45 protein-coding genes (1 of these 45 cut by a window edge) are annotated in these 53861 nt (G+C 53.5%); 32 read left to right on the forward strand and 13 right to left on the reverse strand.

Annotated features, from left to right (window positions below; translation table 11 throughout):
- From CHH75_RS10295 to CHH75_RS10330, 8 genes are all read left to right on the forward strand, one after another.
- Nucleotides 1-513, forward strand: the 3' end of a protein-coding gene (locus CHH75_RS10295) for an acetate/propionate family kinase (RefSeq protein WP_095263556.1). 702 nt of this gene lie to the left of the window's left edge; only the last 513 of its 1215 coding nucleotides appear in the window; its start codon lies beyond the left edge, outside the window; the stop codon is at nt 511-513.
- A 23-nt stretch (nt 514-536) separates the two neighbouring features.
- Entirely contained in the window at nt 537-1832 is a 1296-nt protein-coding gene (gene asnS / locus CHH75_RS10300) for an asparagine--tRNA ligase (protein ID WP_095263557.1), read from the forward strand.
- Nucleotides 1833-1849: 17 nt separating this feature from the next.
- On the forward strand, nt 1850-2569 hold the full coding sequence (locus CHH75_RS10305; protein ID WP_095263558.1) for a DnaD domain-containing protein: 720 nt from the start codon (nt 1850-1852) through the stop codon (nt 2567-2569).
- Between the two features lie 54 nt (nt 2570-2623).
- Nucleotides 2624-3508, forward strand: coding sequence for a CPBP family intramembrane glutamic endopeptidase (locus tag CHH75_RS10310; protein WP_255223010.1), 885 nt, complete (start codon nt 2624-2626; stop codon nt 3506-3508).
- Nucleotides 3509-3596: 88 nt separating this feature from the next.
- Nucleotides 3597-4106, forward strand: a complete 510-nt coding sequence (locus tag CHH75_RS10315; protein WP_095263560.1) for a GNAT family N-acetyltransferase — start codon at nt 3597-3599, stop codon at nt 4104-4106.
- A gap of 189 nt (nt 4107-4295) precedes the next feature.
- Nucleotides 4296-4787 carry an RNA polymerase sigma factor gene (locus CHH75_RS10320; RefSeq protein ID WP_230875583.1) on the forward strand — a complete coding sequence of 164 codons (492 nt, stop codon included), beginning with the start codon at nt 4296-4298 and terminating at the stop codon, nt 4785-4787.
- Entirely contained in the window at nt 4784-5245 is a 462-nt protein-coding gene (locus CHH75_RS10325; protein ID WP_095263561.1) for a hypothetical protein, read from the forward strand. Before CHH75_RS10320 ends, CHH75_RS10325 begins: the two co-directional genes overlap by 4 nt.
- Nucleotides 5246-5270: 25 nt before the next feature.
- Entirely contained in the window at nt 5271-6410 is a 1140-nt protein-coding gene (locus tag CHH75_RS10330; protein ID WP_230875561.1) for a hypothetical protein, read from the forward strand.
- A gap of 37 nt (nt 6411-6447) precedes the next feature.
- Here CHH75_RS10330 and CHH75_RS10335 read toward each other — a convergent pair whose 3' ends face one another.
- The 8 genes from CHH75_RS10335 to CHH75_RS10370 all read right to left on the reverse strand — a co-directional run bounded on the left by CHH75_RS10335 (nt 6448) and on the right by CHH75_RS10370 (nt 14314).
- Nucleotides 6448-6741 carry an SdpI family protein gene (locus tag CHH75_RS10335; RefSeq protein ID WP_095263562.1) on the reverse strand — a complete coding sequence of 98 codons (294 nt, stop codon included), beginning with the start codon at nt 6739-6741 and terminating at the stop codon, nt 6448-6450.
- A 174-nt stretch (nt 6742-6915) separates the two neighbouring features.
- On the reverse strand, nt 6916-7581 hold the full coding sequence (locus CHH75_RS10340; protein ID WP_095263563.1) for a methylthioribulose 1-phosphate dehydratase: 666 nt from the start codon (nt 7579-7581) through the stop codon (nt 6916-6918).
- Nucleotides 7582-8259 (reverse strand): 2-hydroxy-3-keto-5-methylthiopentenyl-1-phosphate phosphatase, encoded by a 678-nt coding sequence (locus tag CHH75_RS10345; protein WP_095263564.1) that lies wholly within the window; start codon nt 8257-8259, stop codon nt 7582-7584.
- On the reverse strand, nt 8256-9470 hold the full coding sequence (locus tag CHH75_RS10350; protein WP_095398079.1) for a 2,3-diketo-5-methylthiopentyl-1-phosphate enolase: 1215 nt from the start codon (nt 9468-9470) through the stop codon (nt 8256-8258). Before CHH75_RS10350 ends, CHH75_RS10345 begins: the two co-directional genes overlap by 4 nt.
- Nucleotides 9467-10336 (reverse strand): pyrroline-5-carboxylate reductase, encoded by an 870-nt coding sequence (gene proC, locus CHH75_RS10355; RefSeq protein WP_095398080.1) that lies wholly within the window; start codon nt 10334-10336, stop codon nt 9467-9469. Before proC ends, CHH75_RS10350 begins: the two co-directional genes overlap by 4 nt.
- A gap of 30 nt (nt 10337-10366) precedes the next feature.
- Complete coding sequence (locus CHH75_RS10360) at nt 10367-11614, reverse strand: glutamate-5-semialdehyde dehydrogenase (RefSeq protein ID WP_095398081.1); 1248 nt, start codon at nt 11612-11614, stop codon at nt 10367-10369.
- A gap of 56 nt (nt 11615-11670) precedes the next feature.
- Nucleotides 11671-12774 (reverse strand): glutamate 5-kinase, encoded by a 1104-nt coding sequence (gene proB, locus CHH75_RS10365; protein ID WP_095398082.1) that lies wholly within the window; start codon nt 12772-12774, stop codon nt 11671-11673.
- A gap of 349 nt (nt 12775-13123) precedes the next feature.
- Nucleotides 13124-14314: a pyridoxal phosphate-dependent aminotransferase gene (locus tag CHH75_RS10370; protein ID WP_095263569.1), complete on the reverse strand. Its 1191-nt coding sequence runs from the start codon at nt 14312-14314 to the stop codon at nt 13124-13126.
- A 307-nt stretch (nt 14315-14621) separates the two neighbouring features.
- Here CHH75_RS10370 and CHH75_RS10375 point away from each other — a divergent pair, with 307 nt between their 5' ends.
- On the forward strand, nt 14622-15431 hold the full coding sequence (locus tag CHH75_RS10375) for a carbon-nitrogen family hydrolase (RefSeq protein WP_095398083.1): 810 nt from the start codon (nt 14622-14624) through the stop codon (nt 15429-15431).
- Between the two features lie 84 nt (nt 15432-15515).
- Nucleotides 15516-15704: a hypothetical protein gene (locus tag CHH75_RS10380; RefSeq protein ID WP_095263571.1), complete on the forward strand. Its 189-nt coding sequence runs from the start codon at nt 15516-15518 to the stop codon at nt 15702-15704.
- 133 nt (nt 15705-15837) lie between these two features.
- On the opposite strand, the gene CHH75_RS10385 is transcribed toward CHH75_RS10380, so the two are convergent.
- Nucleotides 15838-16779, reverse strand: a complete 942-nt coding sequence (locus CHH75_RS10385; protein ID WP_095263572.1) for a LysR family transcriptional regulator — start codon at nt 16777-16779, stop codon at nt 15838-15840.
- 206 nt (nt 16780-16985) lie between these two features.
- Between CHH75_RS10385 and leuC the strand changes: the two genes are divergently transcribed.
- The 21 genes from leuC to CHH75_RS10500 all read left to right on the forward strand — a co-directional run bounded on the left by leuC (nt 16986) and on the right by CHH75_RS10500 (nt 47508).
- A complete protein-coding gene (gene leuC, locus CHH75_RS10390) occupies nt 16986-18410 on the forward strand; it encodes a 3-isopropylmalate dehydratase large subunit (RefSeq protein ID WP_176475519.1) in 1425 nt (474 codons plus the stop codon).
- Nucleotides 18411-18429: 19 nt separating this feature from the next.
- Entirely contained in the window at nt 18430-19032 is a 603-nt protein-coding gene (leuD, locus tag CHH75_RS10395; protein ID WP_095398084.1) for a 3-isopropylmalate dehydratase small subunit, read from the forward strand.
- Nucleotides 19033-19272: 240 nt separating this feature from the next.
- Complete coding sequence (locus tag CHH75_RS10400; protein ID WP_095398085.1) at nt 19273-20709, forward strand: N-acetylmuramoyl-L-alanine amidase family protein; 1437 nt, start codon at nt 19273-19275, stop codon at nt 20707-20709.
- A 40-nt stretch (nt 20710-20749) separates the two neighbouring features.
- Nucleotides 20750-21433, forward strand: a complete 684-nt coding sequence (locus CHH75_RS10405; protein WP_095398086.1) for a GerMN domain-containing protein — start codon at nt 20750-20752, stop codon at nt 21431-21433.
- A 240-nt stretch (nt 21434-21673) separates the two neighbouring features.
- The gene (locus CHH75_RS10410) at nt 21674-23059 is read left to right on the forward strand and encodes an N-acetylmuramoyl-L-alanine amidase family protein (RefSeq protein WP_095398087.1); all 1386 of its coding nucleotides are present in this window, start codon (nt 21674-21676) and stop codon (nt 23057-23059) included.
- A 51-nt stretch (nt 23060-23110) separates the two neighbouring features.
- Nucleotides 23111-23674: a GerMN domain-containing protein gene (locus CHH75_RS10415; protein WP_095398108.1), complete on the forward strand. Its 564-nt coding sequence runs from the start codon at nt 23111-23113 to the stop codon at nt 23672-23674.
- 78 nt (nt 23675-23752) lie between these two features.
- A complete protein-coding gene (locus CHH75_RS10420) occupies nt 23753-26464 on the forward strand; it encodes an S-layer homology domain-containing protein (RefSeq protein WP_095398088.1) in 2712 nt (903 codons plus the stop codon).
- 85 nt (nt 26465-26549) lie between these two features.
- Nucleotides 26550-27236: an endonuclease III gene (gene nth, locus CHH75_RS10425; RefSeq protein ID WP_095263579.1), complete on the forward strand. Its 687-nt coding sequence runs from the start codon at nt 26550-26552 to the stop codon at nt 27234-27236.
- A gap of 27 nt (nt 27237-27263) precedes the next feature.
- A complete protein-coding gene (locus CHH75_RS10430) occupies nt 27264-27545 on the forward strand; it encodes an NAD/NADP transhydrogenase alpha subunit (RefSeq protein ID WP_095263580.1) in 282 nt (93 codons plus the stop codon).
- 881 nt (nt 27546-28426) lie between these two features.
- Complete coding sequence (locus CHH75_RS10440; RefSeq protein ID WP_095398090.1) at nt 28427-32092, forward strand: dynamin family protein; 3666 nt, start codon at nt 28427-28429, stop codon at nt 32090-32092.
- Nucleotides 32093-32416: 324 nt separating this feature from the next.
- Nucleotides 32417-34201 (forward strand): ABC transporter ATP-binding protein, encoded by a 1785-nt coding sequence (locus CHH75_RS10445; RefSeq protein ID WP_095263583.1) that lies wholly within the window; start codon nt 32417-32419, stop codon nt 34199-34201.
- Between the two features lie 68 nt (nt 34202-34269).
- Nucleotides 34270-36069 (forward strand): ABC transporter ATP-binding protein, encoded by a 1800-nt coding sequence (locus CHH75_RS10450; RefSeq protein ID WP_413773600.1) that lies wholly within the window; start codon nt 34270-34272, stop codon nt 36067-36069.
- A gap of 140 nt (nt 36070-36209) precedes the next feature.
- A complete protein-coding gene (locus tag CHH75_RS10455; RefSeq protein ID WP_095263585.1) occupies nt 36210-36671 on the forward strand; it encodes a GNAT family N-acetyltransferase in 462 nt (153 codons plus the stop codon).
- A 284-nt stretch (nt 36672-36955) separates the two neighbouring features.
- The gene (locus CHH75_RS10460) at nt 36956-37798 is read left to right on the forward strand and encodes a CAP domain-containing protein (protein ID WP_095398091.1); all 843 of its coding nucleotides are present in this window, start codon (nt 36956-36958) and stop codon (nt 37796-37798) included.
- Between the two features lie 181 nt (nt 37799-37979).
- The gene (locus CHH75_RS10465) at nt 37980-39074 is read left to right on the forward strand and encodes a threonine aldolase family protein (RefSeq protein WP_095398092.1); all 1095 of its coding nucleotides are present in this window, start codon (nt 37980-37982) and stop codon (nt 39072-39074) included.
- A 195-nt stretch (nt 39075-39269) separates the two neighbouring features.
- Nucleotides 39270-40115, forward strand: coding sequence for a GDSL-type esterase/lipase family protein (locus tag CHH75_RS10475; RefSeq protein ID WP_095398094.1), 846 nt, complete (start codon nt 39270-39272; stop codon nt 40113-40115).
- A 62-nt stretch (nt 40116-40177) separates the two neighbouring features.
- Nucleotides 40178-41146: an ABC transporter ATP-binding protein gene (locus tag CHH75_RS10480; RefSeq protein WP_095398095.1), complete on the forward strand. Its 969-nt coding sequence runs from the start codon at nt 40178-40180 to the stop codon at nt 41144-41146.
- Entirely contained in the window at nt 41139-42128 is a 990-nt protein-coding gene (locus tag CHH75_RS10485) for an ABC transporter permease (protein ID WP_095263591.1), read from the forward strand. Before CHH75_RS10480 ends, CHH75_RS10485 begins: the two co-directional genes overlap by 8 nt.
- 102 nt (nt 42129-42230) lie before the next feature.
- On the forward strand, nt 42231-44210 hold the full coding sequence (gene parE, locus CHH75_RS10490) for a DNA topoisomerase IV subunit B (RefSeq protein WP_095398096.1): 1980 nt from the start codon (nt 42231-42233) through the stop codon (nt 44208-44210).
- An 11-nt stretch (nt 44211-44221) separates the two neighbouring features.
- A complete protein-coding gene (gene gyrA / locus CHH75_RS10495) occupies nt 44222-46681 on the forward strand; it encodes a DNA gyrase subunit A (RefSeq protein WP_095398097.1) in 2460 nt (819 codons plus the stop codon).
- A 395-nt stretch (nt 46682-47076) separates the two neighbouring features.
- Nucleotides 47077-47508 (forward strand): MarR family transcriptional regulator, encoded by a 432-nt coding sequence (locus CHH75_RS10500; RefSeq protein WP_095398098.1) that lies wholly within the window; start codon nt 47077-47079, stop codon nt 47506-47508.
- A gap of 81 nt (nt 47509-47589) precedes the next feature.
- Here the strand turns inward: CHH75_RS10500 and CHH75_RS10505 are convergent, their stop codons facing one another.
- From CHH75_RS10505 to CHH75_RS25255, 4 genes are all read right to left on the reverse strand, one after another.
- The gene (locus tag CHH75_RS10505) at nt 47590-48324 is read right to left on the reverse strand and encodes an RluA family pseudouridine synthase (protein ID WP_095398099.1); all 735 of its coding nucleotides are present in this window, start codon (nt 48322-48324) and stop codon (nt 47590-47592) included.
- Nucleotides 48325-48327: 3 nt separating this feature from the next.
- Nucleotides 48328-49191 carry a class I SAM-dependent methyltransferase gene (locus CHH75_RS10510; RefSeq protein WP_095263608.1) on the reverse strand — a complete coding sequence of 288 codons (864 nt, stop codon included), beginning with the start codon at nt 49189-49191 and terminating at the stop codon, nt 48328-48330.
- Between the two features lie 182 nt (nt 49192-49373).
- Nucleotides 49374-51389, reverse strand: a complete 2016-nt coding sequence (locus CHH75_RS10515) for an endonuclease MutS2 (protein WP_095398109.1) — start codon at nt 51387-51389, stop codon at nt 49374-49376.
- Nucleotides 51390-51634: 245 nt separating this feature from the next.
- Nucleotides 51635-51763, reverse strand: coding sequence for a hypothetical protein (locus CHH75_RS25255; protein WP_255223011.1), 129 nt, complete (start codon nt 51761-51763; stop codon nt 51635-51637).
- A 224-nt stretch (nt 51764-51987) separates the two neighbouring features.
- On the opposite strand from CHH75_RS25255, the gene pepF reads away from it, so the two are divergent.
- Complete coding sequence (gene pepF / locus CHH75_RS10520; protein ID WP_095263609.1) at nt 51988-53787, forward strand: oligoendopeptidase F; 1800 nt, start codon at nt 51988-51990, stop codon at nt 53785-53787.
- Nucleotides 53788-53861: the final 74 nt, after the last annotated feature.

A 53861-nucleotide genomic window follows, 5' to 3' on the forward strand; every position in this document is an offset into this window, starting at 1 on the left:
GGCCTGATGATGGGAACGCGCAGCGGTGATCTGGATCCGGCGATCGTGCCATACGTGATGAACAAGGAAGAGCTGACGGTCAACGAGGTGAACTCGATGCTGAACAAGCATAGCGGTCTTCTCGCCATTTCCGGTGTCAGCAGCGATATGCGCGAAATTACGGAGGGCATGGAGAAGGGTGAGCCGAATTCGACTTTGGCATTCGATATGTACGAATACCGCCTCCGGAAATACATTGGCTCCTATGCAGCAGCCATGAACGGCGTGGATGTGATCGTGTTCACCGCCGGCGTAGGCGAGAACTCGATTGTGTTGCGTCAGCGCGTGCTGGAGCAGCTTACCTATCTTGGCGTAGAACTGGATGAGGAATTGAACAAAATTCGCTCCGGCGATCCGCGCCGTATTTCCACAGCGAACTCCAAAGTGGAGGTGCTGGTGATCCCGACAAACGAAGAGTTGGTCATTGCAAGGGATACGCATCGCATCGTACAAGCTTCACAGCTTGAAAAGTAGTGATATAAGGGAGAGATTATAGCATGGCGACCAAAAGTGTGATTCGTCACGTGAGCCAGCACGTCGGTCAGAGCGTAACCATCGGCGCCTGGATCAACAACAAACGTTCCAGCGGAAAAATTCAATTTTTGCAGCTGCGGGACGGAACGGGATACATCCAGGGCGTAGTGGTCAAAAGTGAAGTGCCCGAGCAGGTATGGAATGATGCCAAAAGCTTGACCCAGGAGAGCTCTTTGTATGTGACCGGCGTCATACGTGAGGAACCGCGCAGCCAATCCGGGTATGAAATGACCGTGACCGGAATTGAAATTATTCATCTTACAGAGAACTATCCGATTACGCCGAAGGAGCACGGTGTTGATTTTCTGATGGACCATCGTCATCTGTGGCTCCGTTCGCAGAAGCAGCGGGCGATTATGGTGATCCGTGCGGAAATCATTCGCGCAGTGCAGGAATATTTCGATACGAACGGCTTCACGCTGGTTGACCCGCCGATTCTGACGCCAACGTCCGCGGAGGGCACGACGAATCTGTTCCACACCAAATATTTTGAAGAGGATGCCTATCTGACCCAGAGCGGCCAGCTGTACCTTGAGGCTGCAGCCATGGCGCTCGGTAAAGTGTATTCCTTCGGTCCGACGTTCCGGGCTGAAAAGTCCAAAACTCGCCGCCACCTGATCGAGTTCTGGATGATTGAGCCGGAGATGGCCTTCACAGACCATGAGGAGAGCCTTCAGGTGCAGGAGCAGTTTATTACGCATGTCGTTCAATCGGTCGTTAAAAACTGCCGTCAGGAGCTGGAGACCATCGGTCGCGATATCTCCAAGCTGGAGGCGATTTCGGCTCCGTTCCCGCGGATTACGTATGACGAAGCGATTGAGTTCCTGAACTCGAAAGGCTTTGACGTTCCATGGGGCGAGGACTTTGGTGCTCCGCATGAGACGGCGATTGCTGAAAATTATGACAAGCCGGTATTCATTACCCATTATCCGGCTAGCATCAAAGCATTCTATATGAAGCCGGATCCGAATCGTCCGGAGGTCGTACTGTGCGCCGATATGATCGCGCCAGAGGGCTACGGGGAGATTATCGGAGGATCGCAGCGGATCGATGATCCTGAGCTGCTGGAGGAGCGGTTCAAGGAGCATGAGCTGTCTATGGATACCTATCAGTGGTATATGGACATTCGCAGATACGGCTCTGTTCCGCATTCCGGCTTCGGGCTCGGACTTGAGCGTACCGTAGCCTGGATTTGCGGCTTGGAGCATGTGCGCGAAACGATTCCGTTCCCGCGGATGCTGTACCGGTTGTACCCGTAACCGTGAGAGGTGAGTCTATGGACCGCAGCGACTTGGCGGCAGGAATGGCTGCCGGCATGAGCCAGCGAATGGCTGTGCTGCCATACGCTTTTCTCCGACATTATCGCTCTCTCGGGATCAGCGATCGTGAAGCGATGCTGCTCATCCACCTGATCGGATATCAACAGGTGGAATACAACGAATTTCCTTCGATTGAAGAGCTGCAGCAGGTCACTGGCGTTTCGCCGGAGACGATCGCGGCAAGCTTGCAGCGATTGATCAAGGAAGGGCTGCTCGGCATCGACGAGTATGTGGACGAAGAGCAGGGGATTCACTATGAGCGCTACAACCTGAACCAGTTATACGAGAAGCTAGCGGCACGCCTGTCGGAGGAAGCTGAGGGGCCATCAGGCCGCGGCAAGGTTCGTTCTGCTCCATCAGCCAGGTCCCGGAATGAATTGCGGGAAACGGCTGCTTCCCTCGCGGCTCCGGTGAAGGAAGAGCGGAATCTGTTTACGATTTTTGAGAAAGAATTCGGCCGGCCGTTATCCCCGATGGAGCTGGAGACAATCTCCGGCTGGGTCGATGAGGATCGTTATCCGGACGAGCTTATTCTGCTTGCTTTGAAGGAAGCGGTATTTGCCGGAAAGCTTCATTTTCGTTATATTGATAGAATTCTGCTGGAATGGAGCCGTAATCGCGTACGCACCGTCCAGGATGCCAAAGCGTATACGCAAAAATTCAGAGGCAGATCATAATGACGGACAAAGCACGCCCTTCGGGGCGTGTTTTTTCTTTCTGGTGTGGTTTAGTTGAATGCTATTGAAACAGGACGGGTTCAAGCGTATCATGAAGGAATATCGTTTCAAGGATGGGGAGACGCCAGTTTGCTTACTAGAGAAGATTCAAGCAGCTTCACAGCAAGCCTGTTATTCATGGTTGTAACGATTATCATTGCGCAGACAGGATCCGCTTATATGATATGGGTGTGGGGAATTGGACTGATTGTGAGCGGGATACTGCTCCGCAAACGTTCACAAGCGATCTTCAACACAACTATTGTGGCAACCGCTCTGCTGCTTGGTTACGTTCTGTACAAGGCTTTTAGCGCATGGATCCGTCACGGATTGGCCGATACGGGCGATCTGGCCATTGTGTTATCACGTCTGGGATTAATGGTCTTTATATTGCCGCTGGCTGCGGCCTCATGTAGCTTGGGGCAAGGCAGGCCGCGGCTCATGACTGCCGGACAATGGGGGCGGGCGCTTTATTTTCCATGGATTATTACCGGTTTTCGGCGAGATCCGGCCTGGCGATTCATGCTTATCTTTGCTGCGGTTTCAGCCGCTGCATTTGCTTTTGTCGTGGATTGGAGCCGGGATGATTTGGCGCAGCTGGCGTTCTATGCCCTGCTGTTTGCGCTCATCAATGCCGTTCTGGAAGAGTTGTTATGGCGCGGGTATGTCCTAAGCCAGCTGACCGAGGATTACGGTGATATCAAGGGGCTTGTCATCGGGGGCACAGCGTTTGGTTTCTATCATCTTCATCTTGGTTTTCCCTGGACGATCTGTCTGCTGTTCTCCTTGTTCGGGATGATGATGGGAGCTGTGGCGATCCGATCTCAGGGGCTCGGTCCAGTGATTGTGATGCATGCTGTGATGAATCTGTGGTTTGTGATGAGTGGGATGATTATTTGACAGCTACATAGGTTCATAGGTTCATATGATATATGGCTAGACTAGGTTGTACCAAACAAAATCAATGATGTTACAGGAGTGAACTTTCATGGAAATTACAATACGGACATTAACGCCGGATGACGCAGAGGAGCTTCTCCGTTTAAGCTTGCGGCTCGATCAGGAGACCGCTTATATGCTGTATGAGCCTGGTGAGCGTAAAACAACGGTTGAACAGCAGCGGAGCAGGTTAACCGCCATCCACGAATCGGAACATTCCACGTTTATTGGTGCTTTTGACCAGGAACAGCTGGTCGGATTTATTGCCGGCAATGGCTCCTCGCTTAAACGAGTCCGTCATTCGCTGTATATCGTGATCGGCATCCTTCAGCAATATTCTGGCCAGGGCATTGGCAAGAAGCTGTTCCGGGAGCTCGAGGCATGGGCGAGGGCGCACGGCATTCACCGTATGGAGCTGACGGTGATGGCTCATAACGAGCCAGCGGTGAAGCTATACACGGCGATGGGGTTTGAAATAGAGGGGACCAAGAAGCATTCGCTGATCCTAAACGGTGCCTATATTGATGAATATTACATGGCCAAAATATTGGAGAATTGATCGCGGAATACATATTCAGCCAGTGTGAATGAAGCGTCTCTATGGGGCGCTTTTTTATTTTTTTATCAAAAAGTGCAGGGGTAGTCCACCCTAATCGCGTCTATTGCTTATGGGAAGGAGGGGAGAGCCATTGAAGCAGAACAATTAGTCACACGCATCCTCCAGGGCGATCAGGAGGCTTTTCGCGAGCTGGTTGAACAGTACAGCCAACATGTGTTTCATACGGCATACTCGGTGCTGCGGGATGTCAAGGAAGCGGAGGATGCATCACAGGAAGTGTTTCTTCAAGTGTACCGGGCTCTCCCCCAATACCGGTCTGAAGGATTTAAAACCTGGATCACCCGCATTACCTTAAACAAGGCGATCGATATCAAGCGCAAGCTGTCCCGCAAGGTGCATGAGCAGGCAGCCGAAGGTATGCAGGAGCTGGACAAGCTGCCTTCCCAAGATGAGGATGTGGTTGCCCTCCTGATTCGCAAGGAGAAGAGGGAAGAACTTCAGAATAAGTTGGGTGTTCTCCCTGATAACCACAGGGAAGTGGTAACGGCTTTTTATCTGGATGAGAAAAATTATGAGCAGATTGCCGCCGAACTGAACACCACGGTCAAAACAGTGGAATCCAAGCTGTACCGTGCAAGGCAATGGATTCGCAAACGATGGAAGAAGGAGGAATGGAGATGAAACAGCCTCATCACCAGCTCAGAAGTGTGGCGGAGGCATATATTCGGGGCGAAGTCTCGGATGATGAAGCCGCCTGGTTTGAAGCTTGCATTACTTCGGACGATTCGGCTCTTGCGCTCTATATGGAGGCGCTGGCTGATATCGAAGCGGAGCTGCCGACACTGGAAGCGCCCGATCAATTTGCCGAGCGGCTGATTGCGCATGAGAAGATCGTGCCTTACCGGTCAGCGGTGCCGGAGTCCGATAAGGACAGGCCGAAACGATGGTATGAGCGGCCGCTGTTCCATTATACCATCGCAGCTTCCATCACAATGCTGTTTATGTTCTCGGGCGCATATGAGCGGCTTCTTCCAGCCGAGGATGGCCTTGTGCCTGCTGCCGATTCCACGATGCCTTCCTACAGCGAGCGATGGGTGGATACAACGACGGGCTGGATTGACCAGCTCTTGACCAGATAGATTTACGTGAGAGGATGATGTTAACATGACAACACCGCGAAGCAAAATGGTTGCGCTTGTGTTGAATATGCTCCCCGGTCTCGGACATTACTATTGGGGACGAAGGGTTCGCTCCTTGCTGTATCCGCTGCTGTTCTTCGGCAGCCTCTGCGGAGGATTTGTCCTGGGCGTCATGACAGCGTCTGAAGGGCTGTTTGTGCTCGGTGTACTCGCTGCGGTATTTTTCTGGGGGATCAGCATGCTGGACCTGTTTATTGCGCTGCTCCGCGAGCCCCGGATGGCCACGGTATACGATGAATACGGCCGCCCGATGCAGACGCGCGGGGACGTTAGAGAAGAGACCGAGCGATTCTATACGATTCTGCTTTCTTTCATCCCTGGTCTTGGTCACTTTCAGCTAGGCTTAATGCAGCGTGGACTGTCATTTCTGATTGCCTTTTTCGGGCTGGGCACATTTCTGGTGTTTATTTCGGTCTTTACGAATGAGTCGGCCTTTCTGATGTTTTTAGGCGTGCTGCCGATCATTTGGCTGTATTGCATGTTTGATGTGGTGAAGCTGGTTAATCGCAAGCATGAGGGAGAGCTGCTGTTTGATCGCAGCTTGTTCGAGGAATTGGAGATCGGTCGTGAGCACGGACGAAGAAGCAAGATGTTTGCGACTCTGTTGTCGGTGTTTCCCGGAGCGGGACAGATGTATCTTGGCCTGCAGCAGCGAGGCATGCAGCTCATGATTCTGTTTTTGGGCAGCATTTATATATTGGATGAGTTCCGGTTATCCTTGTTTTTGTTCCTGATTCCGCTCATCTGGTGTTATGCCCTGTTCGACGGCCTCCAGCAAGCGAGCCGATATGGCAGGGAGCCGCTGGAGGACCGCCCGCTTATTAAAGGGGGGGAAGCGCAGCGGCGCTGGCTGGGTATCGGGCTGATCACCCTCGGCATTTATTTCGTATTCTCGACGATGGTATTGCCGCTGATCCATACGCTTCTTCCTGACTGGCACCTGGACTACCAGGCCCGCACCTACCTGAAAACGGGGATTGTCGCGGCTATCCTGATTGGTGGAGGTATCAAGCTGATGACCGGGAGCAGGCAGAAGGTTATGCCGCCTGAGCCGCTTGCACCGGAGCCGCCGTCTTTTGAATCCGGCAGGGAATTGGGCAAGTGATTAAACAAGATAAAAACCTGTAAACGCGAAAAGTCGTTTACAGGTTTTTTAGTCTTATCTCAACAAGCGTATAAATGACGATATATGCCACCGCAGCAATGATCGCAGTAACCAAGAAGCTTCTGGTTACAAGAGCCAGAGCAAGCAGCACAGCTCCGCTGATGAGAAGAAGAAGGCCCACCAGTCGGTTCGCCACTTTAAAGTTTCGCGGATTTTTCAGTGAAGCTGCCGTTTTGTAGGCATAGAAGTTTTTATGGGTTTTGGGCGGGATCACCACCATCAGAGCCCCGTATAGAAGAAAGATGATTCCGAGCGATAAACTTGGATCCAAAAGAACACCTCTTTCATCATTTCGGCTGGGAACGGTACCGTCTTGGCTGCAATGACGTCACACTGGAAGGGAGCTGTCAAGGTAAGCTTGCAGCTTGGCCAAGTCACTCCCTCACTCATGTTCACCCTTAAATACGATATGCGCGGGTCCCTGCCTCTTCATCTGATTCTGTGTTTATTGCGCGCTGTGCAGGCGGGCGGCATTCAAAAGCAGACGACGGTAGGAGTATTCGAATATAAACTCAAACGCCTCCAGATGTTTCTTTGCTTCGAACGCGTTGTTGCCCCAGGCATAAATGCCGTGGTTGCGCAGCAAAATGCCGGGCACTGCCGGGTCGATCGCATCCGGTACAAGTTCGGCAATGCGCGGGATTTCCGCATAGTTCGGCAGGATCGGAATGCGAATCGCCGCATCCTCCTCCCAAATGTTAAACGCTTTGATCAGCTCGATTCCCTGGGCAGGGACATACCCTTGTTCACCATACCAGTCGCTGATCAGATTGTTATCGATGGTGTGCACATGGAAGATGGCGCCGCACCCTGTTTTGCGATAAATCTCACAGTGAATTAACGTTTCGGCACTCGGTTTTAAACCGGTTGCTTCACACGGCACCCCGTTCTGATCCACGAAGAGATAATCTTCAGGCGTATGTACCGACTTATCCTTTCCACTGGCTGTCACGGCAAAATAAAACTGTTCCGGGTTGAAATCACCCACGCGGACCGACAGATTGCCGCTGGTGCCGGGGAACCAGTTTCGCGAAGCGAACAGTTCCTTAATCCCCTTAAGATCCTGCAGGGCAGCCTGTTTCTGTTCAAGCCGGATATCTGAAAATGCCACTTACAGCACCTCCTGTTTAAACTTGTTTCTCATGTCGTTCTGAATGTCGGTAAATGTTTCGAAAGGCACATGAAACACGCCAAGCTTCTTGCACTGTTCAGTAAGCGTGGAGCGGGAATACACCAGATCGGCTTGTTTGGCGCCTTCGAAATCGGTGAGGCTGTCCCCAATCAGAATCCGGTAATACTGCTCGGTCGGGAACTGGTCCATCACGGTCACCTTGCACATGCCGCAATCGTTATGGCAAGACCCCTTGCACGGATGAGGCCACGTAATCTCGATGCGCTCACTATCGAAGTTCGAACCGTTGCAATAAATATGATCTGCCGGGATGCCAAAGGGCTTCAGCAGAGGATCGACAAAGAAGTCGATGCCGCCGCTTGTGACATAAAATTCAATCTGTTCGGATTTCAAATAATCGAGAAATGCTGCAAAGCCTTCCCGAATGCCTGCATTCTCCAGCACAAAGCTTGTGATTTCTTCCTTCATGGACGAAGGGAAGAGGGCAAACATGCGGCCCACGCCCTCGCGGATCGAAATCCTCCGTTCTACCGTATCCTTCATAATCGGCTCATAGCCTTCAGGCTTGAAATGCTTCATAATGGCCACGATATTGTCGTTGTTCGTAATGGTTCCGTCAAAGTCGCAAAAGACGACCGGTTTTCTTCCTGATGTCATACTTCTCCTCCCCAGATGTCGAGTGCGGCTTTCAGCTCCTGATGCTGCTCGGCATACTCGGTCAGAGGGATGGACTTCATTGCGGCATCAATCGCTTGAACGAAAGCTCGTCCACCTGCCTCGGTGCCCATCGGATGTCCGTGGATGCCTCCGCCTGCGTTCACGACGACATCGCTGCCGAAGTCGCGAAGGATCCGCGGCACAAGCCCCGGGTGAATGCCCGCCGAAGGCACAGGCATGCTGCGCTTGACGTCCAGCTTGGCACTGTGCAGCTCGTTGCGGATGGCGAGATTCTCTTCACGCGGCATCGTTACAGATCCGTAAGGAGATGGGAAGAGCACCAGATCCGCGCCGGCGATCCGCATCAGCTGACCGAGCAGAACCGGGGCAGCGATCCCGTAATGCTGCGCTTGGTAGAAGGCGCCCGCCATCGACGGATGTGCCATGATCGGCACTTGAATGTCCGGATCGGAGGCGAGCTCGTGCAGGACGTCATATCCATAGGCCAGCACATTGAACAAGAGCGCGTTCGCGCCTGCATCGATGGCCCGCAGGGCGCGCTCGCGCAGCCCGGACGTTCTGCCGGTCAGGTTCGCGGCATACAGCAGCTTTCTGCCGGTTGTCTGCTCGGTTTCTCGGGCAGCTTCGATGCACAGCTTGACCCTTTTTTCAATCGGTGTAAGCTCGTTCTCGAACAGAATTTCATCGTCCTTGATCAGATCCACGCCGCCAAGCGCTTGGCGAATGAACTGATCTCTCAGCTCATCGGCGTTCAGGCCGATGACCGACTTGAAGATGCTCATCAGCAGCGGACGGTTGTGCACACCGAGCAGGTCACGGATGCCGTCGATGCCGAACTTCGGTCCTGGAAATCCGCTCATGAACTCGGGGGACAGCTCCAGCCTGGTCAGCTTGATGCGCCCGTCCATCGAGATTTTGCCAAAGACCGTCACCAGCAGGGCAGGGATATCCCGGCTGAAATTGATGTCCGGATATCCGATGCGGACGTCCGCATAGCGGCTGCCCGGCTCCCAGCCTTCATGGACCTCTACGGAGACCACTTCGCCCAGATGCTTCTGCATGGCGTCCCGTTTCGCCTGGGGCAGCTCGGTCCAGCTGCCGACGGTCATGCCGACCGCAATCGACGTCGCTTTTTTGTGAAAATCCGCCTGGTCGTCATAAATTCGATACGTTGCGATACATTGACTCATGACAATTGCTCCTTCAGCAGCGTGCCCATCTCCTTGGAGCGCTCTGCGCAGCGATGTACGGCCGCAATGACCGTTTCAAAGAAATCTCCTTTGTCCAGTGTCTCGAGCGCGGCTTGGGTGGAGCCGTTAGGCGAGGTGATCTTGGCCCGCAATGCGGAAGGATCTTCGCCAGTCTGCTGCACCATGCGCGCCGCTCCGAGAATCGTTTGCAGCGTCAGCTCGCTGCTCTGCTCGGGGGTCAGTCCGCCGCGGATGCCGGCTGCGGTCATCGCCTCCATCATGTAATAGAAGTAGGCAGGTCCGCTTCCGGAAATTCCGGTCAGAATGTCCATTTTCTCTTCTTCAATAATGGTGACGCTGCCGACCGCTTCGAATAGGTTCAGCACAAGCTGGCGTTGTTCCTCAGCCATCCCTTTAGAGAAGGAAATGCCTGTGGAACCAAGGCCGATGGACGTTGATGTATTCGGCATCGTGCGGGCCACCGGCTGCGGCCGCCCCAGCAAGCTCTGAATCGTCTGGATGGACAGTCCCGCGATGACAGAGATGATCAGCTGGTCAGGGGACAGCAGAGGGCCGAGATCTTTGATTGCCTTGGCGGCGTCCTTCGGTTTCATTGCCAGTACGATGACGGATGAACGGCTCAATATGTTTGTTTTTTCAGCTTCATCTGTTGCGAATTGAATACCGTAACGGTCGCTCAGCTCGTTCAGTCGGCTCGCATTGCTCCGGTTCAGCATGAACACCTTCTCGGGAAGCACGACGGCACGGCTGACGAGGCCGCGAACGATCGCCTCAGCCATGGAGCCGGCGCCGTAGAAGGTGATGGTGTCATCTATTAAAGGCCGGTTCTGCGGGGATTGGCACATGGTTGTTTCCTCCTTCATGGATGGTTAGATTTAATTGCGTATTTGGCCACTACCGATAATAACATATTTGGTGGAAGTAAGCGCGGGAAGTCCCATAGGACCCCGTGCATGCAGCTTCTGGGTGCTGATGCCGATTTCGGCGCCAAATCCGAATTCAAATCCGTCGGTGAAGCGGGTGGACGCATTGTGATAGACGGCTGCGGCGTCCACTTCCTCGAGGAAGCGCTCCGCATGTTCCGGCGTCTCAGTCACGATGCATTCCGAATGTTTCGTACCGTATGTTGTAATATGGTCGATAGCCTCATCTAGATCATTGACGATCTTCACGTTCAAAATATAATCGTTATACTCCGTCGCATAATCCTCGGCCGTGGCTTTCACCGCCCAAGGGATGTAATGCAGCGTTCGCTCACAGCCGCGGAGCTCGACATTGCGGCTGCGGAACTGTTCTGCCAGCTCCGCCAGATGCGCCTCTGCATATGCGCGGTGGACGATCATCGTTTCCATCGAGTTGCAGACCGATGGGCGCTGCACTTTGGCGTTCAGTGCGATGGCGCCGGCCATGTCGGGGCGGGCCGTTTCGTCGATGTAAGTATGGCAAATGCCTGCCCCGGTTTCGATAACCGGCACGGTGGCATTCATCACGACGTTCTGGATGAGCGAGCTGCCACCCCGAGGGATGATGACATCCAGCACGCCGTTCATCTTCAGCATTTCGTCGACTGACGCACGGTCCGGGTCCTCCACGAGCTGAAGCGCCTCTTTTGGCAGCGCCGTTTGCTCCATGGCCTGGTGCAGCACCTCGATGATTTTGCGATTGGAGGACAGCGCCGCGGAGCCGCCGCGCAGGACGACGGCGTTGCCTGTCTTGAGGCACAGACCTGCGGCATCGACCGTGACGTTCGGACGCGCCTCATAGATGATGCCGATCAGGCCGATAGGCACGCGTTTTTTGACGATGCTCAGCCCGTTCGGACGCTCGAATTGCTCCAGCGTGTCACCGACCGGGTCCGGAAGGGCTGCAATCTGTCTTAATCCTTCGGCGATGCCTTCGATGCGAGCCTCATTCAGTGCGAGGCGATCCAGCAGGGAAGAAGAGGTGCCCAGTTCTTTCCCGCGGAGAAGGTCTTCCGCATTCGCGGCAATGATGTCCTCGGCTTGCCGAACGAGCGCATCGGCCATCGCGAGCAGCGCCTCGTTCTTCTGGGCGGTGCTCCGTTTAGCGAGCTGCCCGGTTACGCTTTTGGCCAGCTGTGCTTTGTTGTATACCTCACTCATGATTCATTCCTCCTGACAGATTGATATTAGAAATTCTATAGCAAGCATGATCGTATCTATTTCAGGGTAATCCATTCGTCGCGGTGAATCACTTCCAGCCTGTGAACTTCGCCCAGCTTGGCAACGACCTCGCCGGTTGGCAGTCCGAGTACAGCTTGAAGCTGCTCCTCATCATAATTGACGATTCCGCGCCCAATGCATTCATCGTGCGCATTCCGCACTTCCACCACATCTCCGGCATGAAAATGTCCTTCCACCCGCTTCACTCCGACAGGAAGCAGGCTGTGCCCGCCATGCAGCAGCGCCTTCTCGGCACCTGCGTCAACGATAATCTGACCCAGCGGCGAGGACGTAAAGCCCAGCCATTGCTTCTTCACGGGAAGGGAGGCGAGCTGGGTGGCAAAATAGGTGCCCTTGCCCCGGTGTTCCAGCGCCTTGAGCAAATCGCCTTCCTCCTTGACCTGCCCGATGAATACGGGTACGCCGCCGCGGGTGGCGATTTTGGCGGCATCGATTTTGGAGCGCATGCCGCCTGTACCAACGCTCGATCCGGCGCCGCCTGCCGCGCTGTAAATTTCGGCGGTGATTTCCTCGATTTCATCCAGCCGCTTCGCATCTGCCGATTTACGCGGGTCGGCTGTATACAAACCGTCCATATCGGTCAGGATGAGCAGCTGCTGTGCCCGGACAAGATTGGCAACCAGGGCGGACAACGTATCATTGTCTCCGAATTTAAGCTCGTCAATGGAGACGGTGTCGTTCTCGTTAATAACAGGGATGACCCCTTGCTTGAGCAGCTCGTCAATGGTCATGCTGGCGTTGTTCATCCGCTTGCGGCTGGCAAAGTCGGTCCGGGTCAGCAGGATCTGGGCAGACGTAAGGCCGTGCCCGGCAAAGGCGTTCTGGTAAGCTCGCATAAGCAGCGCCTGCCCGACAGCTGCCGCCGCTTGCTTCTCATGCAGCTGGCGCGGCCTTGAGGCATAGCCAATCTTTCGAAATCCGGCAGCGACGGCTCCGGATGTGACCAGCAGCACATCATAGCCGGCGGATCGCAGCGACGCCAGCTCGCCGGCATAAAAGCCGACCGCTTCCATGTTAAGTCCGCCTTCGCTGCTCGTAAGCGAACTGCTTCCAATCTTTACGACGATGCGTGGGCGCATCGCAATCACTTCCTTACACGTATTGTCATTTCTCCGAATTGAATACAAAAAAACTTCCGTCCTTATGCAAAGGACGAAAGTTTGTGCTTCCGCGGTACCACCTTTATTGATGAGCACAGCTCACCCGGCTTGATCCTTGTAACAGCAGGGAACTGTCCTGCTGCACGCAGGCCGCTCGGGGGTAGGATTCGGAAAGGGGTCGCGGCAGATTCTTTCAGCCCATGGAATCCGCTCTCTATAATCGCGCCTGGCTCTCTTACTGGTCCCTTCAACGCGTTTCATCAAGTATGTGTTTCGTTAATGCCAGAATACCACACTGTACTTTATTTTTCAAAAGGAAAAAGCCTGACTAGAACAGGTTCAAAGCGCGAATTCTGTGCACAGCCTCACGCAAACGCTGCTCGTCGCTGAGCAGGCCGATGCGGACATAGCCTTCGCCGTGGGTGCCGAATCCGACGCCTGGCGCAACCGCTACCTTGGCTTCTTCCAGCAGCAGATCGGCAAAGGAGACGGAGGTGTACCCCTTCGGCACAGGCAGCCAGCAGAAGAAGGAGCCCTTCGGCTTGTCGGCCTGCCAGCCGATGTCCGCCAAAGCGTCATAGAACGCATCCCGCCGGGACTGGTACCGGGACACCAGATCCTCCACACACTGCTGGGAGGAGGTGAGCGCCGTTGCGGCCGCTGCCTGGATGCCTCCAAACAGGCTGACATAGATGTGGTCCTGAAGCGCATTGATCAGCGATATGATCTTCGCATTGCCGAGCGCAAAACCGACACGCCATCCAGCCATATTGTACGTTTTGGACAGCGTATAAAATTCCACGCCGACCTCCTTGGCTCCTTCCGCTTGCAGGAAGCTGACCGGACGGCTGCCGTCAAACCCGATCGCACCGTATGCAAAATCACTGGCCACCACGATGCCGTGCTTGGCTGCAAACGCAACGGTATCTTCGTAAAAAGACAGCGGCGCCGTCGCGGATGTCGGATTGTTCGGATAATTAAGAAACATCAGCTTCGCCTTGTCGCGATCCGCTGGGGTAATCGCATCATAATCAGGCAGAAAGCCGTTCTGAGCGGTTAGCGGCATGAATTTCATCTCAGCCCGGGCAAGCGCTACGCCTGACCAGTAATCCGGATAGCCCGGATCGGGTACGAGGCACACATCGCCGGGATTGAGCAGCACCTGTGGCAGCTGAACCAGGCCTGTCTTTCCGCCGAACAGAATCGCGACCTCGGTTTCTGGATCAAGATCGACGTTGTAATCAGCTTTGTAGCGGGTGGCAATCGCTTCCTTCAGGAAGGAAAAGCCGGTAAAGGGCGAATATTTATGAAACTGCGGCTGCCCGGCAGCTTCCTTCAAACTGTCGACAATGTGAGCGGGGGTCGGCTGATCCGGGTTCCCCTGGCCCAAATTAATGACATCATGCCCCTGGGCGATCTGACGGTTGACGTTGGCTACCAGCGTCGCAAAAAACTGGGTCGGCAGCTGAGACATCAGCTCGGCGGGTTCTATCGTAAAAGGATTCAAATGTTGGCTCATTGTTTCTTCATCACTCCGGTTATCGAAATACACATACGTTACAAATACAGTACAAACAAGAAGTAAGAAATCAGACATCGCACAAAGTGATTTGTGCACAATAGCAAGCAATTAGAAATAATTTATCACGATTTATCAGGGCTGTATAGAGGGAATAGGGATCGGCTCTTGCAGTCGGGCTGCGCTGAAGGCTATGATAACAGCATGGCTTTTCATTTTCATGATCCGAATACTTATTCGCGCGAAGGTTGTCCGGATATGGCTCTTTCGTGCTCAAAGGTTAGCATATACGGCAGGAGGAAACGTGATGGGAGAACAAGTGAAATCGGAAATGAATATCGCTGTGGTTCAGGCTTATGTGGAGCTCGGTGATCCGGACGCCAATTTGAAGCGCATGCTGGACCTGATGGAGAAGGCGGCATCGGCAGAGGAGAAGCCGGATGTCATCGTGCTTCCGGAAATGTGGAACACAGGGTACGCGCTTGATCGCATCCGGGATATTGCCGATCCGGAAGGGCGCCGCCTGCCGGAGCAGTTGTCCGCATTTGCCCGTAGCCACGGCATTCAGGTTGTCGGCGGCTCGATTGCGGAGAATATCGGCGGACAGATTTATAACAGCATGTATGTGTTTGGCCGGAATGGGGAGCAGCTGGCGAAATACTCGAAAATCCATCTGTTTCGGCTAATGGACGAAGAGAAGCATCTTCAGGCGGGAGAGCAGGTCGTCAGCTTCGAGCTGGAAGGCATCACCGCCGGAGCTTCCATCTGTTATGATATCCGCTTTCCGGAGCTGTCGCGCACGCTTGCGCTGGCAGGGGCACAGGTGCTGTTCGTACCGGCTCAATGGCCGCATCCGCGCCTACATCATTGGCGCACGCTGCTCATGGCCCGGGCGATTGAGAACCAGATGTACGTTGTGGCCTGCAATCGCGTCGGAACGAGCGGCGATACGGACTTCTTCGGTCATTCCATGATCATCGATCCGTGGGGAGAGATCGTTGCCGAGGGCGGCGAGGAAGAGATGATTCTGACCGGCAAGCTCGACCGCGCGCTGCCGGGAGAAGTGAGACAGCGCATCCCGGTATTCGAGGACCGGCGTCCCCGGCTATACTTCTAGCTTGGCGGTCGGTCATATCTTCAGTTTCTATCTCTGGCAGGGCGGGTATACTATGGATAATCCGCTCGAGAGGAGGTATGGAGAATGGCAGACAACAACCCGACAGGCAGCCGTGAAATCGAGAAGAAAGAACAGCAGAAGGAACAGTTTCGCAGCTTTGTTGAGGAAGCAGCGGGCGGCGGGAACAACCAGGACGATGCCGCCATTCAAGAGCAGTCGCGCACTGCGGATGAACAGAACCGGCTGATTGACCAGCATAATCTGCGCAAATAATGATCCGGCCGGGATCGGCTTGTAGAAGGGCAGCCTGGTGCTGCACACCATAAATATAGCTGAATTTAAAAGGCAGGTCCCAAAAATCGATTGCGATTATTGGGGCCTGCCTTTCGGTTTGTATAGGTATGGATTACATGCGGGGCGGATCCTGGATGTCTTCCACGACCAGCTTGTCGAGCACCTGCTTGAATGTATCAATAAAAGCTTCGGCTGCCTTCGACAAGTATCTTCCGTTCCGATAGGCGACAACCAGCGTCCGGCTCGGCGACGGCTCCGCAAGCGGGAGATACACCGGAATGAACTCGCTGCGCTTGGCCCGGGCGATAAAGCGTGGCACCAGCGTGATCCCCATGCCGGTAGCGACGAGAGACTGGAGCGTCTCGATGTTGTTGCTCTCAAATACGACGTTCGGTTCAAAACCGGCATCCCGACATATATCAAACGTCAGCTTCCGGAAGCCCTGCCCTTTTTTGAGCACCACAAACGCTTCATTCCGGATCTCGTCAATCGTAATGGGCCGAACCGGGTCAGCGGCTGCCCGTTCCGCAAGCGGATGCTGCGGCGGCACGGCCAGATCGATCATTTCCTCGCCGATCGGCACCCAGGACAGCGAAGGCTCGGACAGCGGCAGCGCCAGCAGGCTGAGATCTGCCTTTCCGCTGGCCGTCAGCTTCTCCAGATTCATGGACGAATCCTCAAGCAGCGTAATTTCGATATCGGGATAACTTTGTTTGAATGCCGGGAGGACGCGCGGCAGCAGGTGAGAGCCGGTAATCGGCATGCTTCCGACCACCACTTTTCCTTTACGAAGCTGGGAAATATCCGACATTTCCTGCTTCAGCTGCTCCACTGCATCCATAATTTTCTGCGCATGCTCGACAAAGCTTGCGCCTGCATGCGTCAGCTCGACTGTGCTCGTATTGCGCTGAAACAGCCGTACACCGAGCTCCTTCTCCAGTTTCGACAGCTGCTGGCTCAGGGAAGGCTGGGCGATATGAAGCTTCTCTGCGGCGCGCGAAAAGTTCTTGTCAGCTGCGATCTGCAGCGTATATTGCAATTGTCTTAATTCCATATCGTATCACTCCGTTATAGCTGAATCCTATTACATCTATAGTTATTATATCTTGGAACAATGAAGAAGGAAATGTTATATTACTATCATCGTAAAGATGCTGATTCGTTACAATGACTGCTGGAGCAGTCAGAGCACCAGAATCGCATCTCTCATGAACGTATTGGAGCCTGTTTATGGACGTAAAGAACAATGGGGTGATATTGATGAGTAAAAAGACAATGTTCGAGAAAATCTGGGATAATCATGTCATTCATCAGGAAGAAGGCAAGCCGAGCATTCTGTACATCGACTTGCATCTGGTGCATGAGGTTACTTCGCCGCAGGCGTTTGAAGGTTTGCGTCTAAGCGGCCGCAAGGTGCGCCGTCCGGAGCTGACGTTTGCTACGATGGACCACAATGTGCCGACCAAGGATCGCTTTAACATTACCGACCCGATTTCGAAGCAGCAGATCGATACGCTGACGAAGAACTGTCAGGACTTTGGCGTAACGCTATTCGACCTGGACACGATCGACCAGGGGGTTGTCCATGTTATGGGGCCTGAGCTTGGACTCACGCACCCGGGCAAGACGATTGTATGCGGCGACAGCCACACCTCCACGCATGGCGCATTCGGAGCGCTTGCGTTCGGGATCGGAACGAGCGAGGTTGAGCATGTGCTCGCGACGCAATGTCTGCAGCAGGCCAAGGCGAAGACGATGGAGGTTCGCTTTGTCGGGAAGCGCAAGCCTGGCGTTACCGCGAAGGATATGATCCTCGGCGTTATCGCCAAGTACGGCACAGACTTTGCTACCGGTTATGTTATCGAATATACAGGCGAAGCCATCCGCGAGCTGTCGATGGAAGAGCGCATGACTGTATGTAACATGTCGATCGAAGGCGGAGCAAGAGCAGGGATGATCGCTCCGGACGAGACGACGTTTGAATATTTGCGTGGACGTCAGTATGTGCCGCAAGGCGAGGCTTTCGATGCCGCTGTGGCGGAATGGAAGAAGCTCGTTACCGATGAAGGCGCGGAATTTGACAAGGTGGTTGAATTTGACGTTGAGACACTGATTCCTCAAGTGACCTGGGGCACGAGCCCGGGCATGGGCACAGACATTACTTCTAGCGTGCCGAATCCGGCTGATTTTGCAACCGAGAACGAGCGCAAAGCTGCCGAAAAGGCGCTGGAGTATATGGGACTTGAGCCGGGAACTCCGATGTCGGAAATTCCGATTGATTATGTCTTCATCGGCTCCTGCACGAACGGACGGATTGAGGATCTTCGCGCAGCTGCGGCGGTAGCGAAAGGTCATAAAGTGTCTGATAAGGTAACGGCGATCGTTGTGCCGGGCTCTGGCCGTGTGAAGATTCAGGCCGAGAAGGAAGGGCTCGACAAGATCTTCATCGAAGCGGGCTTTGAATGGCGTGAGGCCGGATGCAGCATGTGCCTTGCGATGAACCCTGACGTTCTCCAGCCTGGACAACGCTGCGCTTCTACATCGAACCGGAACTTCGAGGGACGCCAAGGACGCGGCGGCAGAACGCATCTCGTATCGCCTGCGATGGCTGCGGCAGCTGCCATCCAAGGAAGATTTGTCGATGTGCGTGACTGGAACTTTATTGCCGAAGAAGTTGTGAGCTAAAGGACGGAGGAGAAAGCATATGCAAGCATTTACGAAATTAACCGGAATTGTTGCACCCGTTGACCGGGTGAATGTAGATACAGATGCCATCATACCTAAGCAATTTTTGAAGCGCATTGAGCGCACAGGCTTCGGACAGTTTTTGTTCTACGAATGGCGTTTTGACGAGCAGGGCGGCACGATTGAGAGCTTCTCGCTCAATCAGTCGAGATACGAAGGGTCCTCCGTTCTGATTTCCCGAGCTAACTTCGGTTGCGGCTCCTCACGCGAGCATGCGCCATGGGCCATTTTGGACTACGGGTTCCGCGTCATCATTGCGCCGTCGTTTGCCGACATCTTCTATAACAACTGTTTCAAGAACGGCATTCTTCCGATCAAGCTCTCCGAGGAGCAGGTGGATGAGTTGTTCAAGCGGACGGAAGCAAATGTTGGTTACCAGCTCAATGTGGATCTGGAGAACAAAACAATCACGGACAACCAAGGGCTGCGCTATGATTTCGATCTGGATGAGCATCGCCGCCAGTTTCTGCTGCAAGGGCTGGATGACATCGGCTTGACACTCCAGCATGCGGACTCAATTGATGCTTATGAGAAGAAACATGCGGAACGCCTGTTCGGATAAACTTGCCATCATTCGAGTGGTTTCCTATTAAAAATTACAAGATTATAAAACTTCCGTTTCCTGTGTAGGAAATGGAAGTTTTTTTTGGTATGATGGTATAAATATGCAAAACATATCCTCGGAAAGAGGAAGACGATAGGCTGATTTCGGTTTTGTTGTCGGAGTCTGTCACGGCATGACAGAAGCTGATGTACATATTTTGCGGTAACAATCTATACATGGGATGGTCGAGGAGGATTCATGAAAAAGCTGGGATTTCTACTAATGTTGTTCGTATTTTTGCTGACTGTACCGAAGCCTGTGGCGGCAGATGCTGCCAACGCACACATTTTTTTGGACGGGGAGCCACTGAGCCTGACCTCGGATGTTCAAGTCGTAAATCAGAAGGGGACGGTTATGATCCCGATCCGGATTGTGTCCGAAAACCTTGGCTTTAACGTGAAATGGAACAAGGCCGAGCAGTCGGTTACCGTTGAGAATGCCGATACACTCGTGAAGATGACGCTCAATCAGCATCAGGCCGAGATCAATGGGGCTGTTGTTGAACTGGCGATTCCGCCAATGCTCGACAAGCAGACCACTTACGTGCCGCTGCGGTTTGTCAGTGAGCAGATGGGACTTGATGTCAAATGGGACAACCAGGCGAAGGCGGTATATCTGATTTCGCCGGACACGGGAGCGGAGACAGTGCCTGGCTCGGATGCGGGCACCGGGACAGCCCAGCCGCCAGCAGGCGGCAGTCAGGCAGGGGTAACGCTCACCGGGATGACATTTGCGGACAACAGGCTGATGCTTGAAACCGAAGGAAAGATTGCGCCAAGCGTGTTCCGGATGAATGCGCCGGAGCGGATTGTCATTGATTTGCCACAAACGAATTTCTCCGAGCGGTTCATGGCTGAGCACGGCTTCAGCGACAGCAAGAGAAGCGGTGAACTGATCGTAACGGACAATCCGGATGTGGCAAAAGTCCGGTATGCGATGTTCAGCGACAACCCGTCCACCTTGCGGATCGTCATTGACCTGACCACCGCTAAAAATTATACTGTGATCAATGATGATTCCGGATTTATCATCATTGACCTTAACGCAGCTGAGGATTCGGGAGGCACACTGCCGGCACTTCCTCCGGTAGGCGATGGCAAGAAAACGGTTGTGATAGATCCTGGACATGGCGGTACCGACCCGGGGGTAACCAGCGTCTCAGGGGTTAAGGAAAGCGACTTTAACCTAGCGGTAGCCCTTAAGGTTTCAGCGTTACTGGAAGAGGAGAAGGACATTCATCTCGTCATGAGCCGAAGCGATGATTCGTATCCCACGCTGAAGGAACGCGCGCAACTTGCCAACAATGTGAAAGCTGATATCTTTGTGTCCATTCACGGCAACGGCAGCACTGCCAGCAGTGCTAACGGTACCGAAACCCTATATACCCGGGATGAAAGCAAGCTGCTCGCGAGCGTAATGCACAAGCATCTTATGCAGGCTACAGGCTTGCGGGATCGAGGTGTGAAATACCAGAATATCCTTGTCACTCGGGAGACGAAGATGCCTGCCGTCCTGCTCGAGATTGGTTTTATGACCAACCAGGGTGATGAAGCCCAGCTGTTACGAGAAGATTTCCAGAATCGTGTTGCACAAGGGATTGTGGAGGGTATTAAAGAATATCTTGGCATACGATAGACGGGAAGCATCAAGCTGATCTGAGAGGGGGACACACACAATGAACAAAAAATATTGGATGACGGGAATGCTTGCACTGTTGCTGGTATTCAGCGCAGGCTGCGGTGAGAAGCCGGCAGCGGCCCCGAGCGAAACGGAGCCAAGCCAGGAGACGGCGGCCATGCTGCCGGAGGAGTCGCAGGAGCAGCCGGAAACGCCGAACGATACAAATGAACCATCGGAGCAGAACAGCCCGGATACCAGTGCGACGAATGTCAATAGTGGAGCCGGCGGGGATAATTCACCGGAAACGGGGAGTGAAGACGTGACTTCGACGACAGCAGACAGCCATAAAGCGAATGTTACGCTCTACTATACAGATCCTGAGATGCTGGACGTGAAGCAGTCCAGTCGTGAAATCACGTACACCGACGAACAGGATAAATACAAGAAGACGTTTGAGGCGCTGCAACAGAGCGATGACGCCGACTTGAAGCCGCTTTGGTCTGAAGCCATTACGCTTCGGTCGATCGGTTTAGACGGCGGTGAATTGACGATTGACATCAGCAAGCCGGCGGAAGCTAATCTGGGAGCCGGCGGGGAAATGTTCGCTCTCGACGCACTACAGCAGACCTTCTTCCAGTTTGAAGAGGTGCAGGCGATTGAGTTGTTGCTTGAAGGAGAGAAAGTTGAGTCGTTAATGGGACATGTGGAGCTTGAGCATCCGATGAAGCGAAATCCTTAACGTTCATCTCTTTCGTTTTTGCTCGGCACATGAAATGAGACTTCGAACTCAAAATGGAAGAAAATATATAAATCTAAAGTCCTATTCTCGTTATGAGAGTAGGATTTTTTTGTCGTAAAACGGCAAGTTTCCCGCAACTTTTAAGGTGTAGGTGCGTCTAAATCGTTGTCAGGTAATGTCGGACAGGCCGAGTCTGAAACGCCAATCAATGGCAAAATTTTAGGATGGTAGGGGTGAAGGATGAAGAAGGTTGGTTTTTTATTGTTTCTAGTTGTCATGATGATTGCGTTTCCTAGAATGGCGGATGCAAGTTCGTACAGTGCAAAGATTTATCTGGATGGTCAGGAGCTGAATCTATCATCTGGCGTGGTGGTTGAGAATCAGAACGGTACGGTCATGGTTCCGATTCGGGTGGTGTCCGAACAGCTCGGATTCCGTGTGTCCTGGACGAAGGCTACGCAAACGGTCACTGTCCAAAACAGCGTGAAAAACGTGAGCATGGTGATCGGAAGCTCGTATGCGACGATCGACGGGCAGCGCGTCCAGATGACAAAAGCGCCTGTCCTCCGCGGAGGAACGACGCTGGTCCCGCTTCGCTTCGTCAGTGAGCAGATGGGACTTCAGGTGAGATGGGATAATCAGCAGAAGGCGGTTTATCTTCAATCCACTGGCAGCGGCGGCGAAGCTCCAGGAAGCGGGAATGGTTCCGGGACAGCAGCAACCGTAGACGGCTTGAGCTTCAACGAAAACAAGCTGATGGTTGCCGTATCCGGCAATGCGAGAGCGAACGTGTCCACGCTAAGCAACCCTGACCGTATCGTCATTGATCTGACAAACACCCGATTTTCGGATGGCTTTGGCAGCAACAACAATTTCAACAGTGTCAGCCAAAGCGGGCAATTTACGGTCAGCGGTTATCCGGACGTCAAGTCGGTACGATATTCGTTGTTTAACGAAAATCCGATGACGGTTCGAATCGTGGTGGATCTTAATTATGCGAAAAATTATACCGTTTCAGGTCTTGAGAACGGATCGGGCATTCTTACTGTCGATCTGAATACAGCTTCAGCGCCGAACCCGGGAACGGGCGGGAAGAAGCTGGTAGTGATCGATGCCGGTCACGGCGATCAGGATCCTGGCGCGATCGGAGTCACAGGGAAAAGAGAGAAGGATTTCAATCTGCAGATGGCTCTGAAAGTCCAGCGGCTGCTGCAGCAGGAGCCGAACATTGATGTCGTGATGACAAGAAGCACCGATACCTTCCTCGAACTGAGAGAGCGCGCTAAAATCGCAAATGATCTGAAGGCGGATGTATTTATATCGATTCATACCAACAGCGGACCTTCCTCCGCCAGCGGCACCGAGACGTACTACTATCATGAGTCCGACAAGGCGCTTGCCAATGCTCTGCATAAGGAAATTGTGCAAGCGATCGGCCTTCGTGACCGCGGAGTGAAGTATGGTAACTTCCATGTCATTCGCGAGACGAACATGCCGGGAGCGCTGCTTGAAGTTGGCTTTTTGAGCAACAGTAACGATGAGAGCAAGCTGTTTGACCCGGCGACACAGGATCGGGTTGCAGCGGCCATCGTAAGAGGCCTCAAAAACTATCTGCAGGTGAACTAGGATCATCATGATGGTAAGTGAGAAGAAGAGTAACCGGGAGGTGAAAGAATGTTGAACAAAAAAATATGGTCAGCAGGTTTTCTGGCAGCTGTCATGCTTCTTGGCGCAGGCTGTGGTCAAAATAACGGAACTGAGCCGGGCAGCGCGCCGGGGCATAACGAGCCCGCACCGGGCGGACAGACAGGCCAGGGGGCTGGTGGCGATAACGGAGCTGTGCAGCCGGAGGTTCAGAGCGAGAGCATTAAGGCATATTATACCGATCCCGATCTGATGGAGCTTCGGGAAGGTGTGGCCGAAATTTCGTATGAAACGCCAGAGGAGAAGTATAAGGCTGCCTATGAAGCGTTGCAAACGAGCGAGAGCGAGGAACTGATTCCGCTTTGGGAGAAGATTGATTTGAATTCCGTCGCTTTAGCAGACGGGACCTTGACGCTGGACGTGCATATTCCGGCGGAAGCCAACCTTGGGGCCGGGGGCGAAGCCTTTGCCATCGACGCTTTGAAGAATACGTTCTTCCAATTTGAAGAAGTGAACGCGATTCAGATTCTCATCGACGGACAACAGGCAGAATCGCTGATGGGTCATGTGACTTTGGAATATCCAATGACTCGGTGATGAAACGGAGAAGGAGATCACAAATTGCTGTCGAATATTAGTAAATGATGAAGCAGTAGTTATGAGAGGGGAAAGAAAATGGTACTTAGACACAGCAAGCATGTTCATTCCAAGAAAGTGGTCTCCGCCGTCATGGCCGGACTGTTGGCGTTTGGAGGAGCCTCCGTCGTTTCCGCAGACGAAACCACAGTCGCCGCTACCCAATCGGTAGCGAGCGGTTTTAGCGATGTAAATACAGGTTACTGGGGAGAAAAGTATATTTACAAGCTTGCGGCACAGGGAATCGTAACCGGGAATAACGGCAAGTTTCGCCCGAATGATCCGGTGACGCAGGAGGAAGCCGTTACGATGGCGATCCGTTTTTTAAGCATGCAGGATCAATTAAGCAGCGGGGCTGCGACATTACCGACAAACATCGAAACGAATACATACTTTAAACCGTATGTAGCTTTGGCGCTGCAGCGCAATTTGCTGGACAGCGAGAAGGAAGCATCTCAAGCGGACAGCCAACAGATCTGGGGAGCTAAAAAAGCGACCCGGGAATGGATCACCGAGGTGCTGATCCGGTCGATTGGACGGACGGCGGATGCGGAAGCAGCCGGCAATCAGGCGACAAGCTTTGCAGACAACGCCCAAATTTCTCCGGATCGGCTCGGGTTTGTCAAGGTTGCGATAGACCTTGGACTGACCCAGGGTGTGAACGGCAACCGATTTGATCCCCAAGGGGCGGTGACACGCGCTCAACTGGCTACATTCCTGAGCCGTGCGCAAGCCTACATCGACACCAATTACGCCAATCAGCATGAAGGCGTCATTATGTCTGTGGACAACGAAAGCCTGCAGCTCTATGTAGACGGCAAGGTAAATACGTACAAGCTTAACGGGGCAACCCCATATTTTACTTCCGATTCGGAGGCAAGAATTTCGCTTGCCGATGTGAAGCCATATACGAAGGCGATCGTTGTTGAAAGCAACGGTACGGCCGCTTATGTGGAAATTACGGATCAGACCGAGCATGTCGAGCGCCTGGAGCGCACGTATGCCCGTCTGTCGCCGAACTATGTTATCTGGCTCGATGTGAACAACACATTCGAAGAGCTGACATATGATGCCAATACGATTTTCCTCGACCAGAACGGCCGTCAGATTGAGGCGAGTGCACTGGTGGAGGGCAGCCTACTCGTGATTGAGCGTGAAACGTTCAGTCCGCAGAAGCGAATTGTTTCGATTCGGGTAAAAAGCGGGCTGGTCAACAAAACGGCTTCAGGTGTTCTTCAGAGCGTGGATACGGTCAACAAAACGATGACCCTCAAGGACAGCACCGGTTATGAAGAAACCTTCAAATGGGACGATGCGACCGTGCTCCGTTACCAAAACCAGCTTCTGTCACCTGCTGAGCTGAAGGCCGGTTCTGCTGTCAATTATTCCGTTCAGAACAGCATCCTGCAATCGGTTGAAGTGACGCAGAACGTAGATCGCACCGTACAAGGAATGCTCTATTCGGTGGAAGCGAACGGGAGAACCATCACGTACAAGCGCAATGGCAGCACGCAGCTGGAAACGAAGTTTTTGGCGAACAAGCCAGAGATTGTACTGAGCGGGGTTGTAAATCCTGCGCTTTCCGATTTGCTTGCAGATGATGTATCCGGCGATCAGGTTATTCTGACCATTGACGGCGAAGAGCAGGTAACGAAGATTGAAGTGACGGGTCGTCAGATGGAACAGCTGGATGCGGCTACGATTGTGAGCTATGACGCCAAGACGCGCTGGCTGACCGTGCGCGATACGAACAACCAGCCGCGGGTGATCATCCTTGATGACAAAACGAAGCTGGAATCAAGCATGGGCACAACGCTGGACCGCGTCGAGCCGCTGCTTGGCGCAGGACGCAAAGTCAGCGTGACGCTGGTCGGAACCCGGGCCTTGTCGCTCGAGGTTGTGTACAAGGTAGAAGGCACGATCAGCGCCATCCATACCGGGAACCGGGTCATTTCCATATTGACAGCGGGAGGAAAAGTGGAGGAGATCCCATACAACAACAATCTGTTGGTGGAACTGTTCGGCAAGTCCAATGCGACGCTGTCGGATGTCCGCGTAGGGGATTCCGTAACCGCGCAGCTGTCGGTTAATCAGGATTACCTGCACAGCTTGAAGCTCAATTCCTCCGCTCAATTCGAAGTGGTCTTTACCGAGCCATCCAAGAACCGGATGCGCGTCAAAGCTAACGGAACGACGAGCGATATTTTCACCGATAAAGCTACCTTGGTCGGCGAAAGCGGACAAGCGATTGTGCTTGCCGATCTGCGTCCGGGCACGCTGGTGAATGTAGATCTCCAGGGCACGACGGCCGTTCGAATTGCTGAAGTCAAGCTGACGCTCGGCGAGGTGACCGCCCTTGACGCTTCCGGCACGAACCTGATGGTGAAGGATTATTCGGGCGTGAGCCAAAGCGTCAACGTTAGCGCAGGTGTCAGAGTAACGAGAAACGGCTCGACAGCTCCGAATCTCAGCACGCTGTCCCCTGGGGACCGGGTTGAAATTCGCAAGGACATTCAAGGCGTAACCATCATCCATGTCATGGACAAGCTGGAGCGCTCGTTCTGGCGTTTGGACAACGCCGAACTGCATGTAAAGCGCAGATCAGTGAATGACCAGTATCGCTTCCCTTATGCTGACAAAGTATTTGTTCATCAAGGTGACACGACTTTGTCCGTGCAATCCCTGCAAGATAATGATAATATTGTACTGTACCTGAACCACGGTGTTGTGGTTGAGATTGTGAAACAGTAAGCGATCATTGGGGATTACACGAGAAACACCGTCTTGATGCGGGGATTTTTCGCATCAAGACTTTTTTTTGCGGGAGGGAATGGATATGAATGCGGCCACCGTACGGCATATACTGGATACCATCGAAACGATGTTTCCCGATGCACATTGCGAATTAAACCACAGCAATGCGTTTGAGCTGACGATTGCAGTGTTGTTGTCTGCGCAGTGCACGGACGAGACGGTCAATAAAGTGACAAAGGATCTGTTTCAGAAATATAAAACGCCCATGGACTATATTTCCGTACCAATCGAAGAGCTGGAGCAGGATATTCGGCGCATCGGGTTGTATCGAAACAAAGCAAAGCATATTCAGAATCTGTGCAGACTTCTCATAGAACAGTACGGTGGTGAGGTGCCGGAAGCCCATGACGAGTTGGTCAAGCTTCCTGGCGTCGGACGAAAAACAGCCAACGTCGTCGTCTCTAACGCCTTCGGCGTGCCCGCGATCGCTGTCGATACCCATGTAGAGCGTGTTTCCAAACGCCTTGGACTTGCTGCCTGGAAGGACAGCGTGCTGGAAGTGGAGAAGAAGCTGATGAAGCGCGTGCCGCGTGAAGAATGGACGATCACGCACCACCGTCTCATATTCTTTGGCAGATATCACTGCAAAGCCCAAAATCCTTTGTGCCAGGTATGCCCGCTGCTCGATGTTTGCCGCGAAGGCAAGAAACGTATGAAAACAGGGGCAGTCAGGAAGAATAAGGAACAGCCTAAAGCTGGCCAGAAATAGACAAGAAAAAGAGGATGGGATAAATTCATGAAATGCATCTCGGTTTATACGGATAATTTTGCTTTGTTTTCGGATATTTTTGAATTTGTAGTGGAGAGCCAAAGCAAGCTGAGTGAGAACGAAGAACAGGAAGTCGAAGGTGTGACATTCACTCACTCCGGGGACGCGCCTGAGCATTATTTGGAGCGCATGGTTCAAAAACCGGAAGTGGTTGTCATGAAGGACAAGTCCCGGGGCCTGACCATTTTGCAGCATGGCTCCGTATTTGAAATTCTGATTCCAACCGAAGAGAGCAGCTTGCTCTCTTAATGAAAGCCGCGGGTGCCGAAGCGGGATCCGGAGCGCTATGCCATCTATGGCGGTGCAAAGATCAAGATAGGCAGCTCCATAAGCCGCCCGCATCATTTAAAGCTGGAAGGAAAAACGCTATGTTTTTCCTCCCGGCTTTTTTTGTTATGTCCACTGGTTGTCGAACGGGTAATGTCGAAGTGGTGTGTCGATGCTCTTGTCGTTATCCTTCCGTTCCCCTTTGACTATTATCCCTTTTGTTCAGGGAGAGCTGCAGCCAGGCTGGAGGCGGGGGGAGCGGACAAAAAAGCAGGCAAGGAACAGGCGGCAAGAAATATGAAGTAAGCAAGAAATATGAAGTAAGCAAGAAATATGAAGTAAGCCAGAAATATGTAAGGAGCAAGAAATATGTAGGAAGAAAAAAATGATAGAAGCAAGAAATAGAAAGAACTAGAGACGAGACGAAGCAAGAGATAGGCAAGAAGTACCCGAGAAATATGTAAGAAACAGAGAAACAAATGCAAATGCATATGCTACTGCAAATGCTACTGCAAATGCTACTGCAAATGCTACTGTCACTGCTACTTCTACTTCTACTTCTTCTCAGTTAAACCTATTATTGCTATTGTGTCCTTATCATCGTCATCTCCTCTTTTCCCACCTTGTGCAGCTTCCGGGGCGTGGGGATTAGCACGATGATAGGGTCGGTCAAGCCATGCCCGGCAGTTGATACCTCTGCCTGATCAAAAGGGATAACGGTGAAAGGCGTCCGATCAATGAGGAGGTCGAAAACGGTTAGGGGGCTGACTCTCTGGGCAGGAGTTCCAACATAATGGATTCCTTTACGGCCCGGGCAGTGTTAGAATAATGGAGATATGAACAAATACAATCTCAGGAGAACGATGGACGTGAAGCTGATTACTGAATATGAAAGCGGAACCAGCATGTCCGGATTAACGAAGGTCCGGGAGCAATTTGTGAAGTGGGGCGATGAAGCTTCGGCTGTTCTAGCCTATGATTTGATACGAAAAGAAAATGCCGGGGAGCTGACGCTGGCGTTTTGCGGTCATTTCTCTGCCGGGAAGTCGAGTATGATCAATGCGCTGTGCGGGAAAAAGGTGCTGCCGTCCGGTCCGGTGCCGACCAGCGCAAATGTGGTGACGATACGTCATGGCGAACCGCGTGCGCTGATCCACCGCTCGTCATCTCCGGATGCTCCGCCGCTGCTGGCGACACCGGAGGAGCTGGGAGCCTATTGCCGGGAAGGCGGGGAATATGCGGCGATTGAAGTATGGGATGAGGTGCCGCTGCTTGGCACACATGGCGTGCTGATGGATACGCCAGGTGTCGATTCCACCGATGACGGGCACCGGATGGCTACGCATTCGGCACTGCATATGGCCGATATTGTGTTTTATGTTATGGATTATAACCATGTTCAATCCGAGAGCAATCTGATGTTTGCCAAGAGCCTGTCGGATTGGGGCAAGCCGCTGTACTTGATCGTGAACCAGATCGACAAGCATCGGGACAGCGAGCTGACGCTGGAATCGTATTTAAACGATGTGAAGAAGGCTTTTGCCCAGTGGAAGGTTACGTATAAAGGGCTGTTATGCACATCACTGAAAAGCGCGGATCATCCGTATAATCAGTGGGAGACGCTGAAGGGGGTTATCTCCGGCCTGCTTAAGCAGCGGGAGCCGCTGCTGGCATACAGCATTGCCCGCTCGGTTCGGCATGTCGGCGATCAGCATTTGGAAGCTTTGGTGCGAAGTCAGCAGGAGGAGAAGGAAGCGCTGCTGGCGGAAATGGGCGGTGAGGAGGCCGCTGCTGTCCTGGCAAGCCGCCTAGACGGCCTGGAGGAGCAGAAGCGTGTCATCGGCGGGCTTCCGGATCAGGTCAAGGCGCAGCTGCGCCAGGACGCCGATTCGATCATCGCGAATGCGAATGTGACGCCGGCCGATGTGCGGGAGCTGGGGGCGGCCTTTCTGGACAGCCGCCGGAGCGGGTTCAAGGTCGGCTTCCTGTTCTCCGCCGGCAAGACGGAGGAGGAGCGCAAGCGCCGGCTGGATGCTTTTCTGTCCCGGCTTCAGGAGCAGGCCGAGGCGCAGCTGGACTGGCATGTCCGCAAGCTGATCCGGGACGTGGTCAGCGAGCATGCACAGTGGACCCCGGACTGGGAATCGGCGCTGGATAATGAGCTTCCGGCGGTTACTTCGGAGCAGCTGCTGAAGAAGGCGAACCCGGACGTGATGCTGTCCGGGGAGTATGTGCTGAACTACTGCCGGGAGCTGGCCGAGGACATCAAGGCCAGCTACCGGCGCGCCGTATCGGCTCTGGCCGACCGGCTGCGCGCTGCCATGACGGACGACGCTGCCGTCCGTCTGCAGGAGCTGGAGCGCCAGCGCGTCGAGCTGCTGGCGCAATCGGCGGCTTCCGCCCGCTATGCTGCGCTGCAGCAGGGGGAAGCCGCCCGGGCGGCGGAGCTGGCACAGCTGCTCCCGCCGCCGCCTGCCCTCACCCCCGGCCTCCTGCCGGAGGTGAGGGAGCCCGCCGCGGCGCCTGCGCAGCAGGCCGCGGGCGGCCCGGGCCGTGCCCCGGCTGCGCCGGAGGGGCACGGGCGCACGGCGCCGCGCGCCGGCGCGCCTGGCGGCGCGGCGCTGTTGCGGCGCCAGCGCCTTGAGGCGGCGGCAGCGGAGCTGCGCGCTGCCGCCGAGCGGCTGGCGCCGCATCCCGCGCTGGCGTCGGCCGCGCGGGATTTGACCGCCCGCGCGGATGCGCTCGCGGGCGGCTCATTTACGCTGGCGCTGTTCGGGGCGTTCAGCGCCGGCAAGTCCTCCTTCGCCAACGCGCTGCTCGGCGAAGCGGTGCTGCCGGTGTCGCCGCATCCGACAACGGCTGCCGTCAACCGGATTATGGCGCCGACCGATGCGATGCCGCATGGGACGGCTGCCGTCCGCATGAAAACCTACGAGATGTGGTGGGAGGATCTGAAATACTCCTTCAGTGTGCTCGGCCTTGAGCCGCCGGTGGAGAGCAGCTGGCGTCAAGCGGCCGAGCGGCTTACCCCGGAAGGGCTTCATCCGGCCGGTCTGCCGCATTACGGATTTCTTAAAGCGGCGGCCGCCGGGTGGGAGATGATGAGCAGCAAGCTCGGCACGACCGAGAACGTGGAGCTGGATCTGTACCGGAGCTACGTTGCAGACGAGACCAGATCCTGCTTCGTTGACGGCATTGATCTGTACTACAGCTGTCCGCTGACCGAGCAGGGCATCGTGCTGGTGGATACGCCGGGAGCGGATTCGCTTCATGCCCGCCATACAGGTGTAACCTTCAATTTCATTAAGAATGCTGACGCGATTGTGTATGTCACGTATTATAATCATGCGTTCTCCAAGGCCGACCGACAGTTTCTGTCCCAGCTCGGCCGGGTGAAGGACAGCTTTGCGCTTGATAAAATGTTTTTTATTGTCAACGCCGCCGATCTCGCGTCCACAGAAGAAGAGCTGGAAGAGGTCGTGAAGCATGTCCGCGGCAATTTGACGCGGAGCGGTGTAGGCAGCCCGCATATTTTTCCGGTGTCCAGCATGCTGGCGCTGGAAGGAAAGCGGGCGGGCGATGAGGAGCAGCTGGGCCAATCCGGTTTTCCGGCCTTTGAGACGGCGCTCGGTCACTTTGCGGTAGAAGAACTGCCGGGGCTGTCGCTTCGCGCAGGCTATGATGAGATGGCTGTGGTCCGGGACCGCGTCCTGTCCTGGGCGGACATGGCTGCCCAGGATGAGCATGCCCGGGCGGCGAGAATCGCCGGCCTGAAGGAGGCGCGGGAGCAAGGATTGGCGAGGCTGTCTGTGCTTTCCGGGCAGGATCTGGCGAAGGATATGGGCCGGGAGTGCAGCGAGCTGCTGTTCCATGTCCGGCAGCGGCTGGAATATGCGTTGGGCCGCTTCTTCCAGGAGTCGTTCCATCCATCGGTGCTTCGCGAAGATGCGGGGCAGCTGAAGTCGGCTTTTGCCGCTTGCGGGCGCGATCTGATGCGCACCCTGTCGCTGGAGCTTGATCAGGAGCTGTGGGCGACCACGCTGAGGCTGGAGAAGGTCGGCCGAACATGGGTGGAGCAGGCGGCGCATGAGGCGGTGTCGGACATTTCCGGCTGGGCCGGCTGTACGCTCACCCTTCGCCGGGAGAAGGACTGGGCAGCTCCGGAGCTGCAGGAAACCGAGCTGCAGCTCGGGGAGGACTGGTCTACCTACTGGCCTTACTTCAAAAACCCGAAAGCCTTCTTCGAAGGCAGCGGCAGCCAAAAGCTCCGGGAAGCGCTGGAGCCTAAGGTGAAGGAAGCGATCGCGGCTGCCTTGAAGGCTCGCGAGGCGCAGCTGCTTGCTCATTATGAACAGCAGCTGGCCCATTCGCTGCAGCTTCAGGAGAGCCAGCTGAAGACCCAGCTCGACGAAGCGGTGGACGCTCTTGTCAGCTCACTTCAGGATGGGCAGTCTCCGGAAGTATGGCGGCAGCTGGCTCATGAATTGGATATGCAGCTTCAGCGTCGGCCTCAGCGGTCGGATGAGTAGAAAATTGCGTGAAAAATGACATTTAATGGCGCTTCCAGCCCTTGGCCCCACTGCGGGCCTGGGGCTTTTTATTGCTTATTTTTCAGGCTGCGATAAGGCCTTGAATTCCGGGAAGCCCAAGGTACAAGAATTGAGATAACATGCCCCAGTATTTATGAGAATTAACGATTATTTAATCATGAACCGACGATAAGTTCCCCAATTTGCCGGGATGGGGAGGTAAAGGCGAATATACGGCGATTTATTCTCTTTGCCGAGGGGTGAGGTCGGTGATAAACTTCATTAATGCTACATAACCGAACGAAAATCCAAAGGAGGAAAAACATGAATGTTCTCAGGCAACTGCAGGGCTTCTTTTGGGAGAAACGAAGTTACCTCTTTCTTTCCATCCTGTGTCTGGCCATTGCAACCGGATTAGGGCTTGTCTACCCTTATCTGCTGCAAGTGCTGATTGATGATGCCATCAAGCAACAGAACTTTGGGATTGTGCCGCAGCTGGCCCTTACCGTGCTTGGCGTTGTCATTCTGAAAGCCTCAATGCAGTTTCTGCATGGCTTTTTTGGTGGCCGACTGGGAAACTTTCTCGCTTACAAGCTGAGAAATGCCTGCTATGAAAAGCTGCAATTTTTATCATTCCGTTATTATGACACGGCTCGAACGGGCGATCTGATGTCCCGTCTGACGGGCGACCTGGAAGCGATCCGGATGTTTATCGGCTTCGGCTTCGCTCAGCTTCTCAACATGCTGCTGATGGTGACCTTCGGCGCCATCATGATGTTGACCATCAGCTGGCAGCTGACGCTGGTCACACTGGTGGCAATGCCGTTTCTCGTCGTGGCAGCGCTTAAATTCGAGTCCAAAATCCATCCGGCTTTCCAGGAGATGCGCCTGGCGCTCAGCTCGCTGACAACCGCGGTCCAGGAGAACATCACCGGGGTTCGTACCGTTAAATCCTTCGCCCGCGAGCCGCATGAGGTGGAGAAGTTTTCCGGTCGGAACGAACGCTACAAATCGAACCAAATTTTTGCTTCCGGCATCTGGGCGCGTTATTTTCCGCTTATGGAGCTCTTTGCCAACATCAGCGTGGTCATTCTGCTCGTGGTCGGCGGCACGATGGTTATTAACGAGTCGATTACGCTCGGCCAGCTGGTTGCCTTTTTCAGCTTGATTTGGTACATCATCGGACCGCTGTGGGGCATTGGCTTCCATATCAACAACTACACGCAGTCCAAAGCGTCCGGTGAACGGGTGCTGGAGCTGCTGAATCAGCCGATTGACGTCAAGGACAGGGAGAATGCTGTAGATCTGGTGCCTAGCGAGGTCAAAGGTCATGTCGTATTCGATGGCGTCACTTTTGCCTACGGCAACAAAATGGCGGCAGTCAAGGATATCAATATCGATGCCCCTCCGGGAACGGTCATTGGTCTGCTTGGGGGCACCGGCTCCGGGAAGTCCACCATTATTCAGCTGTTGATGCATGCCTATAACGTGAATCAGGGCACGATCAAGCTGGATGGCGTGAACATCAATGATATTAAGGTGAGAAGCCTTCGCAGTCAGATTGCCACCGTGTTTCAAGAGACATTCTTGTTCTCCTCCAGCATTAAGAACAACATTGCTTACGGGATGAAGGATGTATCGATGGATGAAATTATCCGCGTTGCCAAGCTGGCCAAAGCGCATGATTTCATTATGGAAATGAAAGACGGCTACGACACCATCGTCGGCGAACGGGGAATGGGCCTCTCCGGCGGCCAGAAGCAGCGGATCGCGATTGCGCGCGCTTTGCTGAAGGATCCGAAAATCCTCATTCTGGACGATGCGACGAGCGCCGTCGATATGGAAACCGAGCATGAAATCCAGGCCGGGTTCCAGGAAGTGATGCGCGGCAGAACCACCTTTATTATTGCGCATCGAATTTCTTCATTAAGACATGCTGACGAGATCCTTGTGCTGGATGAAGGGAAAATTGTGCAGCGAGGCAAGCATAATGACCTGATTGCGGTTCCTGGTCCTTATCAGGATGTATACAAAATACAATATGCGGATCTTATTGCCAGACAATCGCAAGAGGGTCTTGGCAAGGCGCAAGGGCAGGTGCAAGTATGAGCACAAATGTAAATACAGAGCCCCGGCACAGGCGCACGTCCTCCGGGGACAACAAGCCGGAAGGACAGATGAACGAGCGTTTTGTGTACAAGGATGATGATGCGATTGAAAAGCCGTTTAACTGGAAGCAGTTAACCCGGCTCATCTCGTATATGAGGCCTTATGCAAAACAGATTTTACCGCTGATCGCCCTGATGATGATCATCGGTACAGCGACCAAGCTGGCTGTTCCGTTTCTGACAAGTATGGCGATTGACAAGGCGATTGATCCTGATCCGAGCGTTGGCACTCCAAGCTTGACGATGCTGTATCAGATTACGATCATCGTGCTCGTCCTGTACATCATTCAGTGGATTACCGGCATTTTCCGGATCAAGTATACGAACATTATTGGACAGCGGGTCATTTACGATCTTCGGGCCGATCTATTCCGCCACATTCAGCGGCTGTCATTCAACTTTTTTGACAAGCGCCCAGCAGGCTCCGTACTTGTCCGGGTTACGAACGATGTCAACTCGCTTCAGGATCTGTTCACAAACGGGGTCGTCAACCTGATCATTGACTGCGTCCAGTTGTTCGGGATCGTCATTATCCTCCTTCTGATTAACTGGAAGCTGGGGCTGGCGGTCATCGTGACCGTGCCAATCATGTTCTTCATCTCGACCAAGCTTCGCATTCGGATTCGCAGAGCCTGGCAGGAAGTGCGGACGAAGAACTCGCGGATCAACTCTCACTTGAACGAGTCGATTCAAGGAATTCGGGTGACGCAAGCCTACACGCAAGAAGAGGAGAACATGAAGTTCTTCGACCATATGAACAAGGACAGCAAAAAGTCCTGGGATAAAGCATCTGCGATGAACCAAGGGTTCGGCCCGCTGATTGAGATTACCGGCGGCTTCGGATCGCTGATTCTGTTCTGGCTGGGGGCCACCCTCATCCAGCAAGGACAGCTGACGATCGGCCTTCTGGTCGCGTTCGCCCAGTATGTCGGCAACTTCTGGGAGCCGATTAACCGCCTGGGTCAAATGTACAACCAGCTTCTCGTGGCGATGGCGTCCTCTGAACGGATTTTCGAATTCATCGACGAGGATCCGAACATCAAGAGCAAGCCGAACGCAACCAAGCTCCCGCAGATTAAAGGTGACATCAAGCTGGAGAACGTTGTGTTTGAATACGAGAAAGGACGTCAGGCGCTGAAGGGGATCAATCTGGATGTCAAGGCCGGGCAATCCATTGCACTTGTAGGGCACACCGGTTCCGGTAAAAGTACAATCATCAATCTGCTCAGCCGATTCTATGATATTTCAGATGGCAAGCTGACGATTGACGGTTACGACATCCGGGATGTCGAGGTGGAGAGCCTTCGCCATCAGATTGGCATCGTGCTCCAGGATACGTTTATTTTCTCGGGGACCATTCGCGACAACATTCGCTTCGGACGTCTCGATGCGACCAACGAGGAGATTGAAGAGGTTGCCAAGGCTGTCGGCGCGCACGAGTTCATCGTTCAAATGCCGAATGGTTATGACACCGAGGTAGAGGAACGCGGCAACATGCTGTCCATGGGGCAGCGTCAGCTGCTGTCGTTTGCCAGAGCCTTGCTTGCTGACCCGCGCATTCTCATTCTTGACGAGGCAACGGCCAGCATCGATACCGAAACCGAGTTGAAAATTCAAGAAGCGCTCAAACTGCTGCTTAAAGGCCGCACCTCCTTTATCGTTGCCCACCGATTGTCCACGATTCGGCATGCAGATCATATCGTTGTTCTCGATCATGGCCGGATCATTGAAGAAGGAAATCATCAGGCATTGATGAAGGAAAAAGGCACCTATTACGGATTGATTGAGGCACAATACCGTTTTTTGTAAAATTGGATTAACAAAGGTTTAACAAATCCGACACAAATGTAAAAAAAATGTCGTATCGCTCTTGCAATCTTCTTCATAAACTAACAAAATAGAGATAGTAGTTTTACAATTTCATAGAAGAAGGGAAGCATGAGGTTATAATGAGCATCGAAAGCGTTGTGTCTGCGCCTGCACTGCTGATTCGAAACTTTGAGCAGAAAGATTTGGAAGCTGTCACCTCCCTAATGCGAGAATTGAATTATCCGACCACGCTGAATGTGATGCGTGAACGGATGGAGGCAATGTCTGCCGATCCGCTGCACTGCAATATGGTTGCAGAACTGGATGGCAAGGTTGTAGGAATGATCATGCTTCGACAAGTCAAATCCTTCGTTAAGACCGAGCAGGTCACTCAAATTACTTCGGTAATTGTAACCTCAAACTGCCGCGGCCAAGGAATCGGCAAACGATTAATCCGGGCAGCAGAAGCATGGGGTAAGCAGCAGGGTAGCAACCTCTTGTTTCTCGTGAGCGGCAACCGGGAAGAACTTGCCCCGGAACATGCGTTTTATGAACATATCGGATTTGAGAAGAACTGTTATCAGTTTAGCAAGAAGCTGTAGTCTTCTTGCTTTCATGAACCCATCACGGATGTGATGGGTATTTTTCTTTTGATTTGAACCGTCCCGGTATGCCGGGGCGGTTTTGTTGTTCAGGCCGGATCAGCCTGCCATTTTTTGTGGGCTTGTTGTGAATTTTAGATATGTTACAATGTGGTCGTAAGTTAATTACAAAAATGTAACCATTGTCTGATCGCAGCAATACTTAAGTAACAACACCCAGACTGAACATCTATGCGATCAGGCGCCGGAATCATTCCATTGGTTAATAAGGAGATGACTTATTCATGAGCAAACATAATTTCAAGAAAATCGCCGGCACGACCGGTATCGCAGCGGTCCTTGCTGTAGGCATGCTGCTTCCGCAAACCGCATCGGCCGCACCGGCCAAGAGCGAGCCGATTCAGAACTATCAGCAAGCGGTTCAGAAATTGCTTGAAGGCCAGTGGTGGGGCAAGTGGCTGATCCAGTATCAAGTGGAGCTTCCGTCCGTACCGGGCAAGGGTCAAGCGGTGGACAAGCCATCGGCTGAGGAGCCTGCTGAAGACAAGCCAGCACCAAGCAAGCCGTCGGCCGAGAAGCCGGCACCAAGCAAGCCATCGACAGATCAACCTTCGACAAGCCAGCCGGATAAGCCAAAGGCGCCGGTTGCAGAGAAGCCGTCAGCAAGTCAGCCCGAGAGCAGCCAACCGGGATCCGGAAATAACGCAGCGCCGAGCAGACCGTCTGCTCCAGCACAGCCTGCAGGCACAACGGATCAATCCAGCTTTGCTGCCCAAGTTGTGAAACTGGTGAATGATGAGCGTGCGAAGGCAGGTCTGAGCCCGCTCACGGTTCATGACAGACTGACGACCATGGCGGTAGATAAAGCGAAGGATATGAGCGACAACAATTACTTCAGCCACACCTCGCCTACCCATGGCTCCCCATTTGATATGATGAAGGCATACGGCATTTCGTACCGCTATGCTGGTGAGAACATCGCGATGGGTCAGCGTTCTGCAGAGGAAGTGATGAACGCATGGATGAACAGCCAAGGTCACCGCGAGAACATCCTGTCTCCGAACTTTACAATGATTGGTGTCGGATATTATAACGGATACTGGGTGCAAGAATTTATTAGCCAATAATCGGATGATGTCCACGATATCCCCAGGAGCTTCGATAGCCGTTTCATTCTTTTTACGGAATGAAACGGCTTTTTATTGCGCCGCTGGCGGGCGACGTCCGAAGGTTTATTTTGCGGCAACAAACGCCGATATGATATCTTTAGGCATAGTGACAATATGTTTAAAGGGGAGAACGAGGCGGATGACAGTGAACAAGACACTGATTGAAGCATTCATCGGGGCTGCTTATCCGGTGACGGGTCATGGCAAACGCAATGTGCAAATGCTTAAAGATGCGCTTGACGCTGCGGATGGCACGATGCAGGGCGACCACTACGGCGGCGGGAAAATCATCGAGGATTTTCAAAACCGGATGGCCGACTATTTGGGAAAGGAAGCAGCTGTCTTTTTCCCGAGCGGAACGATGGCGCAGCAGATCGCACTGCGCATTTGGTGTGACCGGCAGCAGCTGAAGAGGGTGGCTTATCATCCGCTATGCCATCTGGAGATTCACGAAGAGGATGGCTTGAAGGAGCTTCATCATATCGAAACGGTGCTTATTGCAGACAACAATCGAGTCATCCGGCTGGAGGATGTGCGGCAGATTGAAGGCGAGATTGCGTGCCTGCTATTAGAGCTGCCGCAGCGGGAGATCGGGGGCCAGCTGCCTGAATACGAGGAGCTGGAGGCGATCTCGGCCTACTGCCGTAAACGCGGCATCAAGCTGCATATGGATGGGGCGCGCTTGTTAGAAATAACGCCGTATTATGAACGGTCCGCGGCTGAAATCAGCAGCCTGTTTGACAGTGTGTTCATCTCGTTATATAAAGGCATCGGCGGGATCGCCGGCGCGGTGCTGGCCGGGGATGCCGATTTCATTCAAACATCCAAAGTGTGGAAAAGGCGGCACGGCGGCGATCTGATCAGCCTGTATCCCTATATTCTAAGTGCCGATTATTATTTTGATCAGCGTGAGTCCCGCATGGCGCAATATTACGAGGGGGCCAAGGAACTGGCGAGCTTCTATCATGCTTGTTACGGAGTTACAATTCTTCCGAACGTGCCGGTATCGAACATGTTTCATGTGCTTGTGCCTCTGCCGAAGGACCAGCTGGAGGCTGTTATGATTGACATCTGTGAAACAACAGGGGTCGGCCTGACCAGTTATTTGAGCAGCGATGATGGCGTTTCGTGCCGTTATGAAGTAACGATCGGTGATCGTTACGCAGACGTGCCGAAACTTAAGCTGCAAGAAGCGTTTCGTCTGCTGGATGAGCAGCTTCGTCAACGATTATGACGGAAGCTTGAAACGCCATGTCATATTGCAAATGAATCCCGGAAGTTTTAAGGTAATGTACATAATGGTTGCCGGACGAACGATTCATGCAGTGGACGAGCCTGGTGCTTTCAGAATCAATGATGACGAATCAGATGATTTCAGGATCGATCATGACTAACCGGTGTGCCAACTTCACAGGAGGGAGAGGAGCTTATGAAATCAACTGCCTGGATATGGCGAATCGCCGCTACAGCCTCGATTGTAGCTACGGTTCTGCTCATTGCCGGCTTTGTATATGCGTTTCGGGATATTAACTATCCCCAGGGACAGGTAATCACTGAGCAACCAGGCGAAACCGAGATCGAATCCGTGCCGCCAGCGACCGCGGAGCCACAGGGGCTGCCTGCGCTTCCGGAGACCATTAAAGTGGCGGCCATCGGCGACTCGCTGACAAGGGGAACCGGAGATGCCGGAGGCGGGTATGTGCGGCGCACGATCGATTTGCTGAATGCGGAGGGCCGGGAAACGGAGCTGCTGAATAACCTGGCCGTCAACGGGCAAACCACTGAGCAGCTGCTGCCGAAGCTTGGTGAACGAGGGGTCCGATATTCACTGGAGCAGGCTGATTTGATCTTGCTGACCATCGGCGGCAATGACTTGTTTCAAGGCAGCGGCCTGTTATCTTCTGTAAACTCGGGCGCTGCCGAGCTGGAGCTGGATCCGGAACTGCTGATGGAGGCGCTCCCGCAGGCAACCGAGCGATTGCAGCGCATCCTGGGAACCTTGCGGGAGATTAATCCTCATGCCCGCATTGTCTACGTAGGGCTGTATCATCCGTTTGCGGATTTGCCGGAGCTGCTCATCCCCGGAAATATCGTGGTATCCGCCTGGAATCAGGCCGCGATGGAAATGATCAGCCGGGATGCCAATATGACGCTAGTTCCAACGTTTGACCTGTTCCAGCACAAGCTGGATGTGTATTTATCCTCGGATCATTTCCATCCGAACGGCGAGGGATATCAGGCGATAGCGGAACGAATCGTGAAAGGCTTGTTGTGACAGGCGGGACGCCCGCCTGGCGTATAGCCGCGAGCATGAAGATAGCGGAGGAGGCTTAAGCGTTGAACGGAAAATCTTCGGAAGTTGTATTGTCAGTCGAGCATGTTAAGAAAAAGATTGGTCGAAAATGGATTATACACGACGTGACCTTTGATGTGAGAGCGGGCGAAATCTTCGGCTTTCTCGGCCCGAACGGAGCCGGCAAAACGACGACGATCCGGATGCTGGTCGATTTGATCAAGCCGACCTCCGGTGTGATCAAGGTCAGCGGTTATGATGTCAATCGTCAGCAGGAGCAGGCGCTTCGTTATGTCGGCTCGATCGTGGAAAATCCCGAGATGTATTCGTTTCTGACCGGCTGGGAAAATCTCGAACATTTTGCGCGGATGCAAAAGGGAGTCGATCAGGCCAGAATCACCGAGGTGGTTGATCTGGTCGGGATGAATCGAAGAATTCACGACAAGGTCAGCACCTATTCCCTAGGCATGAGACAGCGGCTGGGCATCGCTCAGGCGCTGCTTGGCCGCCCAAAGCTGCTCATCCTCGATGAGCCGACTAACGGCCTGGATCCGAAGGGGATCAAGGAGATGAGGCAGTTCATTCAGCGCTTAGCGGACGAGGGGCTGGCGGTATTTGTATCCAGTCATCTGCTCAGTGAAATTCAGCTGCTGTGTGACCGGGTGGCCATTATTAGCAGCGGCCGGATTCTGGCTGTCGGCGAAGTGGAGGAATTGATATCCGGCAGCAGCGATCTGGTGATATGGGATCTTCAGCCGGCTGCGAAGGGCAAGCAGATATTGGAGCAGCTGGAGGCTTGCCAGGTAGTGGAGCATCCGGAAGAAGAGCTGGATGATGGAATATTAGCCGGGATGTCCCCGGATGCGATTGTGACGCGAATGCAAGAGTATGCCACCTCCCGGACGGTCGAGCGGCTCGTTCGCGAAGGTATTGAAGTTCGGGCGGTTCACCGGATCAATCCTACACTGGAGCAGCTGTTCCTCCAGATGACGGAGGGTGAGAATATTGAGTAGCTTGTGGCCTTTGATCCAGAATGAAACGATAAAAATTGTCAAACGCAAGCGATTTTATGTCATATTGCTTGTGCTGCTCGTTCTGGTGCCGATGTTTACATATGCACAGATGAAATCGGCAGAGAGAAGCCGCGACAAGTTTAACAGCGACTGGCGGCTGGAGCTGCAGCAGCGGATCACGGACAACGAGTCTTCGCTCAGCAGCGACCGGATTCCGGATGAATGGAAGCGATACCGGATGATTTTTATTCAGCAAATGCGGTATTATTTGGAGCATGATGTAAATCCTAATGAACCGAATGGCGTCACATTTACCCGTGAGTTCATGAATAATTCCATCTCCTTGTTCATCCCGCTCATGATTATGGCGATCGCCTCCGATATTGTGTCCGGGGAGCGGACGACGGGGACGATCAAGATGCTGCTTACGCGCCCGGTCAAGCGATGGAAAGTGCTGCTCAGCAAGCTGGTCGCACTGTTGATGTTTATCTCGCTCATCGTGGTGTCGGCATATATTATCGCTTATCTTGTGTCCGGATTGGCCTTCGGCTACGCCGGGTTTAATCTGCCGATATTCACGGGCTTTACGATCGTAGGCTCGGAGGTTGACATGTCCACGGTTCAAGCGGTGCCGCAGTGGAAGTATTTGCTGATGCAAGGCGGTCTCGTCTGGTATGTCGGTGTCTGTGTCGGCATGCTGGCCTTTATGGTGTCCGTGCTTGTACGAAGCACGGCGGCCAGCATCGTCATTATGATGGCGGCTCTCATTGCAGGCAATATTTTGACGAACATGGCCTCCGCTTGGAACAGTGCCAAATATCTGTTCATGGTGAATTTGAACCTGACCGACTATTTGGCCGGCAATCTGCCTCCAATTGAAGGCATGACACTCAATTTTTCCCTGATTGTACTGGCGGTTTGGGCGGCTTTGGCCATCCTAGTTTCATTCAGCGTCTTTACGAGAAGGGATATATTGAATTAAAATGGACAAAGCATGAAACATCTGTTTGCATTTTTTCTAGGGTATGATTCCCAAAGTATCGTTAATGAATGTTTTGATATGAGAATTGAAGGAGGAGCATGAATGGTCGAACAGATCGATTTGTTTGCAGAGTCATCACAGAATGGCGGTAACAGCCGTTCAGGATACGATGCTGACGACATTCAAGTGCTCGAAGGCTTGGTTGCGGTACGCAAACGGCCAGGCATGTACATAGGCAGCACCAGCACGTCCGGCTTGCATCATCTGGTGTGGGAGATCGTGGATAATGCCGTTGACGAGCATTTGGCCAAGTACTGCACGAGAATTGAAATTACATTGCATCAAGACGGTTCGGTGACCGTCTATGATAACGGGCGCGGAATTCCGACCGGCATGCACAAGACAGGCATCCCTACTCCACAGGTGGTCTTTACGATTCTGCATGCTGGCGGTAAATTCGGCGGGTCGGGATATAAGAAATCGGGCGGATTGCACGGGGTTGGTGCATCGGTGACTAACGCGCTGTCCGAATGGCTCGTAGTGGAGATCTATCGCGATGGCAAAATTCATCGTCAGCGCTTCGAGTACTGGAAGGACAAGAACGGCAAGGAGCATGTAGGTGAGCCGGTGACCGGGCTTGAGGTGCTTGGCAATACGAACAAGACCGGGACCAAGATTACGTTTAAGCCAGATGCACGCGTCTTCACGGCCAGCACCAATCTCAACTACGACACGTTGGCCGAGCGGCTTCAGGAGATCGCGTTTCTTAACTCGGGCTTGCGCATCGTGCTCAAGGATGAGCGAAGCGGCAATGGCGAAGAGTTCTTCTACGAAGGCGGAGCGAGCCAGTTCGTTCAGTTTCTGAATGAAGGCAAGGATGTGCTTCACGATGTCATCCATTTCTATGCCGAGAAGGATGATATCGAAGTGGAGATCGCGCTGCAATACAATGCCGGTTATACGGAGACGCTGGCATCCTTCGTCAACTCCATCCCGACCCGGGGCGGAGGAACGCATGAGACCGGCTTTAAGACGGCATACACGCGTGTGATGAACGATTATGCCCGGAAGAACAGCCTTCTGAAGGAGAAGGACAAGAACCTGGAGGGCAACGATCTGCGGGAAGGGATGATGGCGGTCATCAGCGTCAAAATGTCGGAGGTGGAATTCGTCGGCCAGACGAAGGATCAGCTTGGCAGCGCCTCCGCCCGCAGTGCGGTTGATAGTATCGTAACCGAGAAGATGCAGATTTTCCTGGAGGAGAATCCGCAAGTTGCACAAACGCTGCTGAAGAAAGCGATCCAGGCTTCCAAAGCCCGCGAAGCGGCCCGCAAAGCCAGAGACGAGATGCGCAGCGGCAAGAAGCGCAGCGAGAGCTCCAATCTGGGCGGCAAGCTGACGCCGGCTCAATCGAAGGATTTCACGAGGACGGAGCTGTTTATCGTGGAAGGCGATTCCGCTGGCGGCTCGGCGAAGCAGGGCCGGGATTCGAAAATCCAGGCGATTCTACCGCTGAAGGGCAAGCCGATGAACCCGGAGAAGTCGAAGCTGGCTGATATTTTGAAAAACGAGGAGTACCGGGCGATTGTATCGGCGATTGGAGCTGGAATCGGCACCGAATTTTCCTCGTCGGACAGCAATTATTCCAAGATCATTATCATGACCGATGCGGACACCGACGGCGCACATATTCAGGTGCTGCTGCTCACGTTCTTCTATCGGTACATGAAGCCCCTCATTGATGAGGGCAGGGTCTATATAGCCCAGCCGCCGCTCTACAAAATCGCCAGCCGTTCAGGCAAGCTGGAAACGGTGCGATATGCGTGGACGGAGGAGCAGCTGGCTAACTATCTGAAGGAATTCAAAAATTATGAGCTGCAGCGCTATAAGGGGCTCGGCGAGATGAACCCGGATCAGCTGTGGGAAACGACCATGAATCCGGAGACACGGACGCTGCTGCAGGTCCAGATTGAAGATGCGGCCAAAGCGGAACGGCGCGTATCGACGCTAATGGGAGACAAGGTCGATCCGCGCAAGCGCTGGATCGTGGAGAACGTCGATTTTGCCGAGTCTGAGGAATAGAAGGTGAATGAATGAGTTTATCCGAGCAGTTTTTACCCGCGTATTTGGAAGAGGTTGTCGGTGACCGTTTTGGACGGTACTCGAAATATATTATTCAGGACCGGGCGATTCCCGATGTTCGCGATGGCCTGAAGCCGGTTCAGCGCCGCATTCTGTATGCGATGTATGATTCCGGGAATACCCCGGACAAGCCATATCGCAAATCGGCCAAGACGGTCGGAGACGTGATGGGGAACTATCATCCGCACGGCGACAGCGCGATCTATGAAGGCATGGTGCGGATGGCCCAGCCGTGGAAGATGGGGCATGTGCTTGTGCAGGGTCACGGGAACTGGGGCTCTGTGGATGATGACCCGGCGGCGGCTATGCGTTACACGGAAGCGCGCCTGTCTCCGATTGCGATGGAGCTGCTGCGCGACATTGAGAAGCGCACCGTATTGTTCAAGGATAATTTTGATAACACGGCGAAGGAGCCGGTCGTGCTTCCTTCGCGTTATCCGAACTTGCTGGTGAACGGAGCGAGCGGCATTTCCGCCGGATTCGCCACGGAAATTCCGCCGCATAATTTGCGTGAGGTGATCGATGCGTGTATCGCGGTCATGCAGAAGCCAGATATTGAGCTGGCTGACATTATGACCTTTATCAAAGGGCCGGATTTTCCAACCGGCGGCATCATCATGGGGCGGGAAGGCATCCTCGATGCCTATCGCACCGGCAAGGGACGCATATACATCCGGGCGAAGACCGAGATTGAATCGCTTCGCGGCGGCAAGCAGCAAATCGTCATTACCGAGATTCCGTATCAGGTGGTCAAGTCGAGACTGGTGACTGCGATGGAGAACATCCGTCTGGAGAAGAAGGTTGAAGGCATCGCTGAAGTTCGGGATGAGAGCGGCCGCGACGGCCAGCGGATCGTCGTTGAGCTGAAGAAGGATGCGGATGCGAACGGGATTCTCGCGTACCTGCTCAAGAAGACGGATCTTCAGGTCAACTATAACTTCAACATGGTGGCGATTGTGAACAAAACGCCGCAGCAGCTCGGATTGAAGGCGATGCTGGAAGCCTACATCGCCCATCAGCGCGAAGTGGTGACCCATCGTACCCAGTATGAGCTGGAGCGTGCAGAAGACCGTGCGCATGTGCTTGAAGGGCTTGTGAAGGCCTTGAACATTTTGGATGAGGTCATCAATGCGATTAAAGCCTCCAAGAACCGCCAGGACGCGCAGAAGAACCTGGAATGGATGTTTGGTTTTACGGAGCGGCAGGCAGATTCGATTCTGACATTGCAGCTGTACCGCCTGACCAATCTTGAAATTCATCAGCTTCAGAAGGAACTGGATGAGCTGATGAAGAAGATCGACAATTTACGCTCCATTCTGGACAATGACAAGAAGCTGATCGGCGTGATTCGCAAGGAGCTGCTTGAAATCCGGGAGAAGTACGGCGTCGACCGCCGTTCCGACATTCAGGATGAAGTGGAAGAGATCAAGGTGAATCTTGAAGTGCTCGTTAACGCGGAGGATGTGCTTGTGACACTGTCCAAGGATGGTTACATCAAGCGGACCAGCATGCTGTCCTTCACCCGCTCCGGCGGTGAGCTTGAGAGCTCGGGCGTGAAGGAAGGCGATTATATTACACGCCTGTTCGAAGTGAACACGCTGGATAGCTTGCTGATCTTCACCGATCGCGGACAGTATTTCCTGCTGCCTGTTCACCAAGTTCCGGAGTACAAATGGAAGGATGCGGGAACGGCGATCGTGAATGTGATTCAGCTGCCGAAGGAAGATTCCATCGTCTCTGTGATTCCGGTGTCCAATCTTGATGAGGCTGGCAAAACCCTGGTGTTTGTTACCCGCAAGGGACAGGTCAAGCGGACAGAGCTGAAGGATTATGCCACGAAGCGGACCGGCGCGGTAGCGGCGGTGAAGCTGGCTGCAGATGATCGGGTCTTGAGCGTAACGATGAGTGATGGCACCAAGGAAATGATGCTGGTAACGAAGGGTGGCATGAGCATTCGCTTCCGTGAGTCGGAGGTGAACAGCATGGGACGCGTGTCCGGCGGGGTACGCGGCATTCAGCTTCGGGATGACGATGAAGTCGTGGCTTCGCTTTGGGTTGAAGAAGATGAAGGCGAAGTGCTCACGATAACGGATCTCGGCTACGGCAAGCGCAGTCTGCTCATCGATTATGCGGCGCAAAGCCGGGGAGGAAAAGGCATCGTCACCTTCGAATTCAAGGAAGGCAAGCGCGTCAAACCGAACGGAAATGTTATTGTCGGTGCGTTCTACTGCCGTGAACCGATGGATATTACGGCGTATGATCAGCATGGGCAGCCTTATCTGATTCATTCGGAGAAAGTTCCGATTGCCGAACGCAAATCTGTCGGCAAGCTGCTGGTGGATGTTGGCAAGAACGGTATTGTGCAGGATCTGGTCGTGCATCCGAAGCCGGAGCAGAACAAGGAAGGCTGATTGCGGGGACGATTGTCGCAATTTTGTAAGCCTGATCGGTTGTTAAGAACCATCCCCTGGAAATTCATTGGTGAATCCAATGGCATTTTCAGGGGATTTTTGTGTGTGCGAGTGCAGATTCATCGCAGGTTACCTCCGCGAATTTAGTTTGCACTATACTACATAAGTAACTATGTGTCGAATTAAACGGAAACATGAGATGCCTTGAATGACAAGGGATATCAGGAAATGTCGTATTGTTGGAAATTATATTTTTTTACGAAAAAAGCAGGAATATGGAAGAGCAAGCGCGAAAGTTAATCCTATAAATAAACAGGAACTATGTATGCCATTACATCAATAGGAAGACGGGGTGTATCCCAAGCGGGTGCGCAACCGGAAAGGACGGGATAACGATGTATACAGCCGAGTTTGCCAAGGTATGGTCCAAGCTGGCCAAGGATTACAAGCTGCATATGGAGGGGGGGCTCGCGCCCTCGTTAACGGAAGCGCAGTTAACCGTACTTGAGGTGCTGGAGGAGCAGCAGCGCATGAAGCCCTCGGATTTTATTCCTTATCTGGCCACCAGCCCTGCGGCAGTCACGATGCTCCTGGACCGGATGGAGAAGAACGGCCTTATTTTGCGAGAACGGGATGAAGAGGATCGACGCATTGTATGGGTCACGATCTCATATAAAGGAAAGGAAGAGTACAAGCGGGGCCTGAAAGTCCGCGACGAGTATTTGTCACAGGTGTTAAGCCGGATATCGTCGCATAATCAGCAGCTGCTTATCTATTTGCTCGGCAAGATCAGCACAGCGCCCCAGGAAGCGCTGGTGGAGGCTTAACAGACATAGAGCCCCTGATGCAGGAAGGGAATAGGATGCTATTCCATCTTCAAGCACCAGGGGCTCTATTAATTGAATGGGTCAGTCTCGCAGCTGCAGTGCACGCTGGATCAGCTCCGGCTGGAACAGGCTCCATGGATGCGCCGCAGGCGGCATGGCCTGGATCACAATCTCTTCCTTGCTGGTCGGATGAGGGAACCCGAGCTGCACGGACCATAAGGCAATCTGCTGGCCCGCCTTGTTCAAGCGGCTGCCGTATTTCTGGTCCCCGTACAGCGGGTGACCCAGTTGGCTTAACTGAACGCGAATCTGGTGAGGCCTTCCGGTATGAAGCTCGATAAGCACCAAAGACAGTTTGTCATTTGTGGCCAGTACGGTGTAATCCAGCACCGCTTCCTTGGCTCCCTCGGTTCCTTTCGGGACGACGGACACCGTATTGGTTCTGGAATCCTTGTACAGCATATCCACCAGACGACCGTTCGCTTTGGACGGAGTGCCGTGAACGACGGCAACGTAACGTTTGCGAAGGCTGCGGCTGCGGACGGCTTCCGACAGGCGTGAGGCTGCCTTGGACGTTTTGGCGAATACCATAGCCCCGCCGACTGGCCGGTCAAGGCGATGGACAAGTCCGAGGTATACATTGCCCGGCTTGTTATAGCGTTCCTTGAGATCCTGTTTCAGAATCGTCAGCATATCCGGGTCGCCGGTCGCATCTTCCTGGGAAGGAATGTTTACCGGCTTGCTTACGGCAAGCACATGATTATCCTCGAACAGTACGTCGATGTGCGGATAGACTGTGCGGTGTTCACCGCTCATCGCTTACGACTCCCAGCGACCGAGAATGCCGCATGGAAGGTTTAACCCTGAACGGGTAATCGGCAGCCCGATTTCACCCGCGGTAATCGTCCCTCCGAATTTCGGCTTCATGGTCATGGTCAGCATATTGTTCAGCACGGACGGGGAAATTCCTGTTGTGTAGGAATTGATAAGCATGAACAGCGGCTGATCGGAAATGATCTCAAGACAGCTCTCCAGGAACGGGTAGAGACTGTGCTCCAGCTTCCACGTCTCGCCTCCGGGACCGCGCCCGTAAGATGGGGGATCCATAATGATGGCGTCATAACGATTGCCGCGGCGCTGCTCGCGCTGTACGAACTTGAACACATCATCCGTAATATAGCGGATCGGGTGATCCGCCAGCCCGGACAATGCGGCATTCTCCTTCGCCCATTGCACCATGCCTTTCGCGGCATCGACATGAACGACCTGCGCACCCGCCGATGCGGCGGCTACCGTTGCCCCGCCCGTATATGCAAACAGGTTGAGCACCCGGATCGGCCGTCCAGCGGCTGCAATCTTGTCCATCATCCAGCGCCAGTTGGCTGCCTGTTCAGGGAACAGCCCGGTATGCTTGAAGCTGGTCGGACGAATATAAAATTTGAGCCGGTCATAGGAAATCGTCCACCGTTCGGGAATCTGCTTCTTCATCTCCCACTGTCCGCCTCCGGACGAACTGCGATGATAATGCCCGTGCACATTTCGCCATAATCCGTCCTCTTGCTTGATCGGCCATATAATTTGCGGATCGGGCCGGCGAAGAATGACATCGCCCCAGCGCTCCAGCTTCTCGCCGCCTCCGGTATCAATGACCTCGTAATCTTGCCAATCTTGAGCTACATACATGTTGATAACCATCCTCTAAACGTCATTTGGATTTTATTGTACACCAAATGGCACGCGAAATGCTACCAAGCAGGGAGGAGCTGAGCGTTCGTTTCAGCCGGATGGAAAGGAGGCGGCTAAAGAGCTGCCCGCCTAGATCCTTAAGTTCGAACATAAGCAGATACGGAAACCTCTGCTTTGCATCATGGGGATTCCGGCTTCGTTTCAATCGTCAGCCCTTCGACATGCTTGCGTTTCATCAAATTTCGCTTTTTGCGGTTTTCCTTACTCTCAAATACGATGTCCAGATCGTATTCCTCCGGATATAGCTCCTCCGCACCGATAAAGGGCTTCAGCCGCTTGTGATTGATCCGTACCTTATCGTTCTGGATCATGACGCCGACATTCCCTCTTCCGTCGGGCAGATCATACACCGTGCCGCTGCGTTTCAAATAGGGGATATATACCCTGTCGCCCAAGCGAAATTTCGGCCGGGTTGCTGCTTCATTGGCGGCATGTTCTGCTTCCGTAACCGCTGGCTCTTGCCGGAAGTAGGGAGGAGCAGTCTCCTCGCTATCTGGCACCGCCGGTTGGCTGCTTATGACCGTCTCGCCCAGGGATGCGTCCTGTGCGTCCTGGTCCGATCCGCGTTCGCTGATGCGATCAGGCTCATGGTCCAGAGACAGATCGACGCTGCGGCCGAGCTGTGAAATTTCCCGGGATCTGGCGATGATCGCTTCCGGGATGCCCAGCCTGGCTGCGATGACAAAGGCGTAGCTGTGTCCGGCTTCGCCGATACGCAGACGGTATAGCGGCTCCAGCGTTTCGGTATCAAATTCCATGCGGGCATTTTCGAACCCCGGGGAACGGGTGGCAAAATTTTTGATCTCGGTAAAATGGGTCGTGACCACGACGGTTGCCTGACGCCGGTGGAGCTCCTCAAGTATGGCGATGGACAATCCAACGCCCTCCCCCGGATCGGTACCGGAGGCCATTTCATCGAGCAGGACAAGCGTGGATGTGCCGGCCGTTAACAATATATCTTTGATATTCCGGATATGGGCCGAGAAGGTGCTGAGCGCATGCTCCAGGCTCTGACCGTCTCCGATGTCGACAGCCACTTCCTCGAAGATGGCGCATTCGCTTCCCTCCTGAACCGGCACCAGCAGCCCGGACTGCACCATCAATGTGATCAGCCCGATCGTCTTGAGCGCCGATGTTTTGCCGCCGGTATTCGGACCGGTAATGATGAGAGTTCTGTAGCCCCGGCCAATCCGAAAATCTAGCGGAATCATGGCCGCGCCAAGCAGCGGATGGACCGCTCCTATCAGATGGATGTATCCCTCCTGATTGAGGCTTACATTGCGCCCGCCGATGGCCAGTGCATACTTGCCCCTTGCGAGTATAAAATCATACATGCCAACTGTATCGACATTGATTCTCAGCTCCTGTTCATATCGCTCCGTCAGACCTGTCAGTTCGCTTAATATTTTTGTTTCCTCCTTGGCTTCCTCGCTTTGCAGCAGGCTCAGTTCCATCTGGAGTGAAAGCAACTCTTGAGGCTCGATAAATACCGTCTGGCCGCTGGCCGATTCGTCAAGAAGGGTCCCTTTGATCTGCTTGCGATACTCTTTCTTGACAGGGAGCACGTAGTGCCCGGCACGTTTGCTGATGACATGCTCCATCAAGATGCTTTGATGACGGTTAAGCAGCTGGTCCAGCTTTCGTTTGATCCGCTCCCCGGTCACCTGGATTTTTTTGCGGATCTTGGCGAGCTCCTTGCTGGCATGATCGACGATGCGGCCGCCGTGAATGCTGGTTTCAATTTCATTCAGCAGCTGGTCCAGCTCTTGCATGGAGGCTGCATAGCTTGAAATAGTGGGGGCGAGCTCGCCTTTGGCGGCCATATACTTGATCAGCTGGCGGCAGCTCCGCAAAAACTGGGCAATATGCCCTAAATCGCGCTCGGTCAGCACATACCCGGTACCGAGCAAATCCAGCACGAGCTCAATGCCCTCGAGTGAAGGTAGGGGGACGCTGGCCCTTGCTTCAAGCAGCCTCCGTGCTTCCTCGGTTTCCCACAGCCGGTGTCTGATCGCTTTCGGCTGCGTTAACGGGGCGAGCTGCTGGATATGTCGCTGGCCGAGGTAAGTGACCGCATAGTGCTCCAGCTCCGCCCGAATTTTGGAAAACTCCAGTTTGCTCATCGCTTCATTCATTATTTGGTTATTCATCGCTTCTCGCTCCTTTGATAGGTAAGTTCCCTTGCATACAATATCGAGCCCATACAAAAAAGCGGCAAGTGAACAGGGTTCACTTGCCGCCGGAAGAAGGGTACACGCTCACAAGATACTTGAAACAAGCCTTGCCTTCGGTCAGGGGTGGACACCGGGGCGGTGCTGACCGGGGAAAGCAAAAGGCAAAAAAACCGTGCTGAACTACAGCACGGCTCGAATGTATCTTATCAGAGTGAACCCGAAAAGGGCTTCAATTGATATCCGTAGTTCTTAACTAATTCAACGGACAGAATCGGCACAGCAAAATAAACATGCCCGAAATCCGGGACACGCACATAAAAACTGGCAAGCTCCATCCATATGAAATTTGGTTAGTTAAGAACATTCACCGACATCAAAATCTCTCCTTATATGAAAGGGTATGGCCTAACTATAAAACTGCGGGGATGCGGAAGTCAATAGGCAGACTCATAAAATGTTTCATTTGCTTCCAAACTTGTTTTGTCGTTCAGATTGCGTTACGCTGGAATTAGTAACATTAGGGATTTTTTAACGAGGAGAGACAGGAGGAACTGTATTTATGGGGAAAATGCTGACACGCGCAGAGGTTCCTGTCCATGAGACGTGGGACCTGACCGACTTATTTCCGTCACAAGAGGCATTTGAGAAAGGCTTGGAAGCTGTTCTGAAGCAGGCAGAATCACTTACCCGATTCAAAGGGCGCCTTGGCGAAGGAGCCTCCGTGCTGCTGGAATGCTTGAACGAACAGGAGGCGCTATTGGAGGAAGCGGGGAAAGCGGCTGCCTATGCCCGGCTTCGGCAATCCGAGGACGGCACCAATCCGCTGAATCTGTCCAATTCGGCGAAGTCCGGCGATGTGATGTCTAGAATTATGTCATCGCTGACCTTTGTTGAATCCGAACTGCTGGAGCTTGAAGACGGCTGGCTTGACAGGTATCTACAAGAAGAGAAGGGGCTGGCCTCGTACGAACGCAGCCTTAAGCTGCTGCTTGACACGAAGCCGCATCGTCTGACCTCTGAAACGGAGCAGGTGCTGGCCTCACTGGGCGAAGTGCTTGGCGCACCTTACCGGATCTATTTACGCGGCAAGCTGTCGGATATGACCTTTGAGGATATCGGCGAAGGCGAGGAGAAGCAGCCCGTATCGTTCCGCCTCTATGAGAATACATATGAGATGAGCGAGGATACCGAGCTGCGCCGTGCGGCTTATGCTTCCTTCAGCAAGTCGCTGCAAGGGTCGCGCCACACGTTTGCCGAAGCCTATGCAACCGAAGTGAAGAAGCAGGTCATCCTGTCCCGCCTGCGGGGATACTCCTCCGTAACGGAGATGCTGCTGAAGCCGCAGCAGGTTACGACCGAGATGTACGATCTCATTCATGATACGATCCTGACAGAATTGGCTCCACATATGCGTCGGCTGATGAAATTGAAAAAGCGGGTGCTCGGCCTGGACAAAATGCTGTTCTGTGATCTGAAAGCACCGCTGGATCCGGACTTCAATCCAAGCATTTCCTATGAGGAAGCATGTTCGACCATCCGCAGTGCGCTTGCGGTGCTCGGACCGGAATACGGGGAGATCGTGGATTCCACCTTTACGAAGCGCTGGGTTGACTATGCCGACAATATCGGAAAATCCACAGGAGCCTTCTGCTCTTCAACGTATGGTGTGCACTCCTACATTCTTGTGACGTGGGCGAACAACATGCGCAGCGCCTTCACGCTGGCGCATGAAGTCGGGCATGCCGGACATCTGATGCTGGCAGGGCGCAATCAGCGCATCACCAATGCCCGTCCATCGATGTACTTCATTGAAGCTCCGTCGACGATGAATGAGCTGTTGCTGGCTGATCATCTGATGAAGAACGCGGAAGACAAACGGATGCGCCGCTTCATTATTCAGCAGCTTCTCAGCACCTACTATCACAACTATGTGACCCATCTGCTGGAAGCAGAACTGCAAAGAAGAGTGTACCGCTGGGCAAGTGAGGATCATGCGATTACAGCCGATAAGCTGTCCGAGCTGAAGGGACAGGTGCTCTCTGATTTCTGGGGCGACGCACTTGAACTGGATGAAGGGGCGAAGCTGACCTGGATGAGACAGCCGCATTATTATATGGGATTGTACCCGTATACGTATGCTGCGGGCTTGACCGCTTCGACGGCGGCGGCCCAAGTGATCCGCGAGGAAGGCCAGCCTGCGGTGGACCGCTGGCTTGAGGTGCTGAAAGCAGGAGGCAGCCTGGAGCCGCTGAAGCTGATGGCGCTGGCTGGAGTGGATATGTCCACATCCGAGCCGATCTCCCGCGCCGTTGCGTATGTCGGTTCCCTGATCGATGAGCTAGAAGCGTTGTACGAGTAAGTCATATCCGGAATTCATGACATTAAGCGAACAACATATATAGGAGAACAACCCCAAGGGTCCCGTTATGAAGG

It is taken from the genome of Paenibacillus sp. 7541 (assembly GCF_002276395.1).
In the GTDB taxonomy this organism is placed as follows: domain Bacteria; phylum Bacillota; class Bacilli; order Paenibacillales; family Paenibacillaceae; genus Paenibacillus_AQ; species Paenibacillus_AQ campinasensis.

Excerpts from the sequence above, each read along its gene's own strand:
- CHH75_RS10315 (WP_095263560.1), top strand. The coding sequence starts at position 3,597 with ATGGAAATTACAATACGGACATTAACGCCGGATGACGCAGAGGAGCTT.
- CHH75_RS10445 (WP_095263583.1), top strand. The coding sequence starts at position 32,417 with ATGAATGTTCTCAGGCAACTGCAGGGCTTCTTTTGGGAGAAACGAAGT.
- CHH75_RS10375 (WP_095398083.1), top strand. The coding sequence starts at position 14,622 with ATGGGAGAACAAGTGAAATCGGAAATGAATATCGCTGTGGTTCAGGCT.
- CHH75_RS10380 (WP_095263571.1), top strand. The coding sequence starts at position 15,516 with ATGGCAGACAACAACCCGACAGGCAGCCGTGAAATCGAGAAGAAAGAA.
- parE (WP_095398096.1), top strand. The coding sequence starts at position 42,231 with ATGGTCGAACAGATCGATTTGTTTGCAGAGTCATCACAGAATGGCGGT.
- CHH75_RS10400 (WP_095398085.1), top strand. The coding sequence starts at position 19,273 with ATGAAAAAGCTGGGATTTCTACTAATGTTGTTCGTATTTTTGCTGACT.
- proB (WP_095398082.1), bottom strand. The coding sequence starts at position 12,774 with ATGCGCCCACGCATCGTCGTAAAGATTGGAAGCAGTTCGCTTACGAGC.
- nth (WP_095263579.1), top strand. The coding sequence starts at position 26,550 with ATGAATGCGGCCACCGTACGGCATATACTGGATACCATCGAAACGATG.
- CHH75_RS10350 (WP_095398079.1), bottom strand. The coding sequence starts at position 9,470 with ATGAGTCAATGTATCGCAACGTATCGAATTTATGACGACCAGGCGGAT.
- CHH75_RS10455 (WP_095263585.1), top strand. The coding sequence starts at position 36,210 with ATGAGCATCGAAAGCGTTGTGTCTGCGCCTGCACTGCTGATTCGAAAC.
- pepF (WP_095263609.1), top strand. The coding sequence starts at position 51,988 with ATGGGGAAAATGCTGACACGCGCAGAGGTTCCTGTCCATGAGACGTGG.
- CHH75_RS10385 (WP_095263572.1), bottom strand. The coding sequence starts at position 16,779 with ATGGAATTAAGACAATTGCAATATACGCTGCAGATCGCAGCTGACAAG.
- CHH75_RS10345 (WP_095263564.1), bottom strand. The coding sequence starts at position 8,259 with ATGACATCAGGAAGAAAACCGGTCGTCTTTTGCGACTTTGACGGAACC.
- CHH75_RS10430 (WP_095263580.1), top strand. The coding sequence starts at position 27,264 with ATGAAATGCATCTCGGTTTATACGGATAATTTTGCTTTGTTTTCGGAT.
- CHH75_RS10465 (WP_095398092.1), top strand. The coding sequence starts at position 37,980 with ATGACAGTGAACAAGACACTGATTGAAGCATTCATCGGGGCTGCTTAT.
- CHH75_RS10500 (WP_095398098.1), top strand. The coding sequence starts at position 47,077 with ATGTATACAGCCGAGTTTGCCAAGGTATGGTCCAAGCTGGCCAAGGAT.
- gyrA (WP_095398097.1), top strand. The coding sequence starts at position 44,222 with ATGAGTTTATCCGAGCAGTTTTTACCCGCGTATTTGGAAGAGGTTGTC.
- CHH75_RS10405 (WP_095398086.1), top strand. The coding sequence starts at position 20,750 with ATGAACAAAAAATATTGGATGACGGGAATGCTTGCACTGTTGCTGGTA.
- proC (WP_095398080.1), bottom strand. The coding sequence starts at position 10,336 with ATGTGCCAATCCCCGCAGAACCGGCCTTTAATAGATGACACCATCACC.
- asnS (WP_095263557.1), top strand. The coding sequence starts at position 537 with ATGGCGACCAAAAGTGTGATTCGTCACGTGAGCCAGCACGTCGGTCAG.
- CHH75_RS10515 (WP_095398109.1), bottom strand. The coding sequence starts at position 51,389 with ATGAATGAAGCGATGAGCAAACTGGAGTTTTCCAAAATTCGGGCGGAG.
- CHH75_RS10330 (WP_230875561.1), top strand. The coding sequence starts at position 5,271 with ATGACAACACCGCGAAGCAAAATGGTTGCGCTTGTGTTGAATATGCTC.
- CHH75_RS10370 (WP_095263569.1), bottom strand. The coding sequence starts at position 14,314 with ATGAGCCAACATTTGAATCCTTTTACGATAGAACCCGCCGAGCTGATG.
- CHH75_RS10505 (WP_095398099.1), bottom strand. The coding sequence starts at position 48,324 with ATGAGCGGTGAACACCGCACAGTCTATCCGCACATCGACGTACTGTTC.
- CHH75_RS10410 (WP_095398087.1), top strand. The coding sequence starts at position 21,674 with ATGAAGAAGGTTGGTTTTTTATTGTTTCTAGTTGTCATGATGATTGCG.
- CHH75_RS10305 (WP_095263558.1), top strand. The coding sequence starts at position 1,850 with ATGGACCGCAGCGACTTGGCGGCAGGAATGGCTGCCGGCATGAGCCAG.
- CHH75_RS10475 (WP_095398094.1), top strand. The coding sequence starts at position 39,270 with ATGAAATCAACTGCCTGGATATGGCGAATCGCCGCTACAGCCTCGATT.
- CHH75_RS10460 (WP_095398091.1), top strand. The coding sequence starts at position 36,956 with ATGAGCAAACATAATTTCAAGAAAATCGCCGGCACGACCGGTATCGCA.
- CHH75_RS10450 (WP_413773600.1), top strand. The coding sequence starts at position 34,270 with ATGAACGAGCGTTTTGTGTACAAGGATGATGATGCGATTGAAAAGCCG.
- leuD (WP_095398084.1), top strand. The coding sequence starts at position 18,430 with ATGCAAGCATTTACGAAATTAACCGGAATTGTTGCACCCGTTGACCGG.
- CHH75_RS10325 (WP_095263561.1), top strand. The coding sequence starts at position 4,784 with ATGAAACAGCCTCATCACCAGCTCAGAAGTGTGGCGGAGGCATATATT.
- CHH75_RS10360 (WP_095398081.1), bottom strand. The coding sequence starts at position 11,614 with ATGAGTGAGGTATACAACAAAGCACAGCTGGCCAAAAGCGTAACCGGG.
- CHH75_RS10510 (WP_095263608.1), bottom strand. The coding sequence starts at position 49,191 with ATGTATGTAGCTCAAGATTGGCAAGATTACGAGGTCATTGATACCGGA.
- leuC (WP_176475519.1), top strand. The coding sequence starts at position 16,986 with ATGAGTAAAAAGACAATGTTCGAGAAAATCTGGGATAATCATGTCATT.
- CHH75_RS10420 (WP_095398088.1), top strand. The coding sequence starts at position 23,753 with ATGGTACTTAGACACAGCAAGCATGTTCATTCCAAGAAAGTGGTCTCC.
- CHH75_RS25255 (WP_255223011.1), bottom strand. The coding sequence starts at position 51,763 with ATGGAGCTTGCCAGTTTTTATGTGCGTGTCCCGGATTTCGGGCATGTT.
- CHH75_RS10440 (WP_095398090.1), top strand. The coding sequence starts at position 28,427 with ATGGACGTGAAGCTGATTACTGAATATGAAAGCGGAACCAGCATGTCC.